The sequence below is a fragment of the Paenibacillus humicola genome (assembly GCF_028826105.1).
Taxonomy (GTDB): Bacteria; Bacillota; Bacilli; order Paenibacillales; family Paenibacillaceae; genus Paenibacillus_Z; species Paenibacillus_Z humicola.
This window is the reverse complement of the sequence record NZ_JAQGPL010000001.1, coordinates 187501-245171: the sequence shown is the minus strand read 5'-3', so window position 1 is coordinate 245171 and position 57671 is coordinate 187501. Positions and strand designations below refer to the sequence as shown.

The following is a 57671-nucleotide window of genomic DNA, read 5'->3' as shown; positions in this document are numbered from 1 at the left end:
GGCGCCGCGCTGAAGTTCAGCGAACAGCCGGATTCCTGGGCGGCGGAAGGAATCAGCGGTATTATTGCCCATGGCTGGTACAGTAAAGACGTCGCCCAACAGGACGACGTTTGGTCGTACCGGCCGCAAGCCGCCATGACCCGCGAGGAAGCGGCCGCCTTAATCGATCTGTCGATGAAGGAGGTTCCCGGCAGTTTGACGGCGGCGCCCGATCCGTCAGCGTCCGTTCCGGCAGCACCTGCGCCTGTGGAGCCTGCTCCGCAGACGTATGCTCCGGCAGCGCCTGCGCCCGCGGTGTCCGCTCCGCCGGCAACCGCTCCGGCAGCGTCTGCGCCGGCTCCATCGGCTTCCGCTCCGTCATCGCCGGAGCCGACAGTCACCGCTCCGCCGGCATCCGAGCCCGTGACGTTATCGCCCGCGGCGTTCACAACGGCGGTGAAGACGACGACCGCTCCCGTAAAGCCGCCCGGCAACGGCGTAGCATCCGGCTTGCCTTCGGGCAGCGTCCCTTACGGAAGCATGGTGGTCTTGAGCGCCAAACCGGAAGCCGCCATCTACTACACGACGGACGGCAGCGATCCCCGGACATCGCTCAAGCGCAAGCATTATACGGCGCCGATTCCGGTGCTGGGCAGGCTGCATTTGAAAACAAGCGCGGTCTATCATCCGGATTCCGGCAAAACGGAAGTAAGCGCCGTATCCCTTTACGATTATGTGCCGGTAGGAACGCCGCCGGCGCCGGCTGCCGGGCTGTACGATTCGCTCGACAATTTTAAGCGGCTGGCCGACCGGACGAATATTTATATCGCGACGGATCACCCCGGTTATTTCGGCAGCGACGCGAAACGGATGGCGCGTACGTCGACCGCACCGGGAAGCATTGTGTATCATACGAACACCGATATCACGTCCGTGCTCTTTTACAGCTACTTTTTCACCGGGATCGACATGGAGAAAAACCGGATTTTCGCTTCGGCGGACGGCAAGACCTACAAGGAGGTCGCGGCCAATTCGTTCCCGGTCGGCAGCGCTTCGGGCAACTGGCAGCAGTATGCCGTCGAGGCCAATTCGTTTCCGGCGGGAACGCGCTATTTGAAAATCCAGCTGAACGGGGCCGCCAAAGCCTGGTCTCCGCAGCTTTCCAGGGTATCGATCAATCGAATCACCGCTTCCGTCGGCGTCAAGACGGCCCGCAGCGCAGGAGCGCTTCAGGTTACGCTGTCTTCGGCCAGCCAGGGGGCGCGGATCTATTACCGCTGGGACAACGCGTCTTCGTTCAAAGCCTACTCGGGACCGCTGAACCTGACCGGCTACAGCGTGCTCGAAACGTATGCCGTCAAGGACGGCAAGGAGCCGAGTCCGATCCGCAAATATAAGCTGAACGGGAGCAGCGATTACGAGGTCGATACGTTCGGCCAAATCGCCGCAGCGAATTTTCCGGAGAAGGTGACCAGCGATCAGCAGCTGAAAGCCGACGCATCGGCGGACGCCTCCTATTACGGCAGCCTGCAGCCCCCTACGGATCTTGACAGCTACGGAGGGTTATCCGGCAGCGCGGCCAAATACGGCATTAAAGGCACCGGGTTTTTCGCGGTTCAGCAGCTCGGCAGCCGAAGGGTGTTGAAAACGCCAAACGGCGACGTTTTCTTCAGCCTGGGGATGAACGGCATCACGACCGATGAAACGTATACGATGATCAAAGGCCGGGAGCAGGAATTCGAATCGATTCCTTCCTCCGACGGGCAGTACAAGCCGGCCTTTATCGGATCGGATCATGACGGCTACTCGTTCTATATGGCGAATAAATTCAAGAAAACGGGAGCGTTTCCGACAGACGCATCCTTCTATAAGGAAGCGGTCGGCCGGCTGAAGAAATGGGGCTTTAACAGCGCCGGCGGCTACTCGCCCGAAAAGTACGGCAGCGCGAACAAGTTTCCTTATACGCGCATGCTGCCGCTGGATTTGAACTGGAACAAGCTGGACGGCATTTCGATCTTCGATATTTTCGCGCCGGGAGCCGAACAGAAGATCGATGAGGCGTTCGCCAAAGCGCTGCCGCCGAACAAAAACGATCCGTATCTGATCGGGTACTTCATCGGCAACGAATTCGATTACCAGAAATTTTATTCCAACGTGCCGAAGCTGAAAGCCAGCTCCGCCGCCATTAAAGGCCGTCTCGTCCAAATGCTGAAGGATAAATACCAGACGATCGATTCGTTCAACCGGAACTGGGGGACAAGCTTTACCTCCTTCAGCCAGCTGGGCGACGCGGACCTTCCGGTTAGCACTTCGCAATCATGGGCGGACATGGATATGTTTTTCCGGTATTACCTCGATACGTTCTACGGGTCGGTTTCGCGGATTTACCACAAATACGATCCGAACCATCTCCTGCTCGGGGACCGCTGGATTACGACCGCCTTCCACAACGCGAAATTCCGCGACGTGCTGGCGGAGGTCGAAGGCAAATATTCGGATGTCATCAGCATCAACTATTATTCGTATAAAATCGAATCCGACCTGCTGAAGGATGTTTATTCGAAATCGGGCGGCAGACCGATTCTGATGAGCGAATTCGGCTACGGCACCGGGGAGCAAGGGCTGCAGCCGCTCCTGCCGAATGCGGCCGTGAACCAGTTCCAGCGGGGCATGCGCTACCGCAACTACGTGGAGGGCGTCGCCAGTCTCGGCTATGTCGTAGGCGCCCATTGGTTCAACTACGTGGACCAGGCTCCTCTGGGCCGGTATTGGCAAGGCATCGGCTCCTGGGCGGAGCGCTACAATTCGGGCGTTCTGAACGTCGCGGACCGTCCGTACAAGGCGTTCCTTACCGGCGTCATGCAGTCGAATGACGATATTTATAAGGTGCTGCTTGGGGAACAGCCGAAGTTCTATTACGATTTCAGCCAAAAATAACGGATACCGCAGAGCCAAAGAAGCATTCGGCACGCTGCACGCAAAAAGACCGCTAATCGCGGTCTTTTTGCGGCTGCTGCCGATTACCGAAGTGTCGATTGTCAAACGTCTGCGGTTCTGCCTGGCCTCGACAGACTATTTTTGTTCGCGGGCTGCCCGCATGGCCGCCGTCTCCTCTTCGTTCGGACCGTAAATGCCGGGCGAGGCGATCCCCGCCTGGCGCATCAGGATCGTCATTTGGCCGCGGTGATGAATCTGGTGGCGGACCATCATGGACAGCAGCTGGCCGTAGGTCATCTTTCTGCCGAACAGATCCAGCGTTTCCTGCAGCTTAGCATCCGACCACTGCCCGGATATGGCCGAAACGGCCTCGCCGCTCACGCTGCGGTACGCATCCGCGATGGCAGCGGCTGTGGATGGCCGCTCTTTGGGCGCGTTTAACTCCAGGCCGACCGTGCCAAGAAAAAAACCGACGGATCCGGTCACGTGCCAAGCCAGGTCGCCAAGCGTGCGCGGCTGCGCCTCCGATACCGCCTGCGTCAGCGAGGCGTCGGTAAGCGCATCCAGCACCTTCAGCGTCAGGGATGCTTCCAGCTTCCAGTCCTCCAGAAAACCGTTCAAGCTGTTGTACATGTGGGTGATCTCTCCTTTTGTTTTGGAATTTGTACCGCTTGATGCTGTTCGCTTGTCAAACCCGGCAAGCATACGATTATGTAGTGCGGCATCCATAATATGATCTTACCCCTTTTTCCTAGATAAAGAAATAGATTCCGTTTTGTCGATGCCGTCCCGGCAAGCTTTCTCTCTGCTGGCATGTGCCGGAATGGAAGGGTATAATAGAGGATAACAAAAATAGAGGCAAAGAAGGGAATTCGATGGCAAGACGATTAGTGGCGCTGTCCTGCATGATCCTCGGCATAGGCATCTTTCTCTATCCGACGGTTAAGGACCGCTATGAAACCCACGAGCAGCAAAAAATATTGTCCGAGTGGCAGGACAATTTGAAGGAGCTCGAACAGCCCGACCCGCAGATTGATTCCGAGCCGGATGCTGCCCGCGAGCAGGCGGTCAATACGGTTCCGGTCTCGGACGAAACCCAGCCGCAGCAGCCGCAAACGGAGCCGGCATTGAAGAAAATCCCGCCCCAGTACAAGCCCGAAGGCGTACTGACCATCGATAAAATCAATTTAAAGCTGCCGATTTTGACCGGCGCGACGAAGGCGCATATGCTGGTTTCCGTTGCCAGCATCGCACATACGGGCAAGCCGGGCGAAGTGGGCAATTATGCAATCGCCGGCCATCGGAATCTAACCTACGGGAAAAACTTCAACCGACTCGACGAAATGAAGGTCGGCGACTTGATTAAAGTGGACACGGGAACCAAGCAATTCATCTATAAAGTGGATCAGAAGTTATATGTAAAACCGACGGACGTCTGGGTATTGGAAGGCAACGGCAAAGACCGGGAAATTACGCTTGTCACCTGCCATCCGATGGGACACCCGACTCACCGTCTCATTGTAAAAGGAAAGCTTGTAGAAACGAAAGATAGCACGCTGTAAGAGCGGAATACGAACGTGATCGATACTTTCCACGAAAAAAGCAAATCCTGCGAAAGCCGGAGACGCAAAACTAAAGGGCCTTCCTTAGCACAGCCTAAGATGGCAGCCAGTTACCGAAGGGAAAGTTTTTTTGTGTCTCCATAAAGTATGGTGCCGCATGAATTCCTTATTCCGGAATAGCTTGTCGCATATTCAAGCGCCCTCCTTCCGCCCTCGAAAAAGCCCAGCGAAGCGATAAAATAACACATCCTACATCCTTCGAATCCAACCGCTTCTCCCGGCATGGTTCGCATGACCGATCCGGCCTTTTAACCTCCCCCATCGGGACAAATCATTGAATCCGGTGCCCGGACGCGCTCCCGCCGAATGGATCTTTCTCCCCACACAATCTAGCAAAATAGTCGTTATAACGAGACCCGCCTCTTTTCGACCGGAAGTCTCACCAAAAGGGGAATTTTGTAGAAAATTTGTAATTTTCTCTAGCAAACCAAAAAAACCTATGCTATAGTACTAGGTATAAGTACATATATTTCGGTACTTTCTACCGATAAAGGCAAATCCCGCGAAAGCTGGAGACGCAAAACTAAAGGGCCTTCCTTAAATTTCCTTAAGATGGCAGCCAGATACCGAAGGGAGAGTATTTTTTGTGTCTAAAAACGCGCTCTTTTTGTCGTTTTTTGTCGTTTTTATGTTGTTATCTGCTCCTTTAGCCGCATATGCCGACTCTAACCCTTCCTTCGTTGACACAAGCTCCTTAGCCGACGGAATCATCCGACTCGACTATCCGCTCCAAACCGGCCAGGCCGGAATCGTACGCATCAGCAAAGGTAACGTCAAGTATGATTATCCGTTTGAGCAAGGGGCCAATTACCCGCTGCAAATGGGAAACGGCGATTACACCGTGATCGTCGGGGCCGCAATCGGCGGAAACAAATATAAAGTCGTCGCGCAGCAAACCGTTTCGCTGAATATGCAGAACGAATACGCCGTTTTCCTGCAATCCATCCCGATCATCGATTGGACGCCAACAACCAAAGCCGTACTGAAAGCCAAACGTCTAACCGCAAACCTCAAGTCGGATAAGGATAAAGTTGCGGCCATTTATACCTACATAACGAAGAACTACAAATATGACCTCAAAAAAGCGCAGACGGTTGAAGGGAACTACGTCCCGAACCTCGATAAGATTTACGCTTCGTACCGAGGAATCTGTTATGATTATGCTGCGCTCTTCGCCGCGATGGCCAGAAGCCAGGGCATTCCCACCAAGCTGGTCATGGGATATGAAGCGCATAACCCCGCTATCTATCACGCATGGAATCAAGTGTACCTCAAAGACCTGAAGAAATGGGTCACGATCGATACGACCTACGACTCAGCCCTGATCCAAAGCGGACAAGCTGCTGCCATGTATAAAAATGAATCCAGCTATAAATCAACTAAATTCTACTAGTAATGGTTTATTATAGTTTAAAATAGCAAATGATTGTTAAATACGCACCTATGGTGCGTATTTCTTATTTTCCCTGCGGATATAGATTTGATCGGACCTCCGATATATAATGAAGGATGAATCAATATCCTGTATATAACAGAGACAGGAAAGTATGATAGAAAATTGATAGGAGGGAGGAACCGCTTATTTGAACGATAACACCTTCTTTGGACTCAAGTTAGCAACTTCGTTGCTAGCAGAAATGGAGGCAACATACAGAAAATGGTAAAGAGAAAGGTCAGCGCGCTGCTCGTCATGTTCATGATGCTTCTGCAGTGCAACTACGGGTTCGGCTTCCTGACGCAAGCAAGTGCGGCGGCCATCCCGGACAACATCATCGATAGTGTAACGATGTCGGTTTACGATTCCGCCGGACATCCGGTAACCGACACGGTTTATGACCAGAATTCCAGGGTGAAGCTCGACTATAACTGGTCGCTGCCGGATGGCCATGGTTATCATGCCGGGGATGAATTCACCTTCACGCTTCCCCAGGCCTTTTTACTATATAACGATATCCATGGGCCTCTTGTATCAGGCGACGAGAATGTAGGGACTTTCAGCGCCGACCATACGACGCACCAGGTCGTCATTACGTTCAACGATTTTATTGAATCGCATTTCAATATTCATGGAACGCTTTCCTTTAATACGCAATTCGATGTTTCCCATATGACTGGAAGCACGACGCAGACGGTCAGCATTCCGATTCGATCCGGCGAACAGGTTTTTACGCTTCATTTCAGACCGGACGTAAGCTCGACCATTGAGAAAAGCGGTACGGCCGCAGGCTTCAACGCGCAAAACATCAATTGGACCGTCGATGTGAACAAGGCGCTTGATACTGTGGAAAATGCCGTCGTGACCGATTCGATCCCTGCAGGCTTGGGTGTTCCGGTCACCGTATCCGTCTATGACTTGAACGTCAATCTGGACGGAACGGTCAGCCAAGGAGCGCCTGTCGACAGCAGCAAGTACACGGTACATACGGACGGCAATGTGCTTAAAGTCAACTTCACGGACAGCCCGATCCATTCGGCTTACCGCATTCAGTATACGACCCCGATTAACGGCAGCGCCAATGGAAACTCGTATACCAATACGGCTGCATTCGAAGGAAGCAACCTGCCGTCCGTTGAAGCATCCGCAACCGTTGAAGTTCAACGCGGCGGCCCTCTGAGCAAGTCGGTGATCAAGTACGATCCGATTGCGCAGACCATTGATTGGGCCATCAAATACAACTATGACGGGCAGTCGATTGCGCAGTCCGACGCTTCGGTAACCGACTTGTTCGACGATGAGCTGGCGCTTGTTCCGGGCTCCGTCCATGTCTTTCCCGTTACGCTGGATTCCAGCGGCAAGGAAATACTCGGGCATGAAGCGACCGGACAATTTACGGTAACGCCCGTGACAGCGACCGGGAAGAACGGCTTCAAGGTGCAGTTCAACAGCGGCATTACTTCCGCTTATCAAATCGTGTATCGAACAAAGGCCGTTGACCGGGTCATCAACGACACTACGGTCCGGAACGACGTTACGGTCGGCAGCGGAGCCAGCTATTCGGTTACGCATCGTCTTACGCAGTCGGTTCTGGCCAAAGGCGTCGGCGCTATCGATTATCAAGCCAAGACGGTCAGCTGGAAAATCGATCTTAACAAAGACAAACAGCCGATGAGCAATGTTGTCGTGACAGATCGTTTTTACCACAAAGGCCTTCAACTCGTACCGGGATCGCTGCTGATCAAGCAGGGAAGCACGGCGCTGGTCGAAGGCACGGATTATACGGTCGACAGCGCGGTTTCCGGCGATGCGGGCTTTAAAGTGACGTTCACGCACCCGCTGTCCGCGGCTGTCTCGATCTACTACACGACCAAGTTCAACTACGATGGGATCGATCCTGCCAGCGGCACCAGCAACTTCGACAACCTGACGACGGTCACGTGGACCGACGTTTACGGTTCGTCGCAGACGAAAACGGTCTACAATTCGTTCGTGCCGCGCAGCGAAGTGAAAAACAACGGGTTCAAGTCGGGTTCCTACAACGCAATTTCAAAGGAACTTTCCTGGAACATCGGGATCAACTATAACGGCAAAACGCTTGAGAACGCCGTTCTGGTGGACCCGCTGGAATCGGGCCAGCAGCTCGTTCCGGTTTCGCTGGCTGTGTATAACATGACGATTCCGGCCAACGGAAACGCAATTCCAGGTACGGTCGTGGACGACACCTACTATCATTATTCGGTCGATAACAGCAATACGCTTAGGGTTATTTTCGATAAACCGATTTCGTCTCCGTACTTCGTGAAGTTCAAGACGAGTCTCGCGGGCCAGCTGATCGACAGCACCGTTACCAATACGGCGAAGCTGTTCGACGGCTCCGACCAGGTATCGAAGAACCTGATGGCTTATGTCACCATCCCCCACGGGGGCGAATACGTCAATAAAACCGGCGTACAAAGCGGCGACAAAATCAACTGGACCGTCAATATCAACAGCAGTCAGTCGACGGTCAACGATGCGAAGCTGACCGATACGCCAACGGACAACCAGATTCTGCTGCCGGACTCGTTCCATCTGTACGCCACGACGGTCGCAGCGAACGGAAGTCTTGCCAAAGGCGTCGAATTAACGAAGGATACCGACTACACGCTGGATATTCAAACCGATAACAGCGGAAAGCAATCCTTCGAGCTGAGCTTCCTGCACCCGATCACATCGGCGTATATTTTGGAATATCAATCCATGATTACCGCCAAAAATTATGACACCGTATCGAATACCGCCAGCCTGAGCGGCAATAACGTAACCACGGTCACCAAGGAAACGACCACGGACGTTGTTGTCGGTGTTTCGAGCGGATCGGGCACCGGCAGCGGGGAAAGAGGCTCGCTCACGATTAAGAAAGTGGACGCTGACGACGATACCGTGCTGCTTAGCGGAGCCACCTTCGAGCTTTATAAGAAATCGGGCGATGACCTTACGCTGTTGAATACGCTGACGACGGATTCGACCGGCTCAATCGTATTCAACAATTTGCCGGCAGGCGACTATGTCGTTAGAGAAACGGCGGCACCGGCCGGATATCAGCTGGACGACAGCGACCACGCGGTCACGATCAATTCCACCGCAGGCGTTGAGCTGGATATTCCGAACAATCCGATGACGACGCCGCCAGGTGGTCCGACGAATCCTCCAGGTGGACCGACGAATCCTCCAGGTGGTCCGACGAATCCGCCAGGTGGACCGACGACACCTCCAGGTGGTCCGACGACACCTCCAGGTGGGCCGACGAATCCTCCGGGTGGACCGACGACACCTCCAGGTGGACCGACGACACCTCCAGGTGGGCCGACGACACCTCCGGGCAATCCGACGACGCCGCCGATCATTACGGGGACGCCGCCGACTGTTCCGACGGCTCCTCCGGTCAAGCCGGTGACACCTCCGGTCAAACCGGTAACCCCGCCGTCAGGTCAGGGTACGACAATTGACGGCGACAGCGGTGTTCCGCTTGGAGGCATTTCTGGCAAGCCGCCGCAAGGCACGGACGAGCTTCCCAAAACCGGAGAAACCAGTCACCTGCCCGTTCAAGCGGCGGGGCTGGCGGCCGTTTTGCTGGGTATCGTTTTATGGAGAAAAAAGTGGTTCGCTAAAGGGTAACCTTTCCGTTTCCCATCCCATAACGGCAGCCGGGCTTGTCCCGGGCTGCCGTTATGTTTTCGGGTACTCCCAGCGAAGGACCTTCGCGGCAAACCTCTTTTATCGTTCTTAAAATGACGGCCGTAGTATTTTTATCTTATATCCGTGCGGATTTGATGGCAGTATCAGGCGATACGAGATCAAGCTGCCGCCATCGAACGGGAGGAACGAAGGAATGAACACAGAACCGAAAGAGTTTGTCCGAACGAAGCCGGACAAGCTGAAGCAGCTCGTCCTGCGCCTGGCGCAGCAAGCCGGGATGCCGGAAGAAAAAGCGGACTTGCTTGCGGGGCTTTTAGTTAAAAACGACCTTCGCGGAAATTTCAGTCACGGCTCGATCCAGATCGTCCGCTATGCGCAAATCATGCGTGACGGCCTGATTAATCCGAATCCCGCGGTGAGTATAACGAGTGATCATGGAAGCACAATCGTCGTCGACGGCGACGGGGGACTCGGCTATTTCCCCGCTTCTTCGGCTGCGGAGATCCTGGTCGAGCGCTGCCGCACGCACGGCATTGCAGCGGCGGTCACCAGGAACCACGGCCACATCGGAGCGGCGGGCATTTATTCCCGTTTTCTGGCGGAGAACGGTCTGATCGGGTATGTCACGTCCGGTCACCAGCTGACCCTGAAACCGGAGGATTCCATCATGCAGGCGGCGGGCGGTTCGCCCATGTCCTTTGCCGTTCCGGCTGGAGAAGCCGTACCGATGGTCCTCGATTTCGGCGCCATGCACGATTTGTACCCGGATTCCCCGCACGTGCCGGAGCTGTTCAACCTGGCGCCGGGGCTGGTGTTCCGCAGCATGGGGATCGGTTATATGTGCCAGGCGCTCGGGGGCTTCCTCGCAGGCGTCCCGGTGGAAGAAGAACGAGCGGTACGTCGTTATTCCGGCTCCAATCAGGGATCGCTGATCATCGCGCTGGACATCAACCGCTTCATCCCGGCGGACGCGTTCAAAAGCGAAATGGATGTCTACATGCGGGTAACCAGCCAAATGAAGCCCATGCCGGGGTACGAAAAAGCGACGCTGCCCGGCGTCCTCGAGCTGCAGCGCATGCAAGCCTGGAGCGCCGAGGGCATTCCGCTCAGCCTGCACAACCGCCAGCTGCTGCTGGATACGGCAGCCGAATTCGGGGTCGAGCCGTTAATTTGACCGGTAGCCGCGTCATAATTATGAAAACCCTCTTGTATAAAATTCTTTTCGGCCATCCAAGAACAATGCATCGATAAAAATGCATAGCAAAAACCCGACCTCTCGCGGTCGGGTTTTTGATGGTGGAGGCGAGGGGATTTGAACCCCTGTCCGAAAATAACGCCACACAGGCTTCTACGGGTGTAGTCACGGTTTTGATGTCACCGACTCAAGCGCCCCGTAACCGGCTATCGAGAAGGTCAGCCTGATTGTCTTCTTCCGTCGACCCCAGGCGGAGACCGAATCGGCGTATCCCACTAAAGTTGAGCCCCTACATCCGGCACATGGGCGATGCAGGAGAGGAGCACGCTAACAGGTTGTTAAGCTGCTAAAGCGTAGGATTGTTGTTGTTTGCCAGTTAATTGGCTTTAGCGTTGATGAAGCGGACGCGTCCCCGCTACCCGCAACCCATGCTCGAACTATCCCCGTCGAATCCATAAACGCCCCCAAGCTGCATAAACGGCCTCGCTGCTTCCGCGTTCCGTTTAGCGGGTCAAGCGCTCATTCGCGGTGCGGCCATGCCGGCCGGCAGCTTCGCTTCGAGCATAAGTCGTGCAGCATGCTGCTGCTTCCTTAGTATAACACATTTACAGGCCCGGCGGGCCGGTGTCTTGCTGGCAGGCATGGTCTCGAGAACCACTTTCGGAAAATGCCCCGAGTGATGCCTCTGCGTGTTCCCGCCATGCTTACCTCAATACCTTCTGCTTCTCCTTCAGGACACGCTGGATTTCGCGCTGCGCGTCGCGCTTGGCCGCGCTTTCGCGCTTGTCGTACTGCTTCTTGCCTTTGCCAAGGCCGATCAAAAGCTTCGCATACCCGTTGCGCACGTAAATCTTGAGCGGTACGATCGTGTAGCCTTCCTGCTTCGATTGCCCAAGCAGCTTGTGGATCTGCGACTTGTGCAGCAGCAGCTTGCGCGCCCGCGTCGGATCGCTCGGGTTGTAGCGGTTGCCCTGCTCGAACGGGCTGATGTGCATGTTATGAATAAACAGCTCGCCATTGCGAATGGTTGCGAACGCATCGTTAATGTTCGCTTTCCCCGTCCGCAGCGACTTGATCTCCGTTCCCATGAGCACGATGCCCGCTTCGTACGTTTCCTCGATGAAATAGTCATGGGAAGCTTTTTTGTTCTGGGCGAGCTGTTTTCCGTCGCTCTTCTTACCCATGTCCTTCACCTCGCGGTAATCCGGATTCCAGCTCCGCAAATCCGCCGAAACCAATGGATTCGGTCTCCTGACAGGCTGATCTAGGAATCCATTGTAACAACTTTAACGAGCGAACGCAAGACGCCAAAACCGTTATAGCCGTACGTTACCGCGAGGGTGAAGCGGGACGCAAGCGCCATTGAAGGTACTACGTGCAATTCGGACATCTCAGCAAGCAGGCGGGCCTCCGGATCGCTCGTCATGTACACGAGCTCCGGAGGGCCTAATGGGCGGCCGCCAACCGTCACCGCACCTCCGAAGGCTAACGACCCGCCAAGCTGAGCGGGAAGCACTTCGGCATACTACTTCCGTTTCTTCCTAACAAAGGCCGCTGTAGCGTTGCCACCGCTTTTCTTCTTGTGCGGCTTGGCCGAAGCGGGGGCTTCTTGTCCCGAAGCGTTAATAATGCCGCTGCCCGGCGTTTTCTTGCGCTTGGAAGACCCGTCCGGAGCCGAAGCCCCATTCTTGCGGGCCGAGCCGCCGCGTCGCCCGCCGCGTTCGCCTGCCGCCGCTCCTCTCGATCCCGTACCTGCTGCGCGATTTCCGCCCGAACGTCTGCCGCCGCGGTTATCCCGGCCGCCCGTGTAATAATCGTCGTCTTCGCCGCCGTCGATAGTGCCGCTGTCGGTTCCCAGGATCGGGAGCCCCCACATGTCGGTGCGCACCGCGCCTTTACGCGCTTCGCCGTTCGGTGAATCGCCGCTGAGCCCGGGCCGGGCAGACCCCGTATCAGCACTATTGTCCTCGATGCCGAGAATCCGGTCGAGATTGTAATCGTCCTCGGGCTTCCAGCCGCGCTCCTCGTCCGCGCTGCGTCTCCGGGCGGGGATCATCCCGCCGCCCCCGGCCGCACCGCTGCCGCGGCGGCCGCTTCGCTCGCCCGCTGCGGCGGAACCGGCGGCGGCGCCGCCTGTGCGGCCCGCTTCGCGGCTCCGCCCGCCCGGCGCGTTCTCGCGCGAGCCGCGCCCGCTTCGCCCCGGCGCGCCTTCCGCGCTGCGGCCGCCGGCCGCTTCGCGTTCGCGCGGCCCGCCCTGCGCCTTGCCGCGCCCGCGGCCGCCGCCGCTCTTGCCGGCGCCAAACGCGGCTCTATCGCCGCGCCTCGCGCTGCGCGCTTCCACCATCGTGAAATCGATGGTGTATTCGCTCATATTGACATTCTCGACGCGAATGCGCACCTCATCGCCGATGCGGAATATTTTCGACGTGCGCTCGCCGATCAGCAGCATATGCTGCTCGTCAAAATGATAATAATCGTCGGCCAAGTAGCTGAGCCGGATCAAGCCCTCCACCGTATTGTCAAGCTCGACGAAGATGCCGAAGCTCGTCACGCTGCTGATGATGCCGTCGTATTCCTCGCCGATCTTGTCCAGCATGAATTCCGCTTTTTTCAGCTTCTCCGTATCGCGCTCCGCCTCAACGGCGACGCGCTCCCGCTCCGAAGACTGCTGCGCGATGTCCGGCATTTTCGCAGTCATCGCCTCGAGGCGCGCGTCCGGCAGAAAACCGCCGTTCTCCAGCACCTCGCGGATGACACGGTGGATGATAAGGTCCGGGTACCGCCGGATCGGCGACGTGAAATGCGAATAAAACTCCGCCGCCAGGCCGAAATGGCCCAGGCTCTCCGCCTCGTAGCGCGCCTGCTTCATCGAGCGCAGCATCACGGTCGAGATAACCGTCTGCTCCTTCGTCCCGCGAATTTCCTCGAGCAGCGATTGCAGCGCACGCGGATGGATCGCATTTCCTTTACCTTTCACTTTATACCCGAAATTCGCCGCGAACTGCACGAAATGCAGCAGCTTCTCCGAATCCGGATTTTCGTGAATCCGGTACAGAAACGGCACGCGCAGCCAGTAGAAATGCTCCGCCACCGTCTCGTTCGCCGCCAGCATAAATTCTTCGATGATCTGCTCGGCCACCGAGCGCTCGCGTTTCACGATATCGACCGGCTTGCCTTCCGCATCCACGAGCACCTTCGCCTCGACAAAATCGAAGTCTATCGCGCCCCGCTTCATGCGCATGTCGCGCAGCCGCATCGCCAGCTCTTCCATCAGCTTGAACGTATCGACGAGATCGGCGTACCGCTCGGTCACTTCCGGATCCTCGTCCTGTACAATTTTGCGGACGTTCGTGTACGTCATCCGCTCCTTTGTGCGAATGACGCTCGTAAAGACGTCGTGTCGCACCCTTTTCAGCGTTTTTGCGTCGAATTCCATCTCGCACGACATCGTCAGCCGGTCCACCTTCGGATTCAGCGAGCAAATGCCGTTCGACAGCCGGTGCGGCAGCATCGGGATGACCCGGTCGACCAGATACACGCTGCAGCCGCGGCGGTACGCCTCCCGGTCCAGCTCGGAGTTCTCGCGCACATAATAGCTCACGTCCGCGATATGCACGCCAAGCACGTAGTTGCCGTTCTCCAGCCGCTCGACGTTGACCGCGTCGTCAAGATCCTTCGCATCCTCGCCGTCGATCGTCACGATCACTTTATTTCGCAAATCGCGCCGTCCCTGGCGGACGATTTCCTCTTCGGCAATCGAATCGGGCGCGGCTTCCGCTTCCGCCGTCACCTCTTCCGGGAAGCTCTCCGGCAGCTGATGCTTGCGAATGATGGACAGAATGTCGACGCCCGGATCGTCCTTGTGCCCGAGAATTTCAACGATTTCCCCTTCGGCGGCCGAACGCCCTTCCGGATACGAGACGATGCGCGCCACGACCTTTTGGCCCGTTACCGCCCCTTTGAAGCCGTCCTGCGGGATGAAAATATCCCGGTTGATCCGCTTATCGTCGGGCAGCACAAAGCCGTAGGTCTCGTGATTTTCGAACGTGCCGACCACTTGAGTCACGGCCCGCTGCACGACGCGGACGACCTCGCCCTCCATCCGGCCGCCGCCTTCGCTTTTGGACGTGACGCGGACGAGCACCGTATCGCCGTTCATCGCCGTTTTCAAATCGTTCGCATGCAAATAGACGTCCGGATGCCCCTTCTCCTCCGGAATCAGAAACGCAAATCCCTTGGAATGCGCCTGCACGCGGCCGCGCAGCAAATTCATCCGCTCCGGCACGCCGTACCGGTCGCTGCGCGTCCGGATAATTTTCCCTTCGTGTTCCAATTCGTTCAGCATAACGAGAAACGCCTTGAACGATTCCGCGTCCCCGCCTCCCAGCTGCTCCTGCAGCTCCTGGTATGTCATCGGCTTATAGGCCTGCTCGCGCATGAAATCCAGCAGCTCCTGCTCCGTCACCATTTTCCGTTATTCCACCTCATGTACCGCGACGGGCGCCTCTGGCAAATGCTGCAGTCGTCGGTTGATAGATTCTCATATAACATATAGTATACACGAAATCCGGTTCCATCATCCGTTCCAGCCCGTTTTGTGAAAATAAAATCCCGTCCGCCCCTGCTGCAGTGAGAACCGTTGAGCGCGCCCGAATGCGGACTTCGACTCCAACCGGCAACAATGCCCGCCCGCCGCCGGCCGCAAGAAGCCGCGCCCGGTGTTTTCCAGGCACGGCTCCTTTCAAGCAATACGATCAATGCCCGCCGAACCCGGCCGCCCGTTTCCCCTGCTCCGCTTTCGCCGGGATTTCAAGCCTTGCGTTCCCCATGTACAGGATCGCGATAAAGGCGAGTCCGGCCGGGATGAGCGCCCACAGAAACATCGTGGAGACCGACGAGGACAGCGCGCCGATGATTTTGTCCAGGACGTCCTTTGGAATCGCCGCCCGCTTCTCGGGAGAGAGCAGCTCCCGCGTATCGCCGAGCAGCCCGCCGGCCGCCGCCCCGGTCTGGCCGTCGAAGGCGTCCGACAGCTTGCCGGTCAGTAAATTCCGCTGCAGGATGCCGAACACGGTAAGGCCGACCGTCATACCGAGCGAGCGGACGAAGGCCATCGTCGAGTTCGCCGAGCCGCGCTGCCGGGCGTCGAAATGGTGAATGCCGGCCATGCCGAGCACCGAGAAAGAAAAGCCGACGCCGAAGCCGGCAATAATCATATACACCGTTAGCAGCCATCTGGATGTATCCGGCGTAAGCGTGCCGAGCAAATACGTGCCGAGCAGGAAAATGACGCCGGACAAAATCATAATATTCCGGTACGACGTTTTTGACGCCATCACGCCCCCGACCTGCGAGGCAGCGACTGACCCGAGCGTCATCGGCAGCAGAAGGAGGCCGGAATTAGTCGCGGTGCCGCCCGTCACGCCCTGCACGTAGATCGGGATGTACATGGCGAAAGTAATGAACCCCGCCCCGTACAGCAGCCCGATAATTGTACTTGCGGCGAACAGCCGCTTGCGGAACATGCCGTAAGAGATGATCGGCTCCGCCGCTTTCGTCTCGACGTATAGGAAGATGGCCAGCAGCACGGCCGCGGCGGCGAACAATCCGATGATTTGCGCCGAGTCCCAGGCATATTCCTGTCCGCCCAGCTCCAGCGCGAACATGAGGCTGACGACCGAGCCGACAAGGGTCAGCGCCCCCCACCAGTCGATTTTTTGCACGGCGTGCTGGACCGATTCGCGGTAGTTGAACAGGATCAGCGCAAGCGCGGCGATGCCGATCGGCACATTGATGTAGAAAATCCACCGCCAATCGATATGGTCCGTAATATAAGCGCCAAGCAGCGGGCCTGCAAGGCTCGACGTGCCGAATACGGCGCTGAACAGGCCGCCCATGCCGCCTCTTTTTTCCGGGGGAATGACGTCGAACATGATTGTAAAAGCGATCGGCATCAGCGCGCCGCCGCCGATTCCTTGGATGGCGCGGTAGATGCTCAGCTCTACGATATTATGCGCTGTGCCGCACAGGATCGAACCGAGCAGAAACATGCCGATGCCGAACACAAAAAACCGTTTACGCCCATACATATCCGACAGCTTGCCGAAGATCGGCATGCCGGCCATCTCCGTCACGAGATAAGCCGAGGTGACCCATACATATTTATCGAGACCGCCAAGATCGGCGACGATCGTTCCCATCGCCGTCGCCACAATCGTATTGTCGATCGCCGCTACGAAAATGCCGAGCAGCAGACCGAGAATGACAAGCCCTAACTTGCTGGATTGCGGTGCCATCGTATTGTTCCTTCCTTTCCAAATGAATATTGCCGATCGACGCCGCTAAACTTTAAGCTCGCTGCCGACTGCGGCGCTTCCGCTTTTTTTCAGGACGTCCCGGTATTCGACCAGCCCGATTTTGCAGCCGGGACCGAGCTCGACCCGATTGCCCCTGACGACGTCGGCCGTTGTATGCTCCAAATAAATCGTGTCGCCCTCGATCGTACCCGCCCGCAGCTCCGCCGCACCTTGGGGAGTAAACCACTGCTTGATCGTCTGAATGGCTTTGCGCTTGACGCTGATCGTCCCGACGCCGATTTCCTTCGCTTCGCTCGGGCCGTACAGGCTGATGTCCAGCTGCTCCGCGCTCAGCAGACCGCCGACGCTGACCGCCCCCTTCACCGTCAGCCGATCGGCTTCGCACGACCCGCCGGCCGAGAGCTGTCCCCTGACCGTCATTTTCCCGCCGCGCACGGCGCCTTCGACGTCGATCTGCCCGAGCGAGGTCAGCTCTACCGCCTTCAAATCGCCGGAGATGCTCGCTTCGCCCTGAAGCCGATATTTTCGGGCGGTCATCGAGCCCTTCGAATGGCTGTTCCCCGTGCATTTGAACGACTCGCACTGAATGTCGCCGAACAGCTCCGCTTCGCCCAGTATGTTTACGCGTTGATACAGCCCGCCGGACACCGAGCCCGTGCCGGTAATGGTTACGCTTTTCGGCTGCATGCGCAAAACTCCCTTCGCTTTAACGTTTGTTTTATTGTCTCGCCTGTTCGCCGATCTCCGCGTTCGGATGGACGATCAGCTCGTCACGGTATTCGACGCGGCCGATTTTGCAGCCCGGGCCGATCACGACCCGGTTGCCGCGCACGATACCCGCCGTCGTCATTTCGAGCTCCACGGCATCGCCTTCGATCGCCGAAGCCCGCAGCTGCGTCTGAAAAATCGGCACGACCCAGGCCAGCAGCCGGCTCCAGTCCTTGCGCTCCGACTTGCGGACCGATATCCGGTCGCCGCCGATCTCACCGATCTGCGTCCGGCCGTAGAGCTGAATGTCCACGGTTCCCGCATTCAGAAGACCTCCGATCGTAAACCCGCCGTCCCCGATAAATCGTTCCGCCTCACAATCGCCATGGACTTTCACAATGCCGATCAGCTCGACGACCTCGCCGCGCAGCCGTCCGTGCAGCGACGCATGGCCGTTCATCAGCACCTTCGACGCCTCGATTTCGCCGTATCCGGTCAGCTTGCCGTTCATGTCGAACAGGCCGGCGGTGTGGATAGTACCTTTCACCGTACCCATTCCGTTCAGCCGGAAGCTCTCGCAGCTCAAATCGCCGTCGACCCGCCCGACGCCTTCAATGTTAACATGGCGAAAATCGCCTCCGGACGCGCTGCCGAGCCCGTTTATGTTCAGATCGGCTCGTTCCCGCTCCTCCATTTTGTTCACCCCGCATTAACCGATTTTCATTTTTAACTCTTCCACGCAATCGGACAGCGACAGCCGCTCGACCACCTTGACCCCGTTTTCGAAAAATATCCCGCCCGCTCCCGTCGTCAGGATGAAGCTGGAGACGCCCATCTTCCGAATCAGCAGCAGCTCACCGTTCCCGTTCTCGCATTTCGCAAAATGCTCCCGCAGCGTCTCCAGCAGCTTCACCCCTTCCTCGAGGCTCATCCCGCCGCCCTGCAGCATTTTATCGACAATGAAAAAAAACAACGTCTTCTCGAACGGGTAAATGGCGTCCGGCGCGTCTTTCGCCGCATACCGGTCCAGCACCACCTTCGAAACAATGTTACGTTTTATAAGCTCATCTTTGCGCAGCTCGACGTCGTAAAGCAGCGGCGAAAGCTTACCGGCGAGTTCATCGAGCGACAGATCGTCCTTCATGTTCAAAATGCGGTCGATCCGCTGCAGAATCAGCGTCTTCGGAAAAAAGGTTTCCTGCCCCGTAAAAGTCGATTTGCGGATAAACCAGTCTTCGGGGATCAGCTGCTTTCGTTTCCATCGATACAGCTGGCCGTAGGAAATACCGGTCGCTTCAAGCAGGTCCTTCTTCGAGATCAGCTCGCGCTCATCCATCTATACATCACCTCGTCACCTCCATCGTAACAAAACACTGTTACGTTGTAAAGACATTGGCAGTCTCTTGACTCAAGTTTCGCTCATTCCTGTCTCATTATAAACCCGCACGACAACCCCCAAACAGCGGCCTCAGCCCGAAATTCCCCTCCGTCTGCAGACCGAGGATCCTTTCGTTAACCGCCGATACTAAACGGCATCAATCATTAGCGGCCTGCATCATTAACGGCTTCGCACGATAGAAGTAACCCGGTACCATCAAGAAGAATCGGCTGTTGCCGGCTGTTGGCTCTGCAGCCTAGATCTAAAAAACAAAAAAGCGGGACCGGCGTCCCGCTTTCACGATCTTCATCACATTAAACTTTAACCAAATAAGCGACAATCAGCGCCGTAATGAAGAACCCGGCCGCAATTCCGATCGTCATGCGCTGCAAAAACAAATCCATGCCGCGCGCTTTCGTCTTGCCGAACAGATGCTCCGCACCGCCGGAGATGGCGCCGGACAGCCCCGCGCTCTTCCCTTTCTGCAGGAGAACGACCGTGATCAAAGCCAGCGAAAAAATAATGAGCAGTATTTTAAATGCGATTTCCACAGTTCCACCTCCCAAGCTAGGAGCGTTTCATTTGCCGCTGGTCCGTCACTACCGTGCCGAACCCAGATAGACAGCACACCTATTATAGCATTCGGCCCATTTGAATACAAGTCCGGCCGCCCCCATACCGGTTACGCCAAAAAACCCGCAGCCCTGTACGGGACTGCGGGATCGAAAGCCGGTCTGCGCCGCTTACAGCGCGCCGTTCTCGCGGAAAAACTCGAGGCAAATTTTCGCGCTTTCGAGCGAGGATTTCTCGAACTCTTCCTGCTCGACGATGTAATACTGAATGCCGACCTTCTCGGCGACGTCGAGCACGCTTTTCAGATCGACCACGCCCTTTCCGATTTCCGTATCGCGGCGGCCGTTGCCGAAATCCTTGAAATGCGCCAGCGGCACGCGGCCCGCATAGCGATTGACGTACTCAAGCGGGCTTTGGCCGCCCATATGCACCCAGCCAAGGTCGAACTCGGCGACCAGCAGCTCGGCCGGCACGTGTTCGAGCAGGTGGTCCATAATCGGTTTGCCGTTCACCAGCTTGAATTCGAAATCGTGGTTATGGTAGCCGTATTTCAGACCTGCCGCCGTCACCTGCCGCCCGCATGCCTCCAGAATCGACGCCAGCTTCGCCACATCCTCCTCCGTCGGATTTTGCGGCAGCGGCGCCCAAGGAGTGATGATGTATTTCAAGCCGATTTCCTGGGCGTATTCGATTTGCTTCGCCAGATCGGCTTCGATCTTGTCCGGCTCGTTAAAGCTGAGGCCGACGTGCGCGGAAGGCGCCTCCAGGCCGACGCCGTCGAGCACCGACTTCAGCTCCTTGGCCGGCGTGTCGAAATAACCAGCGAACTCAACCGCCTGATAGCCCATTTCGGCCACCTTGCGGATCGTGCCGAGAAAATCGTTTTTCGTCTGGTCGCGAAGCGTGTACAATTGCAAACCTACAACCGGTTTTGCCAAGTGGGTTCACCTCGAAATTCTATGATTTTGTCATACCGCCCGGTTTGGGCCGATCAGCGCAAAAGGGAGAGGCACGCGGCCGAAGCCGCTTGTTCTCTCCCTTTATTATAACGAACGTCCGGGCGGAAACTACCTCGCCATTTGGGACATTCTTTTGCCATTTTGGCCTATCCGATGGTGAGCTTACTTGAAGTTTTTCAGGTTGTAGAAGGCGCTCTTGCCGGCGTACTGCGCCGTCGAACCAAGCTGGTCCTCAATGCGCAGCAGCTGGTTGTACTTCGCCACGCGGTCCGTGCGGGACGGAGCGCCGGTTTTGATCTGGCCCGCATTCGTCGCGGCGGCGATGTCGGCAATCGTGCTGTCCTCGGATTCGCCGGAGCGGTGCGAGATGACGGCCGTATAACCGGCGCGCTTCGCCATTTCGATCGCGTCGAACGTTTCCGTCAGGGAGCCGATCTGGTTCACTTTGACGAGGATCGAGTTGCCGATGCTTTTCTCGATGCCCTGCGCCAGCCGCTCGGTGTTCGTGACGAACAGGTCGTCGCCGACAAGCTGAACCTTGCCGCCGAGCTTGCTCGTCAGCAGCTGCCAGCCTTCCCAGTCGTCTTCGGAGCAGCCGTCCTCGATCGTAATGATCGGGTATTTCTCCACCCAAGAAGCGAGCAGATCGACAAACTCGGCGGACGTGTACGATTTGCCTTCGCCTTCGAGGTGATACTTGCCGTCCTTGAAAAATTCGGTGGAAGCAACGTCCATGCCAAGGTAAACGTCGACGCCCGGCTTGTAGCCCGCGCGCTCGATGGCCGAGATGATCGTCGTAATCGCCTCTTCGTTGGAGCCGAGGTTCGGCGCAAAGCCGCCTTCGTCTCCGACGGCGGTGTTCAGACCTTTGTCCTTCAGCACCGACTTCAGGTTATGGAAAATTTCCGCGCCGATGCGCAGCGCTTCCTTGAAGCTCTCCGCGCCAACCGGCAGCACCATAAACTCCTGCACGTCGACGTTGTTGTCGGCGTGCGCGCCGCCGTTGACGATGTTCATCATCGGAACCGGCAGCACCTTCGCGTTGAAGCCGCCGAGGTATGTGTACAGCGGCACGTTCAGCGCGTCGGCAGCCGCGCGGGCCACGGCCATCGATACGGCCAGAATGGCGTTGGCGCCGAGCTTGCCTTTGTTCGGCGTGCCGTCGAGCGCGATCATTTTGCGGTCGATCAGCACCTGGTCGAGCGCGTCGAGGCCGATAATTTCCGGCGCGATGATGGAATTAACGTTATCGACGGCTTTCAGCACGCCTTTGCCGAGATAACGGCCTTTGTCGCCGTCGCGCAGCTCAACGGCCTCGTAAGCCCCGGTCGATGCGCCGGAAGGCACGATCGCCCGGCCCTTGCCGCCGGATTCGAGGGTCACATCAACTTCAACAGTCGGGTTGCCGCGGGAGTCAAGCACTTCGCGCGCGTAAACGTCGGTAATCATGGACATGGGACGAAACACTCCTTCGAACTTGAAATGAAAAAACCGCTACTACACACTGTACAATCTTTGTCCGGTAAAAATCAACCTCAGCCTTCGGCCAGCGACCGGCCCGTCATCTCGGCCGGCTGTGGCAGCTCCAGCATCGAGAGCATCGTCGGCGCGAGGTCGGCCAGAATGCCGCCTTCGCGGAGCGAAACGCCCGCCTTCGTCAGAATGAACGGCACCGGGTTGGTCGTATGCGCCGTAAACGGGCGGCCGTTCTCGTCGATGACCATATCGGCGTTGCCGTGGTCGGCGGTGATCAAGCAGACGCCGCCTTTGGCAAGCACCGCTTCGACGACTTTGCCGAGGCACTCGTCGGTCGCCTCGACCGCCTTGATCGTCGGCTCCAGCTTGCCGGAGTGCCCGACCATGTCGGGATTGGCGAAATTCAGAATAATCGCGTCGTGCTTATCCGCTTCGATTTCCTTCACCGCCGCTTCGGCTACCTCATAGGCGCTCATCTCCGGCTTCAGGTCGTAGGTCGCGACCTTCGGCGAATTGATCAGAATGCGCGTCTCGCCCGGAAGCTCGACGTCGCGGCCGCCGCTGAAGAAGAACGTGACGTGCGGATACTTCTCGGTTTCGGCGATCCGCAGCTGCTTCTTGCCTTGCTGGACGAGCACCTCGCCGAGCGTGTTGTCGAGGTTTTTGGGCTTGTACGCCACATAACCGTCGACACTTTCGCTGAACAGCGTCAGGCAGACGAAGTACAGGTTCTGCGGAAATTTCGGCCCGCGGTCGAAGCCGCGGAAGTCCGAGTTCGTGAACACCTGCGACAATTGAATCGCCCGGTCCGGCCGGAAGTTGAAGAATACGACGGAATCTCCGGATTCGACCGTTGCCGCCGGCGTTCCGTCTTCCTTCACGATGACCGTCGGCATGACGAATTCGTCGAATACCGATTTCTCGTACGATTCGGCGACCGCCTTGACGGGGTCGGTATACTGCGGTCCTTCCCCGTATACCATCGCGCGGTACGATTTCTCCGTCCGCTCCCAGCGCTTGTCGCGGTCCATCGCATAGTAGCGGCCCTGCACCGTAGCGACTTGACCGACGCCAACTTCGGCGATTTTCGCCTGCAGACGTTCGAGGTAGCCCTTCGCGCTGTCCGGCGCTACGTCGCGGCCGTCGAGGAATGCGTGGATGTAAACGTCTTTCAAGCCTTCTTTCTTGGCCAGGTCAAGCAGCGCGAACAGGTGCTCGATATGGCTGTGAACGCCGCCGTCGGACAGCAGGCCGTACAGGTGCAGCTTCCTGCCGTTCTCTTTGGCATGGCGCACCGCTCCGATCAGCGTCTCGTTGTCGAAAAACTCGCCGTCGCGGATCGATTTGCTGATCCGGGTCAGGTCCTGGTAGACGATCCGTCCGGCGCCGATGTTCAAGTGGCCGACCTCGGAGTTGCCCATTTGCCCCTCCGGCAATCCGACCGCTTCGCCGCATGCCGTCAGCGTCGTATGCGGGTATGTGTTCCAGTACCGGTCGTAATTCGGCTTTTTCGCCTGCGCCACCGCATTGCCCGTAACGTCGCCGCGAAGCCCGAATCCGTCCAAAATAATAAGCGCAACCGGTTTCGGAGCCATCTTACTTCGCCCCCTCGACGAGCTGAATGTACGAAGCGGCCTCCAGGCTCGCGCCGCCTACAAGCGCGCCGTCGATGTCCGGCTGGGCCATATATTCGCGGATGTTGCCCGGCTTTACGCTGCCGCCGTATTGAATGCGGACCGCCGCCGCCGTCGCCGCGCCGTACAGCCCCTCCACGATGCCGCGGATATAAGCGATCACGTCCTCGGCGTCCTCGGAGGTCGACGATTTGCCCGTTCCGATCGCCCAGATCGGCTCATACGCGATCACGACTTCCGCCGCCTGATCGGCGCTAAGGCCTTGGAACGCGGCTTCGGTCTGCACCTTGCAGACGTCCTTCGTTTGGCCCGCTTCGCGCTCCTCCAGCTTTTCGCCGACGCAGACAATCGGCGTCAGGCCGTGCTTGAACGCGGCATGCACTTTCTTGTTCACAGTCTCGTCGGTTTCCGCAAAATACGCGCGGCGCTCCGAGTGGCCGATAATGACGTATTTCACGCCGAGATCCTTCAGCATGACGCCGCTGATCTCGCCCGTATAGGCGCCGCTGTCCTCAAAATGGAGGTTTTGCGCGCCGATCGCGATGCTCGTGCCCTTCGCCGCTTCGACCAGCGCCGGCAGCGCCGTGAACGGCGCGCAGATGACGGACTCGACGCCGTCCACCTCCGCCTTTCCTTTCACATCCGCGAAAAACTGCGACGCTTCGGACACCGTTTTGAACATTTTCCAGTTACCCGCAATAATCGGTTTACGCATCTTTGGAAAGCTCCTTTCCTACTTGTCGTTCAGCGCAACGACGCCCGGAAGCGCCTTGCCTTCCATAAACTCGAGCGACGCGCCGCCGCCGGTGGAAATATGGTCCATTCGATCGGCAAGGTGGAATTTCTCGGCCGCCGCGGCGGAATCGCCGCCGCCGATGACGGTATAAGCCGCCGTTTCCGCGCATGCCCGCGCAACGGCTTGGGTCCCGTGAGAGAACGGCTCGATTTCAAACACGCCCATCGGCCCGTTCCAGACGACCAGCTTGGAGCTCCCAATGACGTCGGCATAAATCTCGCGCGTCTTCGGTCCGATGTCGATGCCTTCCCATTCGGCCGGGATGCCGTCGATATCGACGATCCTGGTGTTCGCGCTCGCGCTGAATTCGTCGGTTACGACGATATCGACCGGAAGCAGAAACCGCTTGCCGAGCTTCTTCGCCTTCTCGATAAATTCGAGCGCCAGATCGAGCTTCGAATCGTCGCAAAGCGACTTGCCGATTTCGTAGCCCTGCGCCTTGAAAAACGTATAGGACAAGCCGCCGCCGATGATGATGTTGTCGGCGATTTCGATCATTTTATTGATAACGTCGATTTTGTCCTTCACCTTGGAGCCGCCTACGATCGCGGTGAACGGGCGTTCCGGGTTGTTCAGCGCCCTGCCGAGCACGTCGAGCTCTTTCTCCATCAGAAGGCCGGATACGGCCGGCAGATGATGCGCAATGCCTTCCGTCGACGCGTGCGCGCGGTGAGCGGCGCCGAACGCGTCGTTCACGAACAGGTCGGCCAGCCCGGCGAACGCCTTCGCCAGCTCCGGATCGTTCTTCTCTTCGCCCGGATAGAAGCGGACGTTCTCAAGCAGCAGCACGTCGCCTTCTTTGAGCGCGGCAACCTGAGCCTGTACGGCATCGCCGACCGCCTCGTTTGCCTTCGCCACCGCCTTGCCGAGAAGCTCGGACAGACGGGCTGCGGCGGGCGTCAGGCGCATTTCTTCGACGACTTCGCCCTTCGGGCGGCCGAGGTGGCTGGCCAGGATTACCTTCGCGCCGTTTTCGATCAAATAGTTGATGGTCGGCAGCGTCTCTCGGATCCGTGTATCGTCCGTAATGGCGCCGTTTTCCAAAGGTACGTTAAAATCGACGCGCACGAATACGCGCTTGCCTTTCACATCGACGTCGCGGACACTTTTCTTGTTCATCCTGTCAACCTCCGTTTCGAATCCCCGCCTGCAGCAGACGCCTTGTTCGGGCGTGCGGTCAGGCCGCCGTCCGCCGCCGGGGACCGGTCAGTATGTTTGTGGCTTTCGCCGCGCGAGTACGCCGCAAACCGCCGCGAAGGAGCTGCTTGAGGCAGCTCCTTCGCGGATATTTGACGTTCATCGCCAGGCTTCGGGGAATGACCGCCCTGCCGCGCGGCAGAGCCATCCTTCCTTATTAAAGGCCTTTGGATGCGATATAAGCAGCCAGATCGACGACGCGGTTGGAGTAGCCCCACTCGTTGTCGTACCAGGACACGACTTTCACCATGTTGCCTTCGACGACCATCGTCGACAGCGCGTCGATCGTGGAGGAAGCCGGGTCGCCGTTATAGTCGCTCGAAACGAGCGGCTCATCGGAATAATTGAGGATGCCTTTCAGCGGCCCTTCGGAAGCGGCCTTAAGCGCTGCGTTCACCTCTTCGACCGTCACGTTCACTTTCAGCTCGGCGACGAGGTCCGTAACGGAAACGTTCGGCGTCGGTACGCGGAAAGACATGCCGTTCAGCTTGCCTTTCAGCTCGGGCAGAACGAGGGAAACCGCTTTGGCAGCGCCCGTCGTGGACGGAATGATGTTTTCCGCAGCCGCGCGCGCACGGCGCAGGTCTTTGTGCGGCAGGTCGAGCACCTGCTGGTCGTTTGTGTAGGAGTGAATGGTCGTCATCATGCCTTTGACGATGCCGAATGTGTCATTCAGTACTTTCGTGAACGGCGCCAGGCAGTTCGTCGTGCAGGAAGCGTTCGAAATGATCGTATGCTGCGCCGGATCGTATTTGTCTTCGTTAACGCCAAGCACGATCGTGATATCTTCGTTCGAGGCCGGTGCGGAGATGATGACTTTCTTCGCGCCGCCTTTCAGGTGAAGCTCGGCTTTGTCCTTCGCGGTGAAAATACCGGTCGATTCGACGACGATCTCAACGCCGAACTGCGCCCAAGGGAGATTCTCCGGGTTGCGCTCCGCGAATACTTTGATCTCGCGGCCGTTGACGACCAGCGCGCCTTCCTTCGCTTCAACCGTTGCGTTCAGCCTGCCGTGCGTCGTGTCGTATTTAAGCAGATGTGCCAGCGTTCCCGTATCCGTCAAATCGTTAACCGCCACGACTTCCACATTCGGATTGTTCAGCGCTGCGCGGAATACGTTGCGTCCGATACGTCCAAAACCATTGATGCCTACTTTTACCATGTTCTCGTCCTCCTAGACTTCAATTGAAAATCATATATCTCAAGACGAAAGCGCAGGCCGCGTCATTCCGCCGCCGCTCATCCGTCAAGATCACCATTTAGACGTCTTCCTTCCCAATCTGCTTCGCAATCACGAGCGCCGCAGCTTCGTCGGTAATCAGCACGTCGTCGTGCCCGAAGCGCATAATGGCGGCGATCGCTTCGCCCTTGCTGCGGCCGCCGGCGATCGCGATCACGACCTCCGTGCCCATAATATCCTCGAGCAGAAGTCCGGCCGTCGGCATCTTGTGTACAACCGCTCCGTTCTGGTCAAAATAATACCCGAACGATTCGGCCAGCGCCCCTTCCGCTTTCAGCGCGCGGATGACTGATTCGTCCGCCCGCCTTCTGCGGGCCATCACCAGCGCGTCGCCGATGCCGTGCACGACGATGCGCGCGCTGCGGATCACGTTCACGATCTCCTGGATGTTCGGCTCCTGCATCAGCGTCGCGTACGCCTCGTCGCCGAGATGGTCGGGCACGTGCAGCAGCCGGTACTGCGCCCCGGTCCGCTTGGCCATCGTCGAAGCGATCGTGTTCGCCTGGTAATCGAGGCTCTCGCCGAGCCCGCCGCGCGCCGGCACGAACCAATTGCCCTTCAGCGGCGTCTGCGTCGACAGCTGGGCGGCCACCTGCGCCAGCGTGGAGCCGCCGGTTACGGCGACGACGTCGTCCTTGCCCATCGCCCTGCGCAATGCCAAGCTGCCGGCTTTGCCAAGCTCCCGCTTCGTATGCGGCGACGTATCCGAATCGCCCGGGACGATCGTGACGCTCTTCAGGCCGAAATAGCTCCTGATGCGCTCCTCGAGATCGGACAAGCCGAACATCGTTTTGTAGAAGGGCTCCATATCCTCAAGGAGGCGCGCGCCCGATTCGGTAATCCGCATGCCGCCCGCATCAATTTGCAGCAGCCCCTGCGCCTTCAGAAAATCCGTCTCGGCGCGCAGCACGCGTTCGGTCATGTCGAGCGACGCCGCAAGCGTCCGTCTGCCGATCGTGTCGGAGAGCATCACCTGGCGGAGAATGAGGTACCGTTTCTTCATCACCACGAGCAAATCCGGCAAAAGCTGCTGCTGAATTTCGATAAGGGACTGCATCCCGTGACATCAACTCCATCAGTGGAAAGGACTCAAATTACTCGGGGACGTAAAATGTCCCGCGTGCGCTTTTTAAGTCCCACCACTATATTAGCGCAAACGATTGTCGGCCGCAAGCGTGGTTTTGCCCATGAAACCGTTTGCCGCCACAATTTACACAAAAATTTGTGGAGCCAAGCTCTTGCTTTTTCGTTACGGATGTCATATACTAATCTTCGCTACGCTTTTGCGCCCGTGGTCCAATGGATATGACGTAGGCCTCCGGAGCCTGAGATCGAGGTTCGATCCCTCGCGGGCGCGCCAATTATTAGCGACGATACCGGCATCTGCCGGTTTTTTTATCTCCGGTCTTTGACCATCTTTGACTTTTGGCGGACGATGATTTATGATATTGACATCGGTACCGCATATAACGCTTCTTTATACTTGGCCGATCATCCGAAGCGGCTCTTATTCGCCGGTGCTTGCGGCCAAGCCGCATTGCAAATCACATTTTGGGAGGGACTTACGGACATGAATTTCGTACCTATGGTTATTGAGCAAAACAATCGGGGCGAGCGCGCTTACGACATCTATTCCCGTTTGCTGAAGGACCGAATCGTATTCCTCGGCACGCCGGTGAACGACCTTGTGGCCAATTCCATTATTGCCCAAATGCTGTTCCTTGCCGCGGACGACCCGGAGAAGGATATCTCGCTCTACATTAACAGCCCGGGCGGATCGGTTTCCGCAGGTCTCGCCATTTTCGATACGATGAATTTCATCAAGCCCGACGTTTCGACGATCTGCGTCGGCATGGCCGCCTCCATGGGCGCTTTCCTGCTTGCCGCAGGCGCCAAAGGCAAACGGTACGCGCTTCCGAACAGCGAAGTGATGATTCACCAGCCGCTCGGCGGCGCACAAGGCCAGGCCAGCGACATCGAAATCCGCGCCCGGCATATTTTGAAAACACGCGATACGCTGAACCGCATCCTCTCGGAACGGACCGGTCAGCCGCTCGACAAAATCGAACGCGACACGGACCGCGACAACTTCATGTCGGCCGATCAAGCTGCGGCTTACGGCCTTGTCGACAAAGTCATCGAGAAGCTGTAATCGATTGATCACCCGGAAATAACAAAAGCGCCAACCGTCTGGAAATCAGATGCGTTCGCGCTTTTTTGCTTGTTCAAGCTCTCCTGACCGTTTTCCTCTACCACACTTCCTCCGTTCTGTCAATAAAAATTCAGAGCACTGAATCGCTAGGGACGAAGGCTTGAATTCATGTTAAGATATACTAAATGATTCCAATTGAACCGTCACTTAGTGCTTTTGAAGACGAAATCTAACTTAACGGAGTGCAAGCTCATGAAATTATCCAATCCATTCGCCGGCGTGCGCAATTTTATCCGATCGAACGAATCCGGGCGCGTTTATGCACACTTCCCGCCCGCTTACGAACGGCCGAGCCAGCCGCAGGCTGTACAGGAAACGCATAACCTGTTTCTTCCCCTGCAGGACAAATCGCTGCTTCTTCGTCCCCTCAGCGATACGCACCTGCTCGAAGTGTATCAGGAAGCCAAGGCCATGCGGTTGTCGGAAGAATTTATTTCGATGATTCGGCAGGCGATCGAGCAGCGCGGCCTGCATGAACCCGTTGAACAAATGAAAGAATAATTCGGGTACGTCCACCGATTGAACGTCGATAAAGCCGCGGCTGCAGCCCCGGCTTTTTGTCGTTTCCATGAGCAGCATGAAGCCGCCTTCGGATGAAGGCGGCTGTTGTTTTACCCGGTCGGAGCAGAGGCTTACTGCATCTCATAGACGACCGTAATGTCGGCGGTTACGTCGATCTGGCCGGCCTGCACGGACGTGGAGCCGCCGCTGTCGGCCGCCGCGAGCGATTTTGCCGCGGCATTAAAGACGACCGGCGGGCTGCTCTCGCCGTTCTGCGTAATCGAGACGACCCCTTTCACCTGGCGTCCCGCCGCTTTGGCCAGTGCATCCGCTTTCGCTTTTGCATGGTTCATCGCATCATCCAGCGCCTGGAGCTCGTACTGGTCCTGCTTCTCCGTATCGAAGCGGACGCCGTCCACGCGGTTCGCGCCTGCGGACGACAGCTCGTCAAGCAGCTGTCCGATCCCGGCCAGGTCGCGCATCGTAATTTGAATGCTGTGGGTCGCCGTGTAGCCGGTAATTTTATTCGTGCCGTCCTTGTCGTTGTACGTATAGACCGGCTGCACGACGAAGCCTGTCGTCTGAACGTCCTTCGGATCCATGTTGTGCTTGGTATAGAGCACATTCTCCAGGGCTCCGAACTGCTTCGCATTGGCGGCTTGCGCTTCCTTGGCCGACGCAGCGCGCGAGTCGACCGCTACCGAGACATAAGCTACATCGGGCGTTACCTTGACATCGCCGCTGCCGGAAACCGTAATCGTCGACGGCGCGCCGCTTCCCGCCGTGTCGCCCTGCGCGGCGAATACATCCGCCTTTCCTCCGCTTGCTCCGATCATCGCGCCCACTCCCACCGCCACGGCAAGCGCCGGCACCAGCACCAGCGCCCGCAGGCCTTTTGTCATTTTCACCACATGCGTCATCTCCTCTTGTGTCCGTTTGTCTTCTTAAACGGATGTCCGCTTTGATTTGTTGCAGAGCCGATAAGCGAAATGCCCCGAAAACAGAAAAAAGCCCCCGCCCGGGAGCTCCTTCGCCGCCTCTTATTGGTTTTCCAATTCTTCCTTGCTGACGAGGTTGACTAAAGCGGTTACAGCCTGGTCGGCATCCGAACCTTCCGCGCTTATCGTAACCTCCGTACCCGAACTGATTGCAAGGCTCATAATCCCCATAATGGATTTTGCGTTCACTTTTTTGTCGTCTTTCTCAACGAACACTTCGGAAGAAAACTTGTTCGCTTCCTGAACGAAAAGTGCTGCCGGTCTTGCATGGAGACCCGTTTTCAGGCGAACAACCACCGGATGCCTTGTCATGGAACCTTACCCCCTATATAAAATTCATTCGAACGATCAAAGCCAATATATTCACCATTATACCACTTTTTGAATACCAGCACTAGCCTAATGCTACCCATTTCGTAATTTTTCCGCAAGTTCGTCAATTTTTCGGAGCCGGTGATTAACGCCGGATTTGCTTACTTTGCTTTTCAGCATTTCGCCGACTTCCTTCAGGTTCATATCGGGGTGCAGCAAGCGGATTTCCGCGACCTCGCGGAGCTTCTCCGGCAGGTTCTCGAGTCCGATTTCCTTCTGGAGCAGCTTTATATTATCGATTTGGCGCACGGCGGCGCCGATCGTTTTATTCAAATTCGCCGTTTCACAGTTGACGATCCGGTTAACGGAATTGCGCATGTCGCGCATAATCCGCACATCCTCAAACTTGAACAAAGCCTGGTGAGCGCCGATAATGTTCAGCAGCTCGATGATCTTCTCGCCTTCTTTCATGTAAAAAATGAACCCTTTCTTGCGTTCGATGCAGCGAGCGTTCAGCCCGAATTTGTTGGCCAGCTCCACGAGCGCTTGACAGTGTTCCTCGTACATGGTGGCGATTTCGAGGTGATACGACGAGCCCTCCGGATTGTTGACCGACCCGCCGGCCAGAAACGCCCCGCGCAAATAGGAGCGCTTGCAGCAGCCTTTGCGGATGATCTCCTTGTCGATCCCTTTGTTGAAAACAAATCCTTCGGATACGATACGCAACTCGCTCAGTATTTCCTGAACCTTGGACGGTATGCGTACGATATACACATTGTTTTTCTTCAGCCGCATTTTTTTGCGGACGAGCAGCTCGGTGTGCACGGCAAACAGCTTCTTCAGGAGCGAATAGATGCGGCGCGCGATCGCGGCGTTCTCGGTCGAGATGTCCAGCACGACTTTGCGGCTTGAAAGCTGAACGGAGCCGTTCATGCGGATCAGCGCGGACAGCTCGGCTTTCTCGCAGCAGGCGTCGGCCTCGATGAGCGTCAGCTCTTTTTTGGTTTGGGCCGCAAAAGACATCGCCCTCTCACCTCTTTCGTTCCATCCATTTTTCGACCAGCTGGTAAATATGGTGGCTCAGTCTTTCGGCGTCATGGCGCAAATAGGTGCGGAACAGCACGAGCCGGTCGGCGATGACCTTGTAACCCCTGCTTTCCACCTCCTCAAGATCGAGATGGACGGCTTTGGCGCCTTTCTCGGCGTATTTCAGCTGCACCTGCGGCGGAATTTCACCGTTATTGACGATGATATAATCGAATAAATGATGCCCGACATGCGCGTGAACCGCCTTCAGGTGATCGCCGACCGAATAATCGTCCGTCTCCCCGGGCTGCGTCATCACATTGCAGATGAACAGCTTCACCGCATCCGATTCGACGATGCTTTGCGCCAGCTTCGGTACGAGCAGGTTGGGGATTATGCTCGTATACAGGCTTCCGGGTCCGATCAGAATCGCGTCGGCCTCCCGGATCGCCTCCACCGCCTCCTCCAGCGGCTCGACGTTCTCCGGCTCGATGAAGACCCGCTTGATCGCCTGGCCGGCCTTCGGAATGTTCGATTCGCCGGTCACAATCGTCCCGTCGGCCATCTCGGCATGCAGGATGATCGCCTGACCGGCCGCGGGCAGCACGCGCCCGCGCACGGCAAGCACGCGGCTCAGCTGGCGGATTCCGGTGACAAAATCGCCGGCGATGTCGGTCATGGCCGCCAGCATCAGGTTTCCGAGGCTGTGGCCGGCAAGTCCCGTGCCGTTGTTGAACCGGTACTGCAGCACGTTGGCAAGCAGCGGCTCCACGTCGGCGAGGGCGATCAGCACGTTTCGGATATCGCCCGGCGGGGGCATCTGCAGCTCGCTGCGCAAAATGCCGGAGCTGCCGCCGTCGTCCGCCACCGTCACGATGGCGGTAATGTCGAGCGGCTTCTCCTTCAGCCCGCGCAGCATGACGGACAGTCCCGTGCCGCCGCCGATCACGACGATCCGGGGAAGTCTTTCTTTCTTTCGTTTAGCGGCCATCGTTCACCTCTAATGGCGATCGCGATCGGCATCGCGATGGCTCACGCGGACGAGCTCCGTATCGCTGCTGCCGAGCGTGCGTCCCAAATATTCGGCGATCGCCACCGACCGGTGCTTGCCGCCCGTGCAGCCGATGCCGATCACAACCTGGCTCTTGCCTTCTTTACGGTATAGCGGAATGAGAAACTGCAGCATATCGACCAGCTTTGCGAGAAAGGCTTGCGTTTCCGGCCATTTCATGACGTATTCGTATACGTCCGGGTTCTGGCCGGTATGCGGACGCAGCTGTTCGACGTAATGGGGATTCGGCAGAAACCGGACATCATAGATGAGATCCGCATCGATCGGAATGCCGTACTTGAAGCCGAAGGAGATGATGTTGACCGAGATGGTGCTCAGGTCGGTATGAGCGAAGCGGCCGATAATCCGCTCCTTCAGCTGTGCCGGCTTCAAGCTGCTCGTATCGATCACCTGCGTCGCCCAGCCCTTCAAATCCTCCAGCATGCGCCGCTCCATCCGGATGCCTTCGAGCGGAAGCCCTTCGGGCGCAAGCGGATGACGGCGGCGGCTTTCCTTGTAGCGCTGCACGAGCACACTGTCGGTGGCGTCGAGAAACAGGATTTCGTAGCCGATCGTGAAATGCCCCTTCACATAGCTGAGCGATTCCGACAGCGCGGTGAAAAACTCGCGCCCCCGCAGATCGATCACCAGCGCCACCTTGCCGATTTTACCGTTCGACTGCTCGATCAGCTCGGCAAATTTCGGAATCAGCACCGGGGGCAAATTATCGACACAGAAATACCCCAGGTCCTCGAGGCTCTGCACGGCGATCGTTTTTCCCGCACCCGACATACCAGTTATGATGACCAGCTTTGCCACCGCCATACCTGTATCCATCCTGTTTCCCCTCCCCTGTCAAACGGCCGCGGCGGGAAATCCCGCTTCCGGCGAGCGATCGTTGCCGCATGATGACGGTCGCTTAAGCCGCTTCCATTCCCTTGTGCGCCTGCCTTGCCCTGCGCGGCAGAGCCCGCGGGCGGTTCAGGCCCGAATGATCAGGCCGGCTGCACCGACGACGCCGGCATTGTTGCCGAGAATCGCCGGAACGATCTCAACGCCTTCCTGCGTGTTTTCCGGCGTGAACTTGTGGAACACCTCGCGGATCTGCTCGAACAGGAATTCGCCGGCTCGGGACACGCCGCCTCCGATGATGAACCGCTGCGGGTTCAGCACGACTGCGACGGTTGCCATCGACTTGCCGAGATAGAATGCCGCGCGGGTCACAATGCGCGCCGCCACTTCATCGCCGGCTTTCGCCGCGTCGAACACGTCCTTGGCCATAATCTGCTCGACGAACGAGAGCGACGTCCGGTCGCCGCGTTCCACGGCGTCTTTCGCCATGCGAATGATGCCCGTCGCCGAGGAAACGGACTCAAGGCAGCCCATTTTGCCGCAGCCGCATTGGATCGCTTCCAGGTCCGGCACGACCGACATATGCCCGAGCTCGCCCGCCATCCCGGCATAGCCCTCCACGATTTTGCCGCCGATGATGATGCCGCCGCCGACGCCCGTGCCGAGCGTATAGCAGACGCAGTGCATCACCCCGCGGCCGGCGCCCGCCCACGCTTCGCCCAGCGCGGCCACGTTGGCGTCGTTGTTGACCAATACTTTTTTCTGCAGCTTCTCCTCCAGGAAATCCTTCAGGTGCACGTCTTTGAAATGCAGGTTCGGCGAGAACTTGACGATGCCGTTCGGGATATCCAGGAAGCCGGCGATGCCGACGCCGACCCCTTCCACCTGCTCCCATTCGAAATCGGACTCCTCCACGATGAGGCGGGCGTAATCCGCAATATTTTGGCACACCTGAACCGAGCCCTTATCGACCTCGGTCGGTCCTTCGTACGTTCTCAGGAGCTCGCCTTCGGCGCTGCAAAGGCCGACTTTAATGGTCGTTCCGCCGATATCGACGCCAACAACGATTTTATCAGACATGAATTAGGCCACCTCGATCATTAAGGTTAGGTTAGGGTTTCTTCTGTTCCCACTATAACGAACGCTATAAGACTGGTCAAGCGCGGCCGAAAGCCGCAGCGGCGCGGATCGGGCGGCACAAGCGCCGCCGTCCGGAGCAGCCGGATCGCACATCCGGGCGGTCCGCGCAGTGCAGCTGCCCGGCCGCCTGACGCGAAGCGACGCTGTCCGCAGGGGAACAGCGTCACAGGAATGCTATCGGTTTTCCGCCCGGCTTAGAGCGCTTGGCTCCAATCGTGGACCGGATTCCCTTCGATGAACTTCTCGCAATCGAGCGCCGCCATGCAGCCGCTCCCGGCCGCCGTGATCGCCTGGCGGTACTTGTGATCCTGCACGTCGCCGCAGGCGAAAATGCCGGGAATATTCGTCTCCGCCGTGCCCGGCTTGACGATCAGATAACCGGTCTCGTCCGTCTCAAGCTGTCCGCCGAGAAATTTGGTATTCGGCGTATGGCCGATCGCGACGAAAATCCCGTTCGTTTCAATAACCTCATCTTCGCCGGTCTCGTTGTTTTTCACCTTCAGGCCCGTCACGCCCTGCTCGCCCGCAATGACCTCGAGCGGCGTACGGTTAAGCGCCCAGCTGATTTTTTCGTTCTCCCGCGCGCGGTCCTGCATGATTTTCGAGGCGCGCATCTCTTCGCGCCGGTGCACGACGACGACCTCGGTCGCGAACTTCGTCAGGAAGCTCGCTTCTTCCATCGCCGAGTCGCCCCCGCCGACCACGATAATTTTTTTACCGCGGAAAAAGAAGCCGTCGCACGTTGCGCAGGTGCTGACGCCCCGGCCGACATTTTCCCGCTCGTTCGGAATGCCGAGGTATTTCGCCGATGCGCCGGTAGAAATAATAAGCGATTCGGCCTGAAGCTCGCCCTGGCCTTCCACCTGCAGCGTAAACGGACGCTTCGAGGTATCGACCGAGTTGACCCAGCCGGTGCGGAATTCCGCGCCGAACCGCTCGGCTTGCTTGCGCATGTTGGCCATCAGATCCGGACCCATGATGCCTTCCGGGAAGCCCGGGAAGTTCTCGACATCGGTCGTCGTCGTCAGCTGTCCGCCCGGCTCGGGACCTTCGATCACCAGCGGATTCATATTGGCGCGCGCCAGATAAATGGCCGCCGTGAGCCCGGCAGGGCCCGTTCCGATTATAATCGATTTGTACATTGGGAATTCAGCCTCCTTTGCAAATTGCGGCGCTCCGGGAAACGGCCCTCTCTAATCGCGGTGCCGGTCCGCAAGCGCGGGAAAAATAAGCTTCATTTTCTCTTTAATGCCGCATATCTCGTCAATGCGCTTGGCGCATTTGCTCACCGTAGCGATCGACGTCCCGTATCGTACGGATACCTCGTGATACGAGATCGCCCTGCGGTGCATTTTCGCCGTTAAGTATTCGAGCGCAGCCGCCCAGCCCTCGACCTTGCCGAGCCTCGGCACATCGGGATAGACGCGGGACAGAAACTCGATCCAGAGCGTCAGCAGGTCATGCTGCTGCACGAGATCGTAATGCTTGTTCATTCGCAGCAGCGCCGCTTCCAGCACCGCCTGCCACTTGTCGTCCCATACGGGAAGACGCGATGGCATCCGGCTGTGCTCAATTACGGTCTCCCGTCCTTCGAGCATGGCGGGCAGCGACTCGTGCACGCCGATCGAACGCAGAACGAAAATCGCCATCCGCTTCAAATAGTCTTCCTCTTGAGGCTCCAAAATAAAGGCCTTCAGCGCGTCCTTCACCTCGCCGTCGGCGATCATGCCGAGCGCCTGGATGACCTGAAGCTTGGTCTGGCGGTCGCCGTGCCGCAGCGCCCAGAAGAAAGAGGAGCGGACCAGCGGGTCCCGCTTCAAATGATCGGGCATCGTGTCGCTCGTTTTTTCCCACAGCTTGAACTGCTCCTCGAACGGCAGATGGTAATGGTAGCTCGTCGGCACCGGGTCATCGCCGCTGCGGAAGCGTGTCAGCTGCTCCAGGTAATAGCCGGGCACATTCGAGTCGGGATCGAGCTTCGCCGCCTGCTGCCACATCCGCTGCGCTTCGTCGAGCCTGCCGATGTTGCAGGCGGCGACCGCCGTATAATGATACAGGCAGGGGTCGTACCTCAGCGAGCCGTCCTTCAGCAGACGGACGAAATGGCGGTACGCATCGCCGTGTTCGCCGAGAATGCCCATCGTCGTGGCGAGCTTGAATACATGCTCCTGGTGGAAAGGAACCGTCTTGCGGAGAAGCGCGACGAGCGGATCCAGCTCTTCCCGGTCGCCGGCATGCTGGTGAAAAATCGCGAGGTTGCACATGGCATGCAAATTGCCCGGTTCCATCCCGAGCACTTCCTTGATCGTGGCCATCGCTTGCTCAAATCTGCCCATATAATAATAGGCCAGCGCCAGGTTGTTGCGCGCCGCGAGGAAGTCTCCGTTCTTCTCGACGATGCTCTCCAGCAGGCGGACGGCCTCGACAAATTTCCCTTCCTCGAGCATCGAACGCGCGCGGTCGTGCTCGTAAAAGCCTTCCCGCGCTTTAATGAAACCGAGGCGGGGCGGGCGCTCCAGCTCGAAATGAAGCAGCTCCATCATTTCTTCGGCCTCGTCCAAAAACTGCCCTTCCTCGTCCTCTTCCAAATACCGGATCAGCGCTTCTTCCGCAGCCTCGTACTGCTCCAGGTTGGCGTAATTGTTCGCCATATAAAAATGGCATTCTGTCATCGTCGGGTCCAGCTCTTCGACGATCATGCGAAGGATGCGGTTCGATTCCCCGTAATCCCCCATTTCCGACAGGATGCCGGCCATATTGCAGTGGTTGACGGGATTGTCAGGCTCGTATTCCACGGCCCGCCGGAAATATTTCAGTGCCTTGTCGTAATGATAACGATCCAGCGACTGAACGGCTCGCTCGAAAAAGAACGTGGCATCCCATTGAACCGGAATGACGTTCGTTTTACGGCCGGCGGCCGCACGTTTCTTCTCTTTCATCCGCAAGGCACCTCCCCGGTTCATCAAAGTCGCTACGATTATACCACAGCGCGGCCTATCCATACACGCAGGATTATGAGCCGAACGCGGGCCATTTGCATGAGCGGCGGCGCTGACCCCACGCCAACGGCCGCCGGCCTCATAGGCCGAGCGGCGCTCTTCTACGTGCAGGCGCATCCGATCCGTTACTGCCGCCGTTCACCCGCCGAAGGCCGAGTGAGTTATTCCGGCTGCGCGCAGCGGGAACGCCCCTCCGGCGGAGGGGCAGGCGCGGGGCATGAAGCGCAAGCTAAACGCCTGCGTTTTTGAACAGCGTGCTGATGGAACCGCCTTCGATAATGATGCGGATCGTCTCCGCCAAAATCGGTGCGACCGACAGCACCTTGAACCGCTCGGACCGGTTGTCCGGGAGCGAGATCGAGTCGGTGACGACAACTTCTTTTATATTGGGGTGGTCCAATCGCTGCAAAGCGGGTCCGGAAAACAGCGGATGCGTGGCACATACATAGACATCCTCGGAGCCGCGTTCTTTCAGGCTTTCCACGACATTGACAATCGTCGTGCCCGTATCGATGAGGTCCTCGATGATGATCGGCGTCGCGCCTTCCACTTCCCCGATCACGTGCGTGATGACCGACTCGTTATGCGCCGGCCGTTTCTTGATCATGATCGCGAACGGGGCATCCAGGTAGTTGGCCAGCTTCTCGGCGGTCGAAGCGCGTCCGGCGTCCGGCGATACGACGACCGGATTCGTAATCTTCTTGGTCTTCAAGTAGTCCTCGATCAAATCGAGACCGGTCAGGTGGTCCACCGGAATGTTGAAGAAGCCTTGAATCGCAGGCGCATGCAGATCGATCGTAATCACGCGCGTCGCGCCGACCGTCGTCAGGACGTCCGCCACCATTTTCGCCGAAATCGGTTCGCGGGGCGCCGCTTTGCGTTCCTGCCGCGCATAACCGTAGTAAGGGACGATGATGTTGATCGTTCGGGCCGAGGCGCGTTTAGCGGCGTCGATCATGACGAGCAGCTCGACAAAATGGTCGTTGATCGGGTGCGAAAACGATTGTACGAGAAACACGTCGCAATTGCGGATCGTTTCCTCGTAATGCACGTAAATTTCGCCGCTTTTGAAACGGGACACTTTGATTCGGCCGAGCGGCAGTCCGAGTTCGGCGCAGATGCGCTCAGCCAGCTTCGGATTCGAGGAACCCGAGAAAATACGCAGCTTGTCGCTAAACATGATACCCTCCTGAGCGATTAGACCACTAGATTTGCTTGTTTTGACAACTTTCATTATACATCGAAAGGGCGATATTTCAAAAACCGTCTGTTGTCCGCCTGCGGCGCCTGCAGGCCGTCCGGCGGGCGAAAGCGGCATTATCCTGACGCTCCCGGTCTTGTACAGCGCGAAAGCCGCCGCATAGGCGGCCCGGTTATTCAGCTTAGCCTTTAAGGGACCTTGGGCGCTCCCTTAGGGAACGGCCATCCGGCCCCGAACGCCCGGGCAATTTCCAGTTGCCGCCCCCCGGTTAGGAGGACGCCTGCGACTTTTGAGCGTGGCGTTTGCCGAGCTCGGCCATCACTTCGTCCAGCGACAGCCCGCGATCGCGAAGCAGCACCATCAGGTGGAAAATCAGGTCGCTCGTCTCGCAGCGGAGCTCGTCGTTGTCCTTGTTTTTGGCCGCAATGATGACCTCCGCCGTTTCCTCGCCGACCTTTTTCAAAATTTTGTCGACGCCTTTCTCGAACAGATAGGTCGTATACGCGCCTTCCGGCCGCTCCGCATACCGCTGCGAAATGATCGTCTCCAGCCGGCTCAGCATGGCGAACCGGTCGGACCCGGCGGCGCTTTCCGCGTCGCCTGCAATCGTGTGATGGAAGCAGGAATAAGCTCCCGTATGGCAGGCCGGCCCCTGCTGCTCCACGCGCACCAGCAGCGTATCTCCGTCGCAATCGTACTGCATCGAGACGATACGCTGGATATGGCCGCTCGTCGCTCCTTTATGCCACAGCTCGCCGCGCGAACGGCTCCAGAACCATGTTTCGCCCGACTCAACCGACTTCGCCAGCGACTGGCGGTTCATGTAGGCCAGCATGAGCACTTCTTTGCTGACTGCGTCCTGCACGATGGCGGGGACCAGGCCCGCCTCATTCCATTTGATCGACTCGAAGGCCGTTTCCAATGCGTTGCCGCTCATCGAACCTCGACTCCTTTCTGCCGCAAATCGTCCTTCACTTCGCGGATCGTCATCTCTTTATAGTGAAAAATGGTGGCCGCAAGCCCCGCGTCCGCACGGCCCTGCTCGAACACATCGTAAAAATCGCCGACCTTCCCGGCCCCGCCGGAGGCGATGACCGGAATGCCGAGCGCGTCCGAAACGGCCCGCGTCAGCTTCAGATCGAAGCCGTCCTTCGTGCCGTCCGCGTCCATGCTTGTCAGCAAAATTTCGCCGGCGCCGAGCCGCTCCGCTTCCTTCGCCCATTCCAGCGCTCTAATGCCGGTCGGCTTGCGCCCGCCGTGGGTATACACTTCCCATTCGCCCCAGCCTTCGTTGTACCTGGCGTCAATGGCAACGACGACGCATTGGGAGCCGAATTTGCGGGCGCCCTCCGAGATGAGCGGCGGATTGACGACCGCAGCCGTATTGATGCCGATTTTGTCGGCGCCTGCGCGCAGCAGCCTTTTCATGTCGTCAACCTGCGAGATGCCGCCGCCGACCGTGAAGGGAATCGTGATTTCGCCGGCCGTCCGCTTGACGACCTCGACCATCGTGGCGCGCCCTTCAACCGAGGCCGAAATATCGAGAAACACCAGCTCGTCCGCGCCTTCCCGGTCATAAGTGGCCGCGAGCTCTACCGGATCGCCTGCATCGCGCAGATTGACGAAATTGACGCCTTTGACGACCCGGCCTTCCTTGACGTCGAGACAGGGGATGATCCGTTTGGCCAGCATAGTGGGATGCCGCCTCCTCTAAGTAATAGAAACTATCCGTGATCTAAATACGTCGCCGCCTGCAAGGACCGGGCAGCGACGCGCCGCCTTGGGGCCGTTTTGGCGCAGGGTTTTGCGCCGCGCTCCGCCGCGCGGCCAGCCGATTTTGACTGCAGCAGCGGCGGGATCCCCCGGAAAGCCCCGGGTGGATGTACCTGTACGCGCAGAATCCCGGGCGGAGGCTCTGGCTCTGGTTCGTGCAGAATCCCGGCGGATGCACCGGTACGCGCCGAATCCCGGCCGGACCGCAAAGGATTAGCGCACCTTGGCCCGGGAGGCCGTGAGCGCCAGGAAATTGCCGAGCAGCGACATGCCGAGCTCGCCGCTTTTTTCCGGATGAAACTGCATGCCGTACACGTTGTCCCGCCCTACGATCGCCGTCACCTGCTGGTAATAGTCGGTCGTGGCGAGCAGGTCCGTTTCGTGCTCCGGCTTCGCATGGAACGAGTGCACGAAGTAAACGTGCCCTTCCGCGAGGCCTTCGAAAATCGGGTCCGGCCGCCGGAACTCGAGCCGGTTCCAGCCCATGTGCGGCACCTTGTAGCCGCCGCGGAAGCGAACCACCCTGCCCGGCAGCAGCGACAGCCCTTCATGCCGCCCGTACTCCTCGCTTTCGGCGAACAGCAGCTGCATGCCGAGGCAAATGCCGAGCAGCGGCCTGCCGGAAGCCGCGTAATCGCGGGCCGTTTGGTCCAGCCCGGTATTCCGCAGATTTTGCATCGCATCGCCAAAAGCGCCGACACCGGGCAAAATCGCGCCGTCCGCCTTCATAATCTCCCCGGCGTCCGCCGTCACGACCGCGTCGTAACCGAGACGGCCGACCGCTTTGCCGACGCTGTGCAAATTGCCCATGCCGTAATCGATGATCGCGATCATCTACAGCACTCCCTTCGTCGAAGGCACTCCTTGCACGCGCGGGTCGATGCTTGTCGCTTCGTCCAGCGCCCGTCCGAGCGCCTTAAACACCGCTTCGATCATATGATGCGTATTAAGTCCGTAATGGACGATGACGTGCAGGTTCATCCGCGCTTCGATGGCCAGCTTCCACAAAAATTCGTGCACCAGCTCCGTGGTGAAGCTTCCGACCTGCGAAGACGGGTACTGCGCCCGGTATTCGAAATGCGGCCGGTTGCTCAGGTCGATGACGACTTGGGCGAGCGCATCGTCCATGGGCACGAACACCGACGCATAACGTCTGATCCCCCGTTTGTCGCCCAACGCTTCGCGCAGCGCCTGCCCGAGGCAGATGCCGATGTCCTCCACCGTGTGGTGGTCGTCGATATCGACGTCGCCGACCGCCTTGACCTTCAGGTCGAAATGGCCGTGCTTCGTGAACAGGTCGAGCATATGGTTCAGAAAAGGCACGTCCGTCTCGAGCTCGGCGCTGCCCGTGCCGTCGACGGCAAAGCTCAGCTTGATATCCGTTTCGTTCGTTTTGCGCGCCACTTCGGCGGCGCGGATGACGGTGTCCGCCATGAATCGCCCTTCTTTCCTAATGAAGTCGTTATCGGATTGTCCCGGCATACCCGCCCCGGGAGCAATGAGCACGGAGCGGCGGCCGCACGTTCCTCGCAGCTGCCGTTCAAACGGCGTTTGCAGCCCGGATCACATCCGCCCAAGCGGCAGCCGGCGGTATGAACCGCGCGCTTCGTACAGCTGCGGCGCTCCCGGCCGCTTTTTATTTGCCTTCCCGCTCCAGCCGGATTTCGATGGCCCGCGCATGCGCCTCCAGCCCCTCGTGCCGGGCGAGCGTCATAATTTGCCGGCCGTTTGCCAGCAGCGCGTCTTTGCTGTAATGAATCAGGCTGGACTTCTTCAGGAAGTCGTCGACGTTCACCGGCGACGAGAAGCGGGCCGTGCCGTTCGTCGGCAAAATGTGGTTCGGGCCGGCGAAATAATCGCCCACCGGCTCCGAGCTGTACGGCCCGATGAAAATCGCGCCGGCATTCTCGATCCGGCCGAGCACGATCATCGGATCGGCGGTCATCACCTCGAGATGCTCCGGGGCGATCCGATTCACGGCCGCGATCGCCTCGTCCAGCGATTCGGCCAGCAGTACCGCGCCGTTCGAGTCAATCGACGCGCGGGCGATAGCCGCCCTCGGCAGCGCGGCGAGCTGCCGCTCCACTTCCGCGTCGACCGCTTCGCCGAGCGCCTGTGACGTCGTCACGAGAATGGCCGACGCCATTTCATCGTGCTCCGCCTGTGACAGCAGGTCGGCCGCCACGTAGGCCGGATCGGCCGTTTCGTCGGCCAGCACGACGATCTCGCTCGGGCCGGCAATGCTGTCGATGCTCACGGCGCCGAACACGGCGCGCTTGGCGAGCGCGACGTAAATATTGCCCGGGCCGCAAATTTTATCGACCGGCGGGATTGTCGCCGTGCCGTAGGCCAGCGCAGCGACGGCCTGCGCCCCGCCGACCCGGTACATCTCCTTCACGCCCGCTTCGGCGGCGGCGACGAGAATGTACGGGTCGATGCCTTCCGTGCCGCCCGTCGCCGGCGGCGTCACCATGACGATTTCCGGCACGCCGGCCACCTGCGCCGGAATGACGTTCATCAGCACCGAAGACGGGTAAGCCGCCTTCCCGCCCGGCACATAGACGCCGACGCGCCGCAGCGGCCGTAAAATCTGGCCGAGCATGGTGCCGTCCGGCTGCACGTCCACCCACGACTGGCGCGACTGCCGTTCGTGGAAGGTACGGATATTCGCCGCCGCCGCGCGGATGGCGGCGAGGAATTCGGCGTCCACCTTGTCGTAGGCCGCCGCAATCTCGCTTTCCGCCACGCGCAGCGCCGCGGCGTCCAGCTTCACCCGGTCGTGCCGCTCCGTATAGCGCAGCACGGCCGCATCCCCTTCGGTCCGGACCGCCTCGACGATCTCCCGGACCGCTTCATTCTGCTCCGGTGTCCCATAGTCCACCTCGCGCGTCAACCCAAACTGCTCCGCACGCAGCACTCGCATGCGCTCCGCTCCCTTCGCCGCTGCCGGACAACGCCCCGGCAGCCTTCTATGTCGAGCCGCCGCTTTCACATGCGGCTGCCGCTCATTACAACCCTGATGCCGGCGCGGCCACTCCCGCTAACCGGCATCCCGCTTCTTCGGCGCGGCTTCGCCTTCGCGCCGCCGCACCGCCCGACCGCGCCGAACGCCGCAGTCGCCGCATCCGCTCCGGCCGCGGCCGTCCCGGCGCCTAGCTCTCGCCTGGCCGCGTTCCGCCTCCGGGCACCGCGTTCAAACGCCGCTTTTCGCCGCGACCGTCGCCTGCAGCTTGTCGCACAGGCTTTGGATCGCATCGTTTTTCATGCGGTAGCTCACGCGGTTCGCAATCAGCCGGCTCGTAATGCCGAAGATCGTCTCCTGCTCGACGAGCCCGTTCTCGCGCAGCGTCTGTCCGGTTTCGACCATATCGACGATCCGGTCCGCAAGGCCGATCAGCGGCGCAAGCTCGATCGAGCCGTTCAGCTTGATCACCTCGACCTGCTGGCCCAGCTCGCGAAAATATTGCGAGGCGACATTCGGATATTTCGTCGCGACGCGCGGATGGATCACTGGCTTCCAATCCGGCAGCCCGATGACCGACATGCGGCACTTGGCGATACCGAGATCGAGCAGCTCGTAGACGTCCTTGTTTTCCTCCATCAGCACGTCCTTGCCCACAACCCCGATATCGGCGACGCCGTATTCCACATAGGTCGGCACATCGACCGGCTTTGCCATAATGAACGACATGCCCGCCTCGGGCACTTCGATAATCAGCTTGCGCGTATCGTCGAAGTCGCTCGGAATCGGCAGTCCCGCCTCCCGAAACAGCTTCGAGGCCTGCTTGTAGATCCGCCCTTTCGGCATCGCGACCTTCAGCAGATCGCGCCCGTCATTCGCAGCGCTCATTCTTTTAACCCTCCCTGCGCGGCCTCGGCTTCGTTCAAGAAGAAGGGCACAAACTTCGCGAACGTCCTGCCCCTGAATGCAAAAGCGTTCGCGCCTCCGGCAGCCGCCTCGGCCGCTTCAATTCTCGACTGCGGCGTCATACGCTCCGTGACGGCGGCGGTACCCGCCTCCCGCAGCCGCTGCGCTTCGGCCAGCGCGTCCGCCCGGCCGGCTTCGTCATAGCCGATCAGCACCGGGCAGGCCGCTTCTTCCGGCAGCCGGTCGCCGATCAGCTCCAGGATGCGCGTCGTCTTCAGCGCAAAGCCGGTCGCCGGCGCCGGCCTCCCGAACTGCCTCAGCAAATTGTCGTAACGGCCCCCGCTGGCAACGGGGAATCCGAGATCGGCCGCATAGCCTTCGAACGTCATGCCCGTATAGTAAGAGAAGTCGCCGATCATCGTCAGATCGATCAGCACGTCCCCGCATACGCCGTACGCCTTCAGCACGTCCCACATCGCGCACAAATGGCGGATCGAAGCCTGCGCCGTCGGGTTGCTGCTGAGCGACAGCGCCTGATCGCAAATTTCCTGCCCGCCGCGCAGCCGCAGGATGCCTTCCAGTTCGCGCTGGACCGGCCCGGAGAGCGACAGCCTGCGCAGCAGGTCCCGGTAGCCGACATAGTCGCGGCCGAGCAGACACGCCTTCAGCTCCTCCTGCGCTTCCTCGCGCCCTCCGAGCGTGCCCTCGAACAGGCCGTTCAGAAAGCCGACGTGGCCGATGGCGATTTTAAACCGGTTCACGCCAGCGGCCTTCAGCGACGCGATCGCCAGCGCAACCACCTCGGCATCCGCCTCGGGCGAGGCGTCGCCCACCAGCTCGACGCCGGTCTGATAAAACTCCGCCTCCCGTCCCGCTTCTTCCTCGATTGCGCGAAATACGTTCGCATGGTAGGACAGCCTTAAGGGGAACGGCGCATCCTTCAGCAGGGAGGATACGACGCGCGCAATCGGCGCCGTCATGTCGGAACGCAGCACAAGCGTCGTGCCGCGGTTGTTCAGCAGCTTGAACAGCTTCTGGTCCGACGTCGAGCTGGCCACGCCTACCGTATCGTAGTATTCCATCGTTGGTGTTATAATTTGCTCATAGCCCCACGATTGCATGCAGTCCAGCGCTTGGCGCTCAATCTGGCGCAGCCGGGCGACGGCGTGCGGCAAATAATCCTTGACGCCGGTCGGTTTCTCAAACACCTTCGGTTTGGACATTCATTATTCACCTACAGCACTTTAGTTTATTAACGTGCTACCATGTTACCATACTGCCAAAATAAAGAGTTTAGTCGTAATAGTACCATGCCGCATAACGTTCGTCAAGGCGGCAAACTTTTATTCCTCCCCGAACGGAACTCCCATTCATCCCAGCATGGAAGTAAGGCCGAAAGCTGACCTTCCCTACAACAAAAAACTGACGAGCTCAGTTCTGAGCCCGTCAGTCCGAAACCAACTTCCGACGCTAAAGACGTTTATTGGATCACTTGAATCGTTCCCGTTCCGGAGAAACGGTTGCCGTCCGACAGCGGTCCTTGTACAAGGACCGGAACCGCGCCGCTGGCGTTACCGGCCGCCTGAATGACCTGCTGCCGGTCAAACTTGATCACCGCATCGGGGATGCCGTTTCCGTTCGCGTCGCCGATGGCGACCTGCTGCGGCTGAGCGGCTGCCGTATTGCCGTTGATCGTCAGCGTTGTGCCGGGAGCGCCGATGAGGGCCGGGTCGACCGACGCCGGCAGCTCCACGATGGCGGTAAACGAATTTTCGCCCCCGCTGCTTTTTACGTTAAGCGCGTTCGGCCCAAGCCCGATAGTTGCCGAACACGACCGTATACAGGCTCGGTGCGGGCGGCGTCGACATGCCGTCCCCGAGAAAATAACTCGTATGCGGCGGCTGATTATAAGCCACGTTCTGCCAAGCGATACCGAGCCGATACACCGGATCGTGCATCAGCGTGTAAAACCGGTAGTTCGTAGGATCCGTCGTCGTATAAATATCGAGCGCGGTGCTGTCGTCCGTGCGCCATACCGCTTCTTCCCGCCAGTCGCCGAACAAATCGGCCTGCAGGGTAGGCGTCGCTTTCGTGCCGTTATTCGAAGCGTGGCCGTCCGCCGTCAGCAGATTCACCATTTTCTGATTGGTGTAATCCCATTTGTCGATATGATTGCCGTCGAGCAGCTCGCGCAGCAAATCGCCGTCCCACCAGATGGCGAAGTTCATGGAAGGCGTGGCGGTGCCGATTTTCTGCCCTTTAATCGTATACAGTCCGACGCCTGCGGCCGCCCATACTTCTTCGCCGGGATAGTTCGGATCGATGTCGGCGGCGACGCCGCGTCCCGTATCGTTCGTGCCCGTCACCCGCCACAGCACCTGGCCGGTAGCGGCATCCCAGACGGCGGCGCCGTAAGGACTGTTTTCCAGCACTTTAAACACTTCGTCCCCCGGCCGGGTCGGGTCGAGGTCCCCAACGTGCAGCGCGTCGCCGTGGCCGAGCCCGGTGTTGTACAAGCCTTGCCCGTTATCGTCGATCGTCATCGCCCCGTAAATGATCTCGTCCTTGCCGTCCCCGTCCACATCCGCGACGCTCAAGTTATGATTGCCCTGGTCCGTCCAGCTCCCGTATCCTTCGTTGTTCGTATCGAACTTCCACAGCTTGGTCAGCTTGCCGTCCCGCCAATTGTAGGCGACAAGCACCGTCCGGGTATAATACCCCCGCGCCATGACGAGGCTCGGACGGACGCCGTCCAAATACGCGATGCAGGCGAGGAAGCGGTCCACGCGATTGCCGTAGCTGTCGCCCCAATCCGAAACGTTGCCCCGCGGCGGGTCGTAATCCGTCGTAACCAGCGCCTTGCCGTTCAAGCCGCTGAAAATCGTCAAATATTCCGGTCCGGCAAGCACGCGCCCGGGTCTGCTGCTCGTCAGGTCGCGCCAGTCCGCGTTCGGATCGCCGATCACCTTGCCGGTTCCGTCCGTCGTGCCGTCCGCGGTCTTCATCGCGACCTCGGCTTTGCCGTCGCCGTCCAAATCATACACCATAAACTGCGTGTAATGCGCGCCGGCGCGAATGTTTTTGCCAAGGCTGATCCGCCACATCAGCGTCCCGTCCAGCTTATATGCATCCACGAAAACCGGACCGGTTACGCCGTCCTGCGAATTGTCTTTCGAGTTGGACGGGTCCCATTTCAGCACGATTTCATATTTGCCGTCCCCGTCCAAATCCCCTACGCTCGCATCATTGGCGCTGTAAGTGTAGACCGACCCGTCGGGATTCGTTCCGTCCGCCGGCTTTTGAAGCGGAACCGTCAAATGGTTCGTGCCCCACACATGCGCCGGAGCCGACGGGGACAGTTCTTTGCCCGCGACAATCGCGCGAACCGCGTACGTCGAATTCGGCGTTCCCGAAGGATCGGAGAAATTCGTGCTCGTTGCGATCGGATCCGAGTTCACCTTGACGCCGTCCCGGTACAGATTGAACGTTGTGCTTTCCGGCTCCGTTCCCAGCAGGCGCCAGCTGACAAAGACGCCCGCATCGGTTTTCACCGCAACCAGCCCGCGGTCCAGAAATTCCATTTGCCGTTTCGGTGCGGTTCCTGCAAGCGCAGCGGCATCGGCCGGCGCGGCCGCATTGGCCGGTTTAACGGCGGGTGAAAACGCCACCGTGCTGTAAAGCATTGCGGCGCCGAGCATGAATGCGCTTACCTTTTTAAACGTCGACTTCCATGTTGTGGCCATTACTTTTCTCCTCTCTGACCTTCCTTGGAATGAACCTGTTACACGTCAAGCGTCGATCTTGATGCCTGTCCTTTGTGCTTCTCACCTCCGTTTTTACACGACCCGGCATTTTGCCCTTTTGGGATCTCCATATTCCGCCGGCTCGTCCGCTTAAATGACCGGAGCCGGCTTTATCATCGTAACCAGCCCGCTCTTTTTCCTGCAATTGGACTTTTTTCTCCGCAAGCGAGCAGAGACTTTCATTTTTTGGCGGCAGTTGGACAATTTTGCAAAACAGGGCTGAACCGATGTATTGGTCCCGCGAGGCTCTTTTCATGAAACCGGTTCATTCTCCGCCTGTTCCTATCATGAAAAAAAGCCGTGCCACAAGGCACGACTCCTCAATTAACGGAATAAAATTTTTCGCAACGCAAAATTTCCTCGCTCTTCGGAAGCTCCAGAACGCACGCAGCATGCTCCACCCTCGCAGGACGTCTTCGTTAATCATCGCTTCCGCGCCTTGCAATTTCCCGCAGCGGATTACCTCCCATGAACGCGCCTGCCGGAACGTCCTTGTGCACGACAGAGCCCGCGGCGATGACGGCCCCGTCCCCGATCGTCACGCCGGGAAGCAGGGTCGAATTCGCGCCGATCATCACATTGGAGCCGATCGTCACGTCGCCAAGCCGATACTCGTGGATTAAATATTCATGCGTTAAAATCGTCGTATTGTATCCGATGATCGAGTTATCCCCGACCCGAATCCGTTCCGGAAAAAAGACATCGACCATCACCATCAGCGCAAAAGCGGTTTGCCGGCCCACCTTCATTCCGAGCAGGCGGCGGTATATCCAGTTCTTCACCGGCAGCAACGGGCAGTACCGCGCAATTTGGATGCAGATGAAATTTCGCACCGCCTTCAGCGGGCTGACGGTCCGGTAAACTTGCCACAGGGCGTTCGCCCCCTCGACCGGGTAACGCTCCAATTTCCGCACAATCCGACGCTCCTCTAAATAAACGAGTACAAGTCGCGCATTTCGTATAGGATATGGCGCGCCCCGCTTTCCCGCAGCTTCTGCTCGCCCTTCAGCGACCATGCGACGCCGACCGGTATGACGCCGGCAGCCTCAGCAGCCTCCATATCGACGGGGCTGTCCCCGATCATCATCGTCGAATCCGGCTCGGCGCCAAGCGCCTGCATCGCCTTCAGCACCGGCTCGGGATGCGGCTTCAGCCGCTCGACATCGTCCAGCGTCACAATCGCAGCGCGCTCGAAAAAACCGTCGAGCCCGGTAAACTTCAAGCCGCGCAGCGTCGTGAGCTCCATCTTGGTCGTGACGATGCCGAGCCCGACTCCCGCCTTGCGAAGCTTGGCCAACACTTCCGCCACATCGCCGAACGGCTTCACATAGTCGTCATGCAGCCGCAAATTCACATCCCGATAAGCGGCGATCAGGCCGGTGACGTCTTCGAGGCCGGAGAACCGCTGCATTTGGTCGGTCAGCGGCAGCCCCATGCCGGGAATAATATGCTCGCGTCCGAACTCGGGCGGCACAATGTCTTTTAACACCTGCAGGAACGTTTCGATAATGAGCTCGTTCGTATCGAGAATCGTGCCGTCCAAATCGAACAGCATCGTTCGAATCGCAGTTTTCATGGAAAGCTCCTTGTGATGGGATGGAATCTTACCAGGCGATGGTGAAATACGCCCTCCACGTCATTTCATTGAGGATCCAGTCCGGAGGGCGGAGCGTATCGCGCCAGCCGCGCCTCCCGTTTAATCGAAATCGTCGGAATCGTCGGCAATCGTTTCGGTCAGCTTGTTCGTGAATTGCAGCGCGGCATTATAGCCCATCCGTTTGAGTCGGAAATTCATCGCCGCCACTTCGATGATAACGGCAAGGTTTCGTCCCGGCTGGACCGGGACGGTTACAAGAGGGATGTCCGTATCGATGATGCGCGTTAATTCCTCGTCAAGACCGAGACGGTCGTACTGCTTGTCGGGCTGCCAGTTCTCCAGCTTGATGACGACGCTGATCCGTTTCATCGAACGGACGGCTCCGGCCCCGAACAGCGTCATGACATTGATAATGCCAAGGCCGCGAATCTCCAGCAGGTGCCGGATCAGCTCCGGTGCGCTGCCGTGCAGCTGCCCGTCGGACGTTTGCCGGATTTCCACCGCGTCGTCGGCGACCAGGCGATGGCCCCGTTTTACCAGCTCAAGCGCCGTTTCGCTTTTGCCGATTCCGCTTCCGCCCGTAATGAGCATGCCGACGCCATAGATGTCGACGAGCACGCCGTGAATCGTGGCCGACGGAGCCAGCCTGCGTTCCAAAAAGTTGGTAATGCGGCTGATCAGAATCGTCGTCGCCACATGACTGCGCAGCACCGGAATTTGTTTGCGGTTGGATTCCTCGATCAATTCCTTCGGGGCTTCAAGCCCGCGCGTTATGATAAAACACGGCGTCTCGTCATCGCACAACCGCTCGATCCGGTCAATTCGTTCCTCGCCGCTGAGCGTCTCCATAAACGCTAGCTCGGTACGGCCGAGAATTTGCACGCGTTCATTCGGGTAATAATGAAAATAGCCCGCCATCTCCAGTCCAGGCCGGGACAAATCGTCAACGGTAATATTTCGGCGCAGGCCGTCTTCTCCGCTTACGATTTCCAGCTGAAACTGGCTGACCAGCTCGGATACTTTTACTTTTTTAGGCATTGCCAGTCCTCCTCAAGTTGCAGCAGCTCATTCTGCTCTGACCCAGGTTGCTAGTTCCAATTTACTCATTCACATCGTATAAGAAAAAAGCGTCAAACGCAACGTCCCGCCCCATTTTCGGTCAACCGGCCATAAAAAAGCAGCCGCCCGATTTAAAATCGAACGACTGCTTGGTTTAGCGGCAAAAGCCGAATCTTAGATTTCGAATACGTTCAGTTCGCTGTCTTTATCGAAGACATGAACCTTGTTCATATCCAGCGCAAGCTTCACGTTCGCGCCTTCTTTCGTGCCCGAACGGCCGTCAACGCGAGCGATAACGTTGTCTTTGCCCAGACCGGCCAAGTACAGCAGGCTTTCGTGACCGAGGTTCTCCGCCACTTCCACATGCGCACTCACGATCGTGTTCGGCGAAGCTTCCAGGAATACCGGCTCTTCGTGGATGTCCTCCGGACGAATACCGATGATGATTTCTTTGCCGAGATAACCCTTGTCGCGCAGCAGCTGCGCTTTGCCTTCCGGAACGACAACATCGATGCCGGTCGTTTTGAAATGAAGAGCGCCGCCCTGCTCGGAGAGCGTGCCGTTGATGAAGTTCATCGTCGGCGAACCGATAAAGCCGGCTACGAAAATGTTAACCGGATGGTTGTACAGCTCCTCCGGGGAAGCCGCTTGCTGGATAACGCCGTCTTTCATAACCACAATCCGGTCGCCCATCGTCATGGCTTCGATCTGGTCGTGGGTAACGTAAATAACGGTCGTTTCCAAACGCTTGGCCAGCTTCGTAATTTCCGCGCGCATTTGACCGCGCAGCTTTGCGTCAAGGTTGGAGAGCGGTTCGTCCATCAGGAACACTTGGGGTTCACGGACGATTGCGCGTCCCAAAGCGACACGCTGGCGTTGACCGCCGGACAATGCCTTCGGCTTACGGTCGAGCAGATGCTCGATATCGAGAATTTTGGCGGCTTCGCGAACACGCTTGTCGATTTCCGCCTTTTTGAATTTGCGAAGCTTAAGACCAAACGCCATGTTTTGGTACACGTTCATGTGCGGATACAGCGCGTAGGACTGGAACACCATCGCGATGTCGCGGTCTTTCGGAGCGACGTCGTTCACCAGACGGTCGCCGATGAACAATTTGCCTTCGGAAATTTCCTCGAGGCCGGCGATCATCCGCAGCGTCGTCGATTTGCCGCAGCCGGAAGGACCGACCAGAACGAGAAACTCCTTATCTTTAATATCGAGATTAACATCTTTTACGGAAGCGGCATCAGAACCAGCGTATTTTTTGTAGATGTGCTCTAAGCGTACACCTGCCATGAGATTTTCCCCCTAACGGAAATTTGTTGATCACTACAACTATCTTATATCAGCACCCGTCCTGTGACTATGCACAAACTCTACAAAAAAACTACTTCCTTTTCGTCACTTTGTACAATAATAAAATAATTTTGACAAGGACCGCATCGCGAAATTGCCTGACGTCGAGCTCTGTTTCCTGCTTTAGCTTGTCCAGCCGGTACAGCAGCGTATTACGGTGAATGTACAGTTTTTTGGCCGTCTCGCTTACGTTGCAGTCGAGCGAAAAGAAGGTTTCTAATGTGGTTAATATTTCGGGCTCTAAAAAGACATCCGTCCGCTTCAACGCCTGTTCGACGAATTTAATGCGCTGCGTCTCCGGAATGGCGCTGAGCAGCCGTTCTAGATGAAGTAGCCACGGGAGGTGAATGTTCGTTCCGACATGGAACGTCCGCCCCAAATTGATCGTCTCTCGAAGCAGCTGAGCTGTTGCGATAAGCGAGCTTGCAGGCGAGATCGGATAGGAGACCGCCAGATGGCACTCGCCGATCCACTCGCTGGCCAGCATGTCATGAAGGCCGGACGCAATCTGTCCGAGACTTTCCTCAAGCGATTCTTCGCTTTCCTCGTCCTTATCTTCAGACTGCGCATCCTGGATCAGCGTGATCGGCCCGAGAATCAGCCACTCCTGTTCCTTCAGCGGAATCAGCATCGCCTCTTCGGACAAAAAGGTGCGCAGCAGCTTTTCCAGCTCGCTGTAGCTGGATCGCCCCGTCTCGCTTTGCACGCAAACCAGCAGGAAAGGAATCATCTCGGAAAAAAGCCGGCCCTTCGCCGCGTACCGGTCGGGAATTGTCGTCTGCGGCTCGCTTAGATCGAGCTGCTCCGCGATCCAATCCCCCAGCTCCTTCGCATGCCGTTCGGTTTCCGATATGCTCTCCTGGCCCTTAACCGCATGTCCGCGCAGCTGGTCCAAGGCCCAGCCGATCAGACGGGCGGTTTGTTTACTGACCGCTTCCGACGGTATAGCGACAGCTTCCACTTCCTGCTGGTCGCTTCGTATCGCAAACATCAGCTGTCCATCCTCGCGCTGGATGGAGTCTCCCGGAGTGACTTTCGCTTTCCGCTGCCCGCCGCCGTTCCGGCCGTTCATTTGATGCTCATGCCACTCATCGAAGGAAATGCGCAGGTGCCGGACCGGGCTTTCCAAAATCGCCTGCAGCTGTTCGATCCATTTCTTATCGATCATCCCTTGGCCCCTATCGGTTAACGCACATGAAGCGCTTTTTTAGGCCATTGTAACATACATAACGCCGAAATTCAGCCTAAGACGGCATGGCGGGAAAGAAGTAGAAACGGTTGACACCGTCCAGGCTGTCGACAAAGCCAGGTGAACGGGTGACACCGTCTCTCGACAACCGAACAAGTTTCTTTACTTGAAATCGCGAAACAAAAGGTAAGTGGAAACGTCAACTTTCCTGTAAAACAAAAAAAAGCCTGCGGAATGCCGCAGGCGCTGCTTTAAGATATGGTGAGCCATGTAGGACTCGAACCTACGACACCCTGATTAAAAGTCAGGTGCTCTACCAACTGAGCTAATGGCTCTAACTTGTAGGAAATGGTGGAGGGCGATGGATTCGAACCACCGAACTCGTCAGAGAACAGATTTACAGTCTGCTGCGTTTGGCCACTTCGCTAGCCCTCCACGAAAAAAAAACAAAAAAATGGTGGCTCGGGACGGAATCGAACCGCCGACACGAGGATTTTCAGTCCTCTGCTCTACCAACTGAGCTACCGAGCCACGTTTGTTTGGATTCCCAATGTTTATCAAGGCAAATGGCGGAGCCGACGGGATTCGAACCCGCGGTCTCCTGCGTGACAGGCAGGCATGTTAGGCCTCTACACCACGGCTCCGCGTTTGCAATATGGTGGAGGCTGAGGGGATCGAACCCCCGACCCTCTGCTTGTAAGGCAGATGCTCTCCCAGCTGAGCTAAGCCTCCATATGTAAATGGTAGCGGCAGAGGGGATCGAACCCCCGACCTCACGGGTATGAACCGTACGCTCTAGCCAGCTGAGCTATGCCGCCACAATACTGGCCCGTTATCCGGGCAGATATTCAGGTACACAGCGTCGCCAAACGCTGCGCGTAATGATCACCGATGTCTCCGCGCTTGTCGGAAGACAAAAAGACCTTACACCCTGAAAACTGGATACGAACATCCGATCAATTCTTTAGCTGGTCTTCCGAAGCGGCGTTCACGTGTCCGTGAACACCGATAGGATAAGCCCTCGACCGATTAGTATTCGTCAGCTGCACACGTTGCCGCGCTTCCACCTCGAACCTATCAACCTGGTCGTCTTCCAGGGGTCTTACATACTGGGAAATCTCATCTTGAGGGGGGCTTCACGCTTAGATGCTTTCAGCGCTTATCCCGTCCGTACTTGGCTACCCAGCGGTGCTCCTGGCGGAACAACTGGTACACCAGCGGTACGTCCATCCCGGTCCTCTCGTACTAAGGACAGCTCCTCTCAAATTTCCTGCGCCCGCGACAGATAGGGACCGAACTGTCTCACGACGTTCTGAACCCAGCTCGCGTACCGCTTTAATGGGCGAACAGCCCAACCCTTGGGACCTACTTCAGCCCCAGGATGCGATGAGCCGACATCGAGGTGCCAAACCTCCCCGTCGATGTGGACTCTTGGGGGAGATAAGCCTGTTATCCCCAGGGTAGCTTTTATCCGTTGAGCGATGGCCCTTCCATGCGGTACCACCGGATCACTAAGCCCGACTTTCGTCCCTGCTCGACTTGTCGGTCTCGCAGTCAAGCTCCCTTCTGCCTTTACACGCTTCGAATGATTTCCAACCATTCTGAGGGAACCTTTGGGCGCCTCCGTTACGCTTTAGGAGGCGACCGCCCCAGTCAAACTGCCCGCCTGACACGGTCCCTCTACCCGTTTCAGGGTAGCAGGTTAGAACTCCGATACGATCAGGGTGGTATCCCAACGGCGCCTCCACCGAAGCTGGCGCTCCGGCTTCTTAGGCTCCCACCTATCCTGTACAGATCGTACCAAAGTCCAATATCAAGCTGCAGTAAAGCTCCATGGGGTCTTTCCGTCTTGTCGCGGGTAACCTGCATCTTCACAGGTATTAAAATTTCACCGGATCTCTCGTTGAGACAGCGCCCAAGTCGTTACGCCATTCGTGCGGGTCAGAATTTACCTGACAAGGAATTTCGCTACCTTAGGACCGTTATAGTTACGGCCGCCGTTTACTGGGGCTTCGGTTCACAGCTTCGCCTTGCGGCTTACCGCTCCCCTTAACCTTCCAGCACCGGGCAGGCGTCAGCCCGTATACTTCGCCTTACGGCTTCGCACAGACCTGTGTTTTTGCTAAACAGTCGCTTGGGCCTTTTCACTGCGGCCCCCTCGGGCTATTCACCCTACCGAGGCACCCCTTCTCCCGAAGTTACGGGGTCATGTTGCCGAGTTCCTTAACGAGAGTTCTTCCGCGCGCCTTAGCATACTCTGCTCGCCTACCTGTGTCGGTTTGCGGTACGGGCACCTTCACCTGGCTAGAGGCTTTTCTCGGCAGCCGGAGCCCATGACCTTCGGTACTGTAATTTTCCCTCCCCATCACAGCCCAGCCTTATCGGTTGACGGATTTGCCGATCAACCAGCCTCACTGCTTGGACGGGGCATTCCATCGCCCCGCGTCACTGCCCTTCTGCGTCACCCCAATCGCTCATAACGGTTTACGGTGGTACAGGAATCTCAACCTGTTGTCCTTCGACTACGCCTTTCGGCCTCGCCTTAGGTCCCGACTTACCCTGAGCGGACGAGCCTTCCTCAGGAACCCTTAGGCTTTCGGCGGACAAGATTCTCACTTGTCTTTTCGTTACTCATACCGGCATTCTCACTTGAATACAGTCCAGCACTCCTTACGGTATACCTTCAACCCGTATTCAACGCTCCCCTACCCCAGGACAATCTTGCGATTGCCTAGCCATAGCTTCGGTGGTGTGTTTAGCCCCGTTACATTTTCGGCGCAGAGTCACTCGACCAGTGAGCTATTACGCACTCTTTCAATGGTGGCTGCTTCTAAGCCAACATCCTGGTTGTCTGGGCAACTCCACATCCTTTCCCACTTAACACACACTTGGGGACCTTAGCTGATGATCTGGGCTGTTTCCCTCTTGACGATGGATCTTAGCACTCACCGTCTGACTCCCGGCGATAAGTCTATGGCATTCGGAGTTTGACGGGACTTGGTAACCCTTGGCGGGCCCCGCACCCCATCCGTGCTCTACCTCCATGACTCTTACGCCGAGGCTAGCCCTAAAGCTATTTCGGGGAGAACCAGCTATCTCCGGGTTCGATTGGAATTTCTCCCCTACCCCCACCTCATCCCCGAACTTTTCAACGTTCGTGGGTTCGGGCCTCCAGTGCGTGTTACCGCACCTTCACCCTGGACAGGGGTAGATCACCCGGTTTCGGGTCTACGTCCACGTACTCAATTCGCCCTATTCAGACTCGCTTTCGCTGCGGCTGCGGCTCTTCACCTTAACCTTGCACGGGAACGTAACTCGCCGGTTCATTCTACAAAAGGCACGCCATCACCCCTAAATTGGGCTCTGACTTCTTGTAAGCGCACGGTTTCAGGTTCTCTTTCACTCCGCTTCCGCGGTGCTTTTCACCTTTCCCTCACGGTACTGCTTCGCTATCGGTCACTAGGGAGTATTTAGCCTTGGCAGATGGTCCTGCCGGATTCCGACGGGGTTTCTCGTGTCCCGCCGTACTCAGGATCCGTCTCGGAGAGCGCTGACTTTGGGTTACAGGGCTTTTACCTTCTTTGGCCGGCCTTTCCAGACCGCTTCG

General features: G+C 58.0%; 45 protein-coding genes, 7 tRNA genes, 1 rRNA gene, 1 other RNA gene and 2 riboswitches (2 of these 56 only partly in view). Of the genes, 8 read left to right on the top strand and 46 right to left on the bottom strand.

Annotation, left to right across the window (positions count from 1 at the left end):
• A protein-coding gene (locus PD282_RS01155) for an S-layer homology domain-containing protein (RefSeq protein ID WP_274648564.1) crosses the window boundary here: on the top strand, window positions 1-2916 show its 3' portion. Its footprint begins 432 nt before the window's first position; only the last 2916 of its 3348 coding nucleotides appear in the window; its start codon lies beyond the left edge, outside the window; its stop codon occupies window positions 2914-2916.
• A gap of 135 nt (window positions 2917-3051) precedes the next feature.
• Here PD282_RS01155 and PD282_RS01150 read toward each other — a convergent pair whose 3' ends face one another.
• Entirely contained in the window at window positions 3052-3549 is a 498-nt protein-coding gene (locus tag PD282_RS01150) for a DinB family protein (protein WP_274648563.1), read from the bottom strand.
• Between the two features lie 242 nt (window positions 3550-3791).
• Here PD282_RS01150 and PD282_RS01145 point away from each other — a divergent pair, with 242 nt between their 5' ends.
• The 4 genes from PD282_RS01145 (at window position 3792) to PD282_RS01130 (ending at window position 10828) form a co-directional block, all read left to right on the top strand.
• Complete coding sequence (locus PD282_RS01145) at window positions 3792-4478, top strand: class D sortase (RefSeq protein WP_274648562.1); 687 nt, start codon at window positions 3792-3794, stop codon at window positions 4476-4478.
• A 29-nt stretch (window positions 4479-4507) separates the two neighbouring features.
• A riboswitch (cyclic di-GMP riboswitch) is annotated at window positions 4508-4596 on the top strand.
• Between the two features lie 424 nt (window positions 4597-5020).
• Window positions 5021-5109: riboswitch (cyclic di-GMP riboswitch) on the top strand.
• Between the two features lie 15 nt (window positions 5110-5124).
• The gene (locus PD282_RS01140; protein ID WP_274648561.1) at window positions 5125-5931 is read left to right on the top strand and encodes a transglutaminase-like domain-containing protein; all 807 of its coding nucleotides are present in this window, start codon (window positions 5125-5127) and stop codon (window positions 5929-5931) included.
• A 264-nt stretch (window positions 5932-6195) separates the two neighbouring features.
• Window positions 6196-9633 (top strand): LPXTG cell wall anchor domain-containing protein, encoded by a 3438-nt coding sequence (locus PD282_RS01135; protein WP_274648560.1) that lies wholly within the window; start codon window positions 6196-6198, stop codon window positions 9631-9633.
• A 214-nt stretch (window positions 9634-9847) separates the two neighbouring features.
• Entirely contained in the window at window positions 9848-10828 is a 981-nt protein-coding gene (locus tag PD282_RS01130; protein ID WP_274648559.1) for an Ldh family oxidoreductase, read from the top strand.
• A gap of 120 nt (window positions 10829-10948) precedes the next feature.
• On the opposite strand, the gene ssrA is transcribed toward PD282_RS01130, so the two are convergent.
• The 15 genes from ssrA to PD282_RS01055 all read right to left on the bottom strand — a co-directional run bounded on the left by ssrA (window position 10949) and on the right by PD282_RS01055 (window position 28184).
• Window positions 10949-11315, bottom strand: a transfer-messenger RNA (tmRNA) gene (ssrA, locus tag PD282_RS01125).
• Between the two features lie 238 nt (window positions 11316-11553).
• Window positions 11554-12033 (bottom strand): SsrA-binding protein SmpB, encoded by a 480-nt coding sequence (gene smpB, locus PD282_RS01120; protein ID WP_274654963.1) that lies wholly within the window; start codon window positions 12031-12033, stop codon window positions 11554-11556.
• A 341-nt stretch (window positions 12034-12374) separates the two neighbouring features.
• Window positions 12375-15317, bottom strand: a complete 2943-nt coding sequence (rnr, locus tag PD282_RS01115; protein WP_274648558.1) for a ribonuclease R — start codon at window positions 15315-15317, stop codon at window positions 12375-12377.
• Between the two features lie 286 nt (window positions 15318-15603).
• On the bottom strand, window positions 15604-17145 hold the full coding sequence (locus PD282_RS01110) for an MDR family MFS transporter (protein WP_274648557.1): 1542 nt from the start codon (window positions 17143-17145) through the stop codon (window positions 15604-15606).
• A 45-nt stretch (window positions 17146-17190) separates the two neighbouring features.
• Window positions 17191-17853, bottom strand: a complete 663-nt coding sequence (locus tag PD282_RS01105; RefSeq protein WP_274648556.1) for a bactofilin — start codon at window positions 17851-17853, stop codon at window positions 17191-17193.
• Window positions 17854-17884: 31 nt separating this feature from the next.
• A complete protein-coding gene (locus PD282_RS01100) occupies window positions 17885-18577 on the bottom strand; it encodes a hypothetical protein (protein ID WP_274648555.1) in 693 nt (230 codons plus the stop codon).
• Between the two features lie 6 nt (window positions 18578-18583).
• Entirely contained in the window at window positions 18584-19210 is a 627-nt protein-coding gene (locus PD282_RS01095; protein WP_274648554.1) for a YhbD family protein, read from the bottom strand.
• A gap of 356 nt (window positions 19211-19566) precedes the next feature.
• Entirely contained in the window at window positions 19567-19803 is a 237-nt protein-coding gene (gene secG / locus PD282_RS01090; RefSeq protein WP_274648553.1) for a preprotein translocase subunit SecG, read from the bottom strand.
• 192 nt (window positions 19804-19995) lie between these two features.
• Window positions 19996-20763, bottom strand: a complete 768-nt coding sequence (locus PD282_RS01085; RefSeq protein ID WP_274648552.1) for a sugar phosphate isomerase/epimerase family protein — start codon at window positions 20761-20763, stop codon at window positions 19996-19998.
• 183 nt (window positions 20764-20946) lie between these two features.
• Window positions 20947-22239 carry a phosphopyruvate hydratase gene (gene eno, locus PD282_RS01080; protein ID WP_274648551.1) on the bottom strand — a complete coding sequence of 431 codons (1293 nt, stop codon included), beginning with the start codon at window positions 22237-22239 and terminating at the stop codon, window positions 20947-20949.
• A gap of 80 nt (window positions 22240-22319) precedes the next feature.
• Window positions 22320-23855 (bottom strand): 2,3-bisphosphoglycerate-independent phosphoglycerate mutase, encoded by a 1536-nt coding sequence (gene gpmI / locus PD282_RS01075; RefSeq protein ID WP_274648550.1) that lies wholly within the window; start codon window positions 23853-23855, stop codon window positions 22320-22322.
• 1 nt (window position 23856) lies between these two features.
• The gene (tpiA, locus tag PD282_RS01070; protein WP_274648549.1) at window positions 23857-24609 is read right to left on the bottom strand and encodes a triose-phosphate isomerase; all 753 of its coding nucleotides are present in this window, start codon (window positions 24607-24609) and stop codon (window positions 23857-23859) included.
• 18 nt (window positions 24610-24627) lie between these two features.
• Window positions 24628-25809, bottom strand: a complete 1182-nt coding sequence (locus PD282_RS01065; protein ID WP_274648548.1) for a phosphoglycerate kinase — start codon at window positions 25807-25809, stop codon at window positions 24628-24630.
• Window positions 25810-26044: 235 nt separating this feature from the next.
• On the bottom strand, window positions 26045-27049 hold the full coding sequence (gap, locus tag PD282_RS01060; protein WP_274648547.1) for a type I glyceraldehyde-3-phosphate dehydrogenase: 1005 nt from the start codon (window positions 27047-27049) through the stop codon (window positions 26045-26047).
• A 97-nt stretch (window positions 27050-27146) separates the two neighbouring features.
• On the bottom strand, window positions 27147-28184 hold the full coding sequence (locus PD282_RS01055; RefSeq protein ID WP_274648546.1) for a sugar-binding transcriptional regulator: 1038 nt from the start codon (window positions 28182-28184) through the stop codon (window positions 27147-27149).
• Window positions 28185-28412: 228 nt separating this feature from the next.
• On the opposite strand from PD282_RS01055, the gene PD282_RS01050 reads away from it, so the two are divergent.
• From PD282_RS01050 to sda, 3 genes are all read left to right on the top strand, one after another.
• A tRNA-Arg gene (locus PD282_RS01050) sits at window positions 28413-28487 on the top strand.
• Between the two features lie 210 nt (window positions 28488-28697).
• A complete protein-coding gene (gene clpP / locus PD282_RS01045) occupies window positions 28698-29279 on the top strand; it encodes an ATP-dependent Clp endopeptidase proteolytic subunit ClpP (protein ID WP_274648545.1) in 582 nt (193 codons plus the stop codon).
• 252 nt (window positions 29280-29531) lie between these two features.
• A complete protein-coding gene (gene sda, locus PD282_RS01040) occupies window positions 29532-29840 on the top strand; it encodes a sporulation histidine kinase inhibitor Sda (RefSeq protein WP_274648544.1) in 309 nt (102 codons plus the stop codon).
• A gap of 131 nt (window positions 29841-29971) precedes the next feature.
• Here the strand turns inward: sda and PD282_RS01035 are convergent, their stop codons facing one another.
• From PD282_RS01035 to PD282_RS00890, 30 genes are all read right to left on the bottom strand, one after another.
• A complete protein-coding gene (locus PD282_RS01035) occupies window positions 29972-30742 on the bottom strand; it encodes an SIMPL domain-containing protein (RefSeq protein WP_274654961.1) in 771 nt (256 codons plus the stop codon).
• Between the two features lie 138 nt (window positions 30743-30880).
• On the bottom strand, window positions 30881-31150 hold the full coding sequence (locus tag PD282_RS01030) for an HPr family phosphocarrier protein (protein ID WP_090583454.1): 270 nt from the start codon (window positions 31148-31150) through the stop codon (window positions 30881-30883).
• Window positions 31151-31243: 93 nt separating this feature from the next.
• Window positions 31244-32173, bottom strand: a complete 930-nt coding sequence (gene whiA, locus PD282_RS01025; protein WP_274648543.1) for a DNA-binding protein WhiA — start codon at window positions 32171-32173, stop codon at window positions 31244-31246.
• Window positions 32174-32180: 7 nt separating this feature from the next.
• Window positions 32181-33167 carry a gluconeogenesis factor YvcK family protein gene (locus PD282_RS01020; protein WP_274648542.1) on the bottom strand — a complete coding sequence of 329 codons (987 nt, stop codon included), beginning with the start codon at window positions 33165-33167 and terminating at the stop codon, window positions 32181-32183.
• A gap of 9 nt (window positions 33168-33176) precedes the next feature.
• Window positions 33177-34064, bottom strand: coding sequence for an RNase adapter RapZ (gene rapZ / locus PD282_RS01015; RefSeq protein WP_274648541.1), 888 nt, complete (start codon window positions 34062-34064; stop codon window positions 33177-33179).
• A gap of 144 nt (window positions 34065-34208) precedes the next feature.
• On the bottom strand, window positions 34209-35159 hold the full coding sequence (locus tag PD282_RS01010; protein ID WP_274648540.1) for an ROK family glucokinase: 951 nt from the start codon (window positions 35157-35159) through the stop codon (window positions 34209-34211).
• A 254-nt stretch (window positions 35160-35413) separates the two neighbouring features.
• Complete coding sequence (gene trxB / locus PD282_RS01005; RefSeq protein ID WP_274648539.1) at window positions 35414-36361, bottom strand: thioredoxin-disulfide reductase; 948 nt, start codon at window positions 36359-36361, stop codon at window positions 35414-35416.
• Between the two features lie 51 nt (window positions 36362-36412).
• On the bottom strand, window positions 36413-38158 hold the full coding sequence (locus PD282_RS01000; protein WP_274648538.1) for a tetratricopeptide repeat protein: 1746 nt from the start codon (window positions 38156-38158) through the stop codon (window positions 36413-36415).
• A gap of 289 nt (window positions 38159-38447) precedes the next feature.
• Window positions 38448-39398, bottom strand: a complete 951-nt coding sequence (locus PD282_RS00995) for a ribose-phosphate diphosphokinase (protein WP_274648537.1) — start codon at window positions 39396-39398, stop codon at window positions 38448-38450.
• Window positions 39399-39687: 289 nt separating this feature from the next.
• Window positions 39688-40356 (bottom strand): bifunctional phosphoribosyl-AMP cyclohydrolase/phosphoribosyl-ATP diphosphatase HisIE, encoded by a 669-nt coding sequence (gene hisIE, locus PD282_RS00990; protein ID WP_274648536.1) that lies wholly within the window; start codon window positions 40354-40356, stop codon window positions 39688-39690.
• Window positions 40353-41111, bottom strand: a complete 759-nt coding sequence (hisF, locus tag PD282_RS00985) for an imidazole glycerol phosphate synthase subunit HisF (protein ID WP_274648535.1) — start codon at window positions 41109-41111, stop codon at window positions 40353-40355. The genes hisIE and hisF overlap by 4 nt, the downstream gene beginning before the upstream one ends.
• Before the next feature lie 294 nt (window positions 41112-41405).
• Window positions 41406-42026 (bottom strand): imidazole glycerol phosphate synthase subunit HisH, encoded by a 621-nt coding sequence (gene hisH, locus PD282_RS00980; protein WP_274648534.1) that lies wholly within the window; start codon window positions 42024-42026, stop codon window positions 41406-41408.
• Window positions 42027-42626, bottom strand: a complete 600-nt coding sequence (gene hisB, locus PD282_RS00975) for an imidazoleglycerol-phosphate dehydratase HisB (RefSeq protein ID WP_274648533.1) — start codon at window positions 42624-42626, stop codon at window positions 42027-42029. It lies immediately after the preceding gene.
• A gap of 202 nt (window positions 42627-42828) precedes the next feature.
• Complete coding sequence (gene hisD / locus PD282_RS00970; protein ID WP_274648532.1) at window positions 42829-44115, bottom strand: histidinol dehydrogenase; 1287 nt, start codon at window positions 44113-44115, stop codon at window positions 42829-42831.
• A 270-nt stretch (window positions 44116-44385) separates the two neighbouring features.
• Window positions 44386-45042, bottom strand: a complete 657-nt coding sequence (hisG, locus tag PD282_RS00965; protein ID WP_274648531.1) for an ATP phosphoribosyltransferase — start codon at window positions 45040-45042, stop codon at window positions 44386-44388.
• The gene (locus tag PD282_RS00960; RefSeq protein ID WP_274648530.1) at window positions 45039-46283 is read right to left on the bottom strand and encodes an ATP phosphoribosyltransferase regulatory subunit; all 1245 of its coding nucleotides are present in this window, start codon (window positions 46281-46283) and stop codon (window positions 45039-45041) included. Before PD282_RS00960 ends, hisG begins: the two co-directional genes overlap by 4 nt.
• Before the next feature lie 257 nt (window positions 46284-46540).
• Window positions 46541-46813 (bottom strand): hypothetical protein, encoded by a 273-nt coding sequence (locus PD282_RS00955; protein WP_274648529.1) that lies wholly within the window; start codon window positions 46811-46813, stop codon window positions 46541-46543.
• Window positions 46814-46853: 40 nt separating this feature from the next.
• A complete protein-coding gene (locus PD282_RS00950) occupies window positions 46854-48803 on the bottom strand; it encodes a rhamnogalacturonan lyase (RefSeq protein WP_476703957.1) in 1950 nt (649 codons plus the stop codon).
• A 479-nt stretch (window positions 48804-49282) separates the two neighbouring features.
• The gene (locus PD282_RS00945; RefSeq protein ID WP_274648528.1) at window positions 49283-49777 is read right to left on the bottom strand and encodes an acyltransferase; all 495 of its coding nucleotides are present in this window, start codon (window positions 49775-49777) and stop codon (window positions 49283-49285) included.
• 14 nt (window positions 49778-49791) lie between these two features.
• Window positions 49792-50439 (bottom strand): HAD-IA family hydrolase, encoded by a 648-nt coding sequence (locus tag PD282_RS00940; RefSeq protein ID WP_274648527.1) that lies wholly within the window; start codon window positions 50437-50439, stop codon window positions 49792-49794.
• Between the two features lie 120 nt (window positions 50440-50559).
• Window positions 50560-51498: an HPr(Ser) kinase/phosphatase gene (gene hprK, locus PD282_RS00935; protein WP_274648526.1), complete on the bottom strand. Its 939-nt coding sequence runs from the start codon at window positions 51496-51498 to the stop codon at window positions 50560-50562.
• Window positions 51499-51693: 195 nt separating this feature from the next.
• Window positions 51694-52815, bottom strand: coding sequence for an ABC transporter ATP-binding protein (locus tag PD282_RS00930; protein WP_274648525.1), 1122 nt, complete (start codon window positions 52813-52815; stop codon window positions 51694-51696).
• Window positions 52816-52906: 91 nt separating this feature from the next.
• On the bottom strand, window positions 52907-54043 hold the full coding sequence (locus PD282_RS00925; protein WP_274648524.1) for a PucR family transcriptional regulator: 1137 nt from the start codon (window positions 54041-54043) through the stop codon (window positions 52907-52909).
• A gap of 280 nt (window positions 54044-54323) precedes the next feature.
• A tRNA-Lys gene (locus PD282_RS00920) sits at window positions 54324-54399 on the bottom strand.
• Between the two features lie 14 nt (window positions 54400-54413).
• Window positions 54414-54499: transfer RNA gene (locus PD282_RS00915), tRNA-Tyr, on the bottom strand.
• A gap of 20 nt (window positions 54500-54519) precedes the next feature.
• Window positions 54520-54595, bottom strand: a tRNA-Phe gene (locus PD282_RS00910).
• A gap of 36 nt (window positions 54596-54631) precedes the next feature.
• Window positions 54632-54708, bottom strand: a tRNA-Asp gene (locus PD282_RS00905).
• A gap of 12 nt (window positions 54709-54720) precedes the next feature.
• Window positions 54721-54796 (bottom strand) — tRNA-Val (locus PD282_RS00900).
• Between the two features lie 9 nt (window positions 54797-54805).
• Window positions 54806-54882, bottom strand: a tRNA-Met gene (locus PD282_RS00895).
• A 191-nt stretch (window positions 54883-55073) separates the two neighbouring features.
• A 23S ribosomal RNA gene (locus PD282_RS00890) occupies window positions 55074-57671 on the bottom strand; it runs 339 nt beyond the window's last position.

Excerpts from the sequence above, each read along its gene's own strand:
- PD282_RS01150 (WP_274648563.1), bottom strand. The coding sequence starts at position 3,549 with ATGTACAACAGCTTGAACGGTTTTCTGGAGGACTGGAAGCTGGAAGCA.
- PD282_RS01145 (WP_274648562.1), top strand. The coding sequence starts at position 3,792 with ATGGCAAGACGATTAGTGGCGCTGTCCTGCATGATCCTCGGCATAGGC.
- PD282_RS01135 (WP_274648560.1), top strand. The coding sequence starts at position 6,196 with ATGGTAAAGAGAAAGGTCAGCGCGCTGCTCGTCATGTTCATGATGCTT.
- PD282_RS01130 (WP_274648559.1), top strand. The coding sequence starts at position 9,848 with ATGAACACAGAACCGAAAGAGTTTGTCCGAACGAAGCCGGACAAGCTG.
- smpB (WP_274654963.1), bottom strand. The coding sequence starts at position 12,033 with ATGGGTAAGAAGAGCGACGGAAAACAGCTCGCCCAGAACAAAAAAGCT.
- rnr (WP_274648558.1), bottom strand. The coding sequence starts at position 15,317 with ATGGTGACGGAGCAGGAGCTGCTGGATTTCATGCGCGAGCAGGCCTAT.
- PD282_RS01110 (WP_274648557.1), bottom strand. The coding sequence starts at position 17,145 with ATGGCACCGCAATCCAGCAAGTTAGGGCTTGTCATTCTCGGTCTGCTG.
- PD282_RS01105 (WP_274648556.1), bottom strand. The coding sequence starts at position 17,853 with ATGCAGCCGAAAAGCGTAACCATTACCGGCACGGGCTCGGTGTCCGGC.
- PD282_RS01095 (WP_274648554.1), bottom strand. The coding sequence starts at position 19,210 with ATGGATGAGCGCGAGCTGATCTCGAAGAAGGACCTGCTTGAAGCGACC.
- eno (WP_274648551.1), bottom strand. The coding sequence starts at position 22,239 with ATGTCCATGATTACCGACGTTTACGCGCGCGAAGTGCTTGACTCCCGC.
- gpmI (WP_274648550.1), bottom strand. The coding sequence starts at position 23,855 with ATGGCTCCGAAACCGGTTGCGCTTATTATTTTGGACGGATTCGGGCTT.
- tpiA (WP_274648549.1), bottom strand. The coding sequence starts at position 24,609 with ATGCGTAAACCGATTATTGCGGGTAACTGGAAAATGTTCAAAACGGTG.
- PD282_RS01065 (WP_274648548.1), bottom strand. The coding sequence starts at position 25,809 with ATGAACAAGAAAAGTGTCCGCGACGTCGATGTGAAAGGCAAGCGCGTA.
- gap (WP_274648547.1), bottom strand. The coding sequence starts at position 27,049 with ATGGTAAAAGTAGGCATCAATGGTTTTGGACGTATCGGACGCAACGTA.
- PD282_RS01055 (WP_274648546.1), bottom strand. The coding sequence starts at position 28,184 with ATGCAGTCCCTTATCGAAATTCAGCAGCAGCTTTTGCCGGATTTGCTC.
- clpP (WP_274648545.1), top strand. The coding sequence starts at position 28,698 with ATGAATTTCGTACCTATGGTTATTGAGCAAAACAATCGGGGCGAGCGC.
- sda (WP_274648544.1), top strand. The coding sequence starts at position 29,532 with ATGAAATTATCCAATCCATTCGCCGGCGTGCGCAATTTTATCCGATCG.
- PD282_RS01035 (WP_274654961.1), bottom strand. The coding sequence starts at position 30,742 with ATGACAAAAGGCCTGCGGGCGCTGGTGCTGGTGCCGGCGCTTGCCGTG.
- PD282_RS01030 (WP_090583454.1), bottom strand. The coding sequence starts at position 31,150 with ATGACAAGGCATCCGGTGGTTGTTCGCCTGAAAACGGGTCTCCATGCA.
- whiA (WP_274648543.1), bottom strand. The coding sequence starts at position 32,173 with ATGTCTTTTGCGGCCCAAACCAAAAAAGAGCTGACGCTCATCGAGGCC.
- PD282_RS01020 (WP_274648542.1), bottom strand. The coding sequence starts at position 33,167 with ATGGCCGCTAAACGAAAGAAAGAAAGACTTCCCCGGATCGTCGTGATC.
- rapZ (WP_274648541.1), bottom strand. The coding sequence starts at position 34,064 with ATGGATACAGGTATGGCGGTGGCAAAGCTGGTCATCATAACTGGTATG.
- PD282_RS01010 (WP_274648540.1), bottom strand. The coding sequence starts at position 35,159 with ATGTCTGATAAAATCGTTGTTGGCGTCGATATCGGCGGAACGACCATT.
- trxB (WP_274648539.1), bottom strand. The coding sequence starts at position 36,361 with ATGTACAAATCGATTATAATCGGAACGGGCCCTGCCGGGCTCACGGCG.
- PD282_RS01000 (WP_274648538.1), bottom strand. The coding sequence starts at position 38,158 with ATGAAAGAGAAGAAACGTGCGGCCGCCGGCCGTAAAACGAACGTCATT.
- PD282_RS00995 (WP_274648537.1), bottom strand. The coding sequence starts at position 39,398 with ATGTTTAGCGACAAGCTGCGTATTTTCTCGGGTTCCTCGAATCCGAAG.
- hisIE (WP_274648536.1), bottom strand. The coding sequence starts at position 40,356 with ATGAGCGGCAACGCATTGGAAACGGCCTTCGAGTCGATCAAATGGAAT.
- hisF (WP_274648535.1), bottom strand. The coding sequence starts at position 41,111 with ATGCTGGCCAAACGGATCATCCCCTGTCTCGACGTCAAGGAAGGCCGG.
- hisH (WP_274648534.1), bottom strand. The coding sequence starts at position 42,026 with ATGATCGCGATCATCGATTACGGCATGGGCAATTTGCACAGCGTCGGC.
- hisB (WP_274648533.1), bottom strand. The coding sequence starts at position 42,626 with ATGGCGGACACCGTCATCCGCGCCGCCGAAGTGGCGCGCAAAACGAAC.
- hisD (WP_274648532.1), bottom strand. The coding sequence starts at position 44,115 with ATGCGAGTGCTGCGTGCGGAGCAGTTTGGGTTGACGCGCGAGGTGGAC.
- hisG (WP_274648531.1), bottom strand. The coding sequence starts at position 45,042 with ATGAGCGCTGCGAATGACGGGCGCGATCTGCTGAAGGTCGCGATGCCG.
- PD282_RS00960 (WP_274648530.1), bottom strand. The coding sequence starts at position 46,283 with ATGTCCAAACCGAAGGTGTTTGAGAAACCGACCGGCGTCAAGGATTAT.
- PD282_RS00950 (WP_476703957.1), bottom strand. The coding sequence starts at position 48,803 with ATGGCCACAACATGGAAGTCGACGTTTAAAAAGGTAAGCGCATTCATG.
- PD282_RS00940 (WP_274648527.1), bottom strand. The coding sequence starts at position 50,439 with ATGAAAACTGCGATTCGAACGATGCTGTTCGATTTGGACGGCACGATT.
- hprK (WP_274648526.1), bottom strand. The coding sequence starts at position 51,498 with ATGCCTAAAAAAGTAAAAGTATCCGAGCTGGTCAGCCAGTTTCAGCTG.
- PD282_RS00930 (WP_274648525.1), bottom strand. The coding sequence starts at position 52,815 with ATGGCAGGTGTACGCTTAGAGCACATCTACAAAAAATACGCTGGTTCT.
- PD282_RS00925 (WP_274648524.1), bottom strand. The coding sequence starts at position 54,043 with ATGATCGATAAGAAATGGATCGAACAGCTGCAGGCGATTTTGGAAAGC.